Raw genomic sequence first — 57,671 nt, 5'->3', positions numbered from 1 at the left:
AACTTCCAAATCTGAACCTGGCCGTCGGAGATTTCCGACTTTGCCGGTGTGCTCCGGCTGAACTCCTTCGCGTGATAGACCTGTCGCGAAAGCGCGTATTCGCCGCCCCCACCGTCACCCATGCAAGACACTGCCACGAGATATCGCCCAGGCTTTTGAATGACCATCTTCCATTCGTCGGAGGTTTGATCCGGACCCGCCACCGTCCTCCGAACCTCTGCAAGATCTGGATCGCGAACAACGATCTGTTGAGCAAATCCGGTAGCCATCGACTTCAGCGCCATCACATCGCCAGCCGCCGCATCAAACGCCCAGTAATCCGTCTTTCCAACGCGGAGCTTCCCAGCGTTGGTTTTCTGCTCGGCAAAGTCAATCGCCGCAGGCTGAATGTTGACCGAGAACTGCTTGTCCGACGGTCCACGACCGTCAGAGCCGATCCAAAGTTTGGCGTCCCGACTCGCCCGAAGCACAAACACCCGATTGTCGCGCGCCCGTCCCGGCAATACATCAAAGGCCGGACCCGGGCCGGGAGGCTGGCTTCTCAGCACCGGGTAGAAGGGGTTCGTTTCCGCCTTTGCCGTGCTGCATTGCGAGATATCGGAGGCTTCGCCGATGCTCAGTTTGGTGTCCAGATTCAGCTCGGGCAGCGTCACCTCCAATAGCTCTCCCGCCTTCACATCAAGCTCCCAAACCGCCGGTCGGTTGGTCGGAGCCTTCCCCGTTGCCTTGCCACCCTGTCGAACCAGTTTTTCGGGAATGATGTCGCGCGTGCCGATGCGCACACGCCCGTCGCCTCCCCGATAGCCATAGGGGATCGCCACCATATAGTAGTCACCCGGCAGCGGAGCCATCGCGGCAAGGACCGCCGGGTAGATCGGCGTCGAAAAGCTCGGGAGGCGCTCCGGCAGACCGTTGGGCGAAATCACCGCACCAAAGCTGAAGTTGATGTAGTTGCCCTCTCCACGCTTCTCCGCGATGATCTCGCGCATCTCTCCCGCCTTCATCTGCATCCGCATCAAAAAGGGTCGCGTCGACGCAAAGACCCCTTCCGACATCTTGTCCGAGCTCAGATCGATCGTATCGTAAACCTGATACCGGGCAAAGACCTGCCCGCCCGATTTGTTCTGCGGACTGAACACCTGGAAGCGATATTCGCCGTCAGCATCGCACCGCCAAAAAACGAGTGGCCTCTGATCGCCAGGATAGCGGTCGTCGTTGACAAAGTGGGTTTTGCCCAGACTGTCGACGATCTGCGCGGCGGTGTCGCAGCTATCGCTGCTGGCATCTCCCACGATCACCTGACCCGCCTTAAGCGAGACCTTCCACTCTACGTTGTCGCCAGGAGTGAGGATGCTCTTCTGCATCTCGGCGTTCAAGTAAGACGAAAGCCCGCGCTCGATAGTCTGAAGCGAGGCCGAAGTGTAAATCCCCTGCTCTCCTCCCTGCTGGAAGGGGGGAGGGGTAGAAGACGTGCTCAATCCATAGAAAGCGAGCAAAGCAAGATTGGTAAATGTGCCCATGAAAGTTCCTCCGGCGTTTGGACGTAAGGGCGACACACGCGGTTACGAGCAGGTTCGTGCAAGATGCGGCGAGGAATCCAGCCACAATGAGGCATGAGTCAGGAACCGGCGCCGAGCGTCACGTTTGAGCCCATCGGATACGTCCGCAACGAGAAACAGCTCAAGTTTGAGACTCCCCACCAGCCGCAGACCGAGTCCGACGAAACCAACCTCATCGTCCTGCAGCCCGGGCGGCAGTTCGATCTGGCCCTGGAAGATTTGGAGGGGTTCGAGCGCATCTGGCTGATCTTCTGGTTCGACCGCAACAAAGACTGGCGGCCCCGAGTGCTCCCCCCGCGCGGCCCCGCCAAGCGTCGCGGCGTCTTCGCAACCCGCGCCCCGCACCGCCCCAACCCCATCGGTCTCACCAGTGTGCGGCTGTTGGGCATCGAAGGGCTGACCCTGCGCGTCGGCCCGCTTGACCTCATCGACGGCACCCCGATCCTCGACATCAAGCCCTACATCGCCACCATCGACGCCTATCCCGAAAGCAGTCTGGGGTGGGTGGGCGAGGTCGATTCGGCGATTGCCGCCGCTCCAAAGTTTGAGATCGTGGTGACGGAACTCGCCCGCAAACAGCTGAACTGGCTGCGCGAAGAATGGGGGATCGACTTCACCGACCGCGCCTTCTCCATCCTGCGAACGGACCCCACGCCGCACCGCACCCGCCGCATCCTCCAAATCGAGAAGAACTGTTACCGCCTCGCCTGCGGTCCCTGGCGGCTCTACTACCGCATCGACGCCCAAACCGTCACCGTCGAATCCATCGACAAAGGCTTCCCCGACGAATCCCTCCACGGCGAGGGTTGGGAAAAGATTCCGGATCGGGATGCGCAGTTAGCGTTTAGAAGCGATGCGACGCTCTTGAATGAGTCGTAGATACAACACACCTCTTTGCTTCAGATCAGTCGGCTCGCGTAACTCGATTCTGAGTTTCCTATCTCAATCCAAAAAACTGCACCTAAAACATTTTCAAGGCTACTTCCCAAACTAGTTGTGTAAAATTCAGCAAAGGCCAAGACAATGCTGAAGTGGTTTAAGAAACAAGAGGAGCGCGTTGGGGACAAGGATCAGCCCTGGGAAGAACAGGAAGCAGACTTACACCGAAATCCCCACTTCGCGACTGCCGAACTCTTGCCAAGCTGTGACATGCTTCCGGATGCTTACGGTCCGTTTGGCTCGATTACCAACCCGATACCGACTAATGGTGTTGTCGGAGAGATCATTTATCTGAATCGGTTGCGCACAGATACGGGGCAGCTTTTCTTTTATCACCGACCGGGCAGCTGCTCATCCGATGTCAGTACTTATCCCGTTGATGGCTTTGAACTTTGCTCCATCGATGGCAAAATAGGCCGCACTCTCTGGTTCTCTCCGTATCATCCACGACGATCTACCCTGGTTCCTGAGGATTTGCGATGGAAGCCTTTTCCTAAGAAAGAGGTAGAGCAGCTGCTGACCCGTCTTCCAGGGTTCGGGACAAACCACAGGGTTCACGATTTTCCCTACGGGCTGCCTCCTGTCGTTGAAGCTGCTCTAAACGAGCAAGTGCCTGGAATGGGTACGTCTGTCCGTGGTCAAGTCGAAAAATTTCTCTCTCGGATCGATTTGAAAGGAATACGCAGAAAGGCGCCCGGACCACTAAACATCGCAATAACGAATAATGAGAACAAGAAGCACCTCGTGATGATAGATGGCGAAGAGCAAGTGATCGACTCAGTGAAAATAGACGCCGAATGGGATATGCAGACACTCATCGTGGCCTCGGTACTTCAATTAAGGCAAGGTCAGCAAAATCTACTCAGCTTTGCGATTTACGATATGCAACAGCTAACGCCAGAAGAGAAAACTTACGTGATGGAGCACCTCAAAATCGAGGGGAATGATGAAGATGCCTTTGTTGCATATTTCACTTTAGCATGGATGACTCACGAACTTCAGAACCGTCCACAAGAGGACGGCACCTACGGTGACACAGCTCATAGTGTGGTCAACGCGCACTGGGCAGATTTGCCCGAAGTCATAGGAATGATGACGCGAGATTTCCGACGCCTACTCAACGAGTTAGCCGATAGACGTCGTGCTGAGTTTCAAAGAGTCACAAGCGAGCAGCAAGCTGCACGATAATAAGCAGTCGACCGTCGCACGAAGTGTCGAGGACTTCACCGACAGTGCCTTCTCCATCCTACGAACGGACCCCACGCCGCACCGCACCCGCCGCATCCTCCAGATCGAGAAGAACTATTATTGGTTAGCCGTGGGCTCTGCTGGACCTATGACTGCGACGACGCTAAGAGACATTCCGGCAGTCCCAGCCTCCGTTACACCACGCCCTCTCCAAGCGTAGAAAGAGCTACCCTACCATTCCCCCACCGCCTTCCTCAAGCCGCCACCTGCAAGCTTCAAGACCGCTTTTTTTCCGCAACCTCACTCGCCGCTCGCAAACATGCCTTGGCATCCTGCAAGCGCGCTCCATGCTCAACCTTCCATACTCTTCCTTCGCACACGCTTTCCCTACCTACCGACATGTCAGAAACTCAACCGATATCGCCAATGCCTCGCTACCGTCAAATATTGAAGGGCGAGGTCCCCGCCCACTACCTCAAGCCTGACAATCTGCACCTGCTTTGGCTCATCCCCCACATCGGCATCATCGCCGTATCGTTCTGGCTGATGACGGCATTTTTCAGTTGGTGGCTGGCCCCAATCCTCGGTCTGGTCGTCGGACACAGTTTTGGGTGCTTGGCCTTTATCGCGCATGAGATTTGCCACGGCGGCGCCATCAAAAACCGCAAACTGCGACACTTTCTCACCGCCATCGCTTTCTCGCCATTTGGCATCGGGCCGCACCTTTGGAGTCGCTGGCACAACGCCGAGCATCACGGCAACACCCAGCATCCCCACCTCGACCCCGACCGCCTTTTCATGATCGACGAGTATCGAGATAACCCAGTGTTGAAATGGCTGTATAAGCGGTCGCCGCTCGCGCGCAACCTGGTGATCTTCGGATTCTTTAGCATGATGATGACCCAGCACAACGTCACCGTCATGATCCGTTTCCTGCGAGATTCTGCCTGCAGCCGAAAAGAAAAGGCCGTCATCGTTTTTCAGTTTCTCGCCCCGAAGGCGTTCTGGATCGGCTTAACGCTGCTCCTCGGCTGGCCCGTCCTTCTCATGGGATATGTGCTGCCCCTGCTCGTCGGCAACGCCATTGTGATCTCGTACATCTCCACTAACCACTTCCTGAACCCACTCGCCGATGAAAGCGATGTCCTGGCAAGCTCCCTTTCGGTAACGCTCCCCAAATGGCTGAACTGGCTGGACGCAATGCACGGCCGCTTCGGCGCGCATGTGGCTCACCATCTCTTTCCGCAAGCGCCCTCGCGCCACGCACGCAAGCTGGAAAGACAGATCGCAAAGCTCTGGCCGGATAGGTTCCACGAGATGCCGCTGCGCCGCGCGCTCAAGCTGCTCTGGAACACACCGTGGGTATACGATCAAGATGGGATCAAACTCATCGACCCGCGCAAGCAGGTTCAATCACCCACCCTCGGCAACGGGCTCTAAGCGGTCGCATCTACCCCGATCAAGTCAAGGTCGGGGAATACGATTGATGGGTGCATACTTAGATTGATGACCCGCCGCGACTTCCTCATCGCCACAACCGCCGTCGCCGCGACGCGGTGGATACCACTGCGCATGGAAGCCTCCCGCCCGATCAAGCCCGTCAAACTCGCCGTCATCACCGACCTTCACCACGGCCTCGCCCCCGATGCGATGGAACGGCTCAGTACCTTCGTTCAAGCAACGAAGCAAAGACAAGAGCAGAAGGGGCTGGATGCCGTGTTCCAACTTGGCGACTTTTGCTACTCCGAGCCCAATTCCAAAGAATGTGTCGACCTCTTCAACACCCTCGATCTCCCCAAGGTTCACGTTCTTGGCAACCACGACATGGACAAGTGCGACAAGGACGCCGCTATGAAGTATTGGGGGATGAAGAGCCGCTACGGGTCGCACCTCATCGGCGGCTACCGGTTTGTGGTGCTGGACCTTAACCACTTCAAGAAGGACAGCAAGCTGAACGCCTACGCCAACGGCAACTACTTCACCGACAACGCCACCCATAACTGGGCCGACCCCGAACAGCTCGACTGGCTCGCCAAAGAACTCCGCTCCAGCAAAGAGCCCGTCATCCTGCTCTCCCATCAGCCGCTCGGATTCCCTAACGCCGACGGCAAGCTCCCTCCCGAACAGGTCGAAGTTCTCGACATCGTCACCAAAACCGCCAAAGACAACCCCAAAGGCGCAGTTGCGGCCTGCATCTTCGGACACCTGCATGTTGACCGGTTAGAACATCACGAAGGCATTCCCTGCTATTGCCAAAACTCGGCGAGCTACTTCTGGTATGGCGGCATGAACGCCTACACCAAACCCCTCTACAGCTTTATGGAGGTCACCCCAGAAGGAATGCTCAAGATAGAAGGGACAAGCGGCACGTTTGCAAAGGAGCCGCCCGACGAATCGGATGCGATCATCGGAAGGTCGGGTTCTATCGCAGACCGCAGCATCCCGCTGATCAGGACCTAAATCGAGCGAATGCCGAAACCCACACACGCTTCCGCCCGCATAATACGTTTATGATTGCAGCCTTGCTTGCTTGCGCATTCCTCGCGCCTCCTCAAGCGATCGCTATTCGCCACGTCGCGGTTATCCAGCCGGGAAAGCCGGAGGCGATCCTCGATCAAACGGTCATTGTTGAGGGCGACAAGATCATCAGCATCGGCCCGTCAGAGAGCGCGAAGGTCCCGGCGAATGCCGAGGTCGTAGAAGGCAAAGGCAAGTATCTGATGCCCGGACTGTGGGACATGCACGTCCACCTCGCCGACGAGAAAACCCTGCCCCTCTTCACCGCAAACGGTGTCACCGGCATTCGCGTGATGTTCGGAAACACGGCCCAGCTTGCCTGGAGGCAACGCTCTGAGAAGGGCGAAACAACTGCACCCCGAATGGTCTTAGGCGGCCCCATCGTTGACGGACCCAAGCCGGTCTGGCCGGGCTCGATCGCTGTGGGCATTGCTGAGCAGGCTCGCACAGCCGTACAAAACATCAAGAAAGCTGGCTACGACTTCGTGAAGGTTTACAGCCTGCTCTCCCGAGAATCGTTCTTTGCCATCGCCGACGAATGCAAAGAACAGAAGATTCCCTTCGCGGGGCACGTGCCGCACTCCGTCGGGATTATTGAGGCGATGAACGCTGGCCAAAAGAGCAGCGAGCACGAAATGGGTGTTGCTTTAGAGTGCTCATCGAAGGCCGAGGACCTGCGCAAGCAGATCGCCAATGCTTGCCCAGAAGGGTTGTCAGAGGCATCTAAAGTTGCCGTCAAGCTCTCTCCAGAAGTCGTTTCCTCATTCGATCCCAAAAAGCAAGAACAGCTTCTGAAAGACTTGGCCTCCGGCCCCATGTGGCACTGCCCCACACTCATCGTGCTCCGCAACGTTGCCTATCTTGACGATCCGAATTTTGGCAAGGACCCCCGTCTGAAATATGTCTCCCCGTTCATAGCCGCGTCGTGGGACCCGACGAAGGATTTCCGCTTCAAATCCAGAACCGCCGAAGACTGGGAAAGATCGAGGAAATCGTATCAAGCCACCCTGGCGTTCGTCTCGGAAATGATCAAGTCCAAGGTACCGATCATCGCAGGAACCGACTGCCTCAACCCTTATGTCTTTGCCGGATTCAGCCTGCATGACGAGCTCGAATTGCTGGTCCAAGCAGGCATGAAGCCAGCGGACGCCATTGCCACCGCAACCCTTAATGCCGCAAAGTACTTCGGTCTTGAAAATGAGGCTGGAACAGTTGCTTCCGGAAAGCGTGGCGACCTCGTCCTCCTCGACGCCAACCCGCTATCAGATATCCGCAACACGACAAAGATCGCCGCTGTAATCCAGCGAGGAAAGCTCTTTGATCGCGCGGCCCTGGATAGTCTGCTTAAGGGCTGCGAGTATGCAAGATAGCCCCGCAGCATTCCTAAGATGTCGGGCGATCAGGGTTTCCAAACCATCCGTTTATAAAGCCCAATCTCCTCGACTTCGACAAAGCCAAGCCTGTCATAGAGGCGTCGCGCTGGGTTGAAATGCTCCACATGGAGCAACACTCCCTTGCCCGCGCTCTCAGCGGTGGCTTGAAGCTCCCGCATCACGAGGGTACCGATTCCACGGCCACGACACTCATCAAGTAACGTGATATCGATGAGATGCAGATGCTCATCCATCTCCCGCACGATCATGCCGCCCGTAAGTTCCCCATCGGCAAGGATCAACCGATATTCGGCAGTAGGGTACATCGCCGCGTAGTGCGTTTGACGTGCGTGATACTGCGATTCTAAAAGCTGCGCCAGGGGATCACCAACGATTCCCGACATCTGAAACTCGGGGGCGCGGGTGATGTCGAAAAGACGCCGGAAGAAGGAATCTTCTTCCGGCGTTGCAAGCCGATAACCGATCTGGGGGGTTTCGCTCACGTTCGAGAGACAGTCAGAACGACGTACTGAAGGGAGGCTACAGGACCCGCTGGCCCGGTAAGCGGCGCTTCCATGTTACTGGCGTCGTAAGCATACGAACCCCAGTTCATCGACCCGTTCGCGATCACATAGACTCCTTCTCGAAGCTTCAGCCCACTCCCGCTTCCAGCGATGAATGAAAAGTCGGTTACAGACTCCAGCTTGCCTGCCAAAAATCGCGCAGTCAACACGAGCCCGTGATTACCATCAACTGTCATGTTGAATCTCACCTGCTCGCAGCCCGACGGCCCAGCAACCCAAGCTGTAAAGGGAACTTTCTGAACGCTCTTGCCCATCGGTACCAGCGCATTCGCGTCAATCCCTTTAAGCGTCCCGTTCGGTCCATAGCCACGGAGGTGAAGGTTCACGACATCAAGCGTCGCATCGCCAGTGGCCAATTCACCAGCAGGGGTGAACATCTGCCCATCCCAATAGCCGATGGAAAAAGAGCTTTGCGCACTCAGCGGTCCGCCCCCTTTTTGAAGGCCTGAAGCGAGAGAGGAGGCCGGGGCAAGCCCCAACAAAGTGGTTCCAACAGCGGCAGTAGCGCCTTGCAGGAAGGCCCTTCTCGGTATCTGTGTTTTCTTAGCGTCTTGCATTGGTCTCTCCGACTGTCGTTAGTTCTGGCTGGGGAAGATTCCTTGGAGGGCGATCACGTAAAGCAGGGACAAAAAGGGCTGACGATTCTCGTGAGGCTGGCTGCCACCCGCGGCGCCAATCGTGTCCCCTTCCATCGCAACATTTGCCGGGCTGCCATACAGATTTTGCATTCTTGGGTTGACGTTCGGCTTTGCAAAGACACCGTTTCGTGGGTCGCTCGTCGTCGCCGTATTGCTCGACACCGCCATCGTGTGGTTATGCGTAGGTATCTGGTTGGTAGAGAGGGTGATGCCCTCGCTACCCGACGCTTGCCCAAGCAGATAATTACTCAGGCCAGGACCTTGCCCGTGAGAGACTGCGACCCTGCCCCGAAAATCAGGAAGGGCGAAGGTGGTCTGCCCGTTGCCGCCATAGATCGTTCCGATCAGCGCGAATAAAGCGTCGTTCTGTGCTATCGGCAAGAGTTGCCCTGAACACGTAGCCCAGCCTTGTGGCGCAAAGTTGAATGCCACCAGTCGAATCTCTCCAAGAAATGGTTCTGCCATGAGTTGCTGTCTCCAAAGTAATCGTTAGTTCAACGGCGGGAAAATCCCTGTCAAAGCGATGACAAAGCTGATCGTGAGATAGGGCTGCAGATTATTGTGCGCCTGGTTGCCGCCAGTGTTCGTAATCATCCCAGGGGCAAATGCGCCCGTCGGCCCTGGTGCAAAAAGTTGCCGAGGTGAAACCGCAGGCAAAAGCAATCCTGGCGAGTACTGATCAGCAGGCTGTACGGATACGTTCGCCGGGTGGTTGTGCGCCGGAATCTCGTTTGCCGTAAGCGTCACCGTCTCCACTCCGGCCTTCTCCCCCAAAGTCTTCGAGGATAGACCAGGACCCGTTCCCGAACTCATCGGAACACGTCCACGAAGGTCAGGAAGGGCGAAGTTGGTCTGACCGTTGCCGCCGTAAGTCGTGCCAATCAGCGAGAAGAGCGCCTGGTTCTGATTGATTGGGAGGAGTTGCCCGCTGCAAAACGCCCAGTTCCGAGGAGCAAAGGTGTACGGTACCGGTCGGATTTCACCAATAAAAGGATCTGCCATAAAATTCTCCTTCGATTTGCATCAGTTACGCGGCGGAAATATCCCCACCATCGCAATGACGTAGTTAAGAACCAGATAGGGTTGATGATTCGTATGCGGTTGTCCTCCGCCTACGCTGCTAACGGCATCACTCGGCATCGTGCCCCCTGCGCCCGAGCGATAGGCATAGCCAAGCGCAAGTGGTGACTTAGCCGGAAGGGCTCCTGCCGGGTCGCCCTGTGTGCCAAATGCCGACGAAGCTTGTGCTGAGTGTCCGTGAGCTGGCATTGCTGCTGTCGTCAAGGTGACGTTCTCGGCGCCTCCGGTCTCTCCTTGGCTATAGTTGCTCAGGCCTGGCCCTTGCCCCGATGAGATCGCCCCCCTGCCACGCAGGTCGGGAAGGGCAAAATTCGTCTGCCCGTTGCCACCATACATCGTCCCAAGCAACGCAAAAAGCGCGGTGTTCTGAGCAATAGAGATCAGTGTCCCATTGCAGAAGGCCCACCCTCGCGGGGCGAAGTTATAGGGCACAAGCTTGATTTCACCAATGAACGGTTCTGCCATAAGTTTCCCTCAATCATCCTAAATCGTCATTCTTCAGTTGAAGACCGCCTGATACCGCCGACAACTCTCATCCTCACTGATCGGCACCAAAAAGATGCCCAGATCACCGGTCACAGAGTTGCTGAGCCAATAGATGTGCTGCTCCAAATAGACGTCAGGCGGCCCCTCGAAGCAAAGGACAAACCCAGTCCGTCCGTTCGGGGAGGTGTACTGGGTTGCCGTCGATTCCGTAAGCTTCAAAGACGCGACTGGCTGTTCACCCTCCTCAAGCGCCAGAGCAAACTCCTGCCCAATCAGAGATGAGAAGTCCTCTGCCGTGGCTGTCTCCAGCCTGAGGCGGTCAGCGTTCATGCCTTGTCCTTCACCTTGCGCACACGCCTGCGCAGGAGGCCGAGACCCAACAAGCTCAGAGCCGCAATACTCGATGGCTCAGGCACGGCATCAAGCTGAACATTGTCTATGAGCAGGCCAGAGTTCACCCCGTTGTCCGGCCCGGTTGTGACATGAACAACTCCGATCCCGAGTAGATACTGCCCACTCGTCTGTGCCGTCCACATAAAGTTCTGGAAGCCGGTTTCGGAGATGAACGGGTTGGTCGCCGCCGTGATCGTGAATCCAGTCTCAAACCCGCCGGGCGCGCCCGGATTGTTCACATAGCCGAAGAAGGTGTCAGCAAGAACGAAGATTTGCGCCGATCCAGGATCCCCGACGGGAAGAATCGTCATAAATGCGAAGTCGTTGTTGACAGTGCTCGGCGCGATGGAGTTGTTGGTTCCATCGTTGAAGGTCTGGTTCGTCAGGAAATTCCAATCGAAGAAAAGGCTCTGCCCGCCGATCATTCCGATGGTCTGCGTCATTCCTGACCCAAGCAGGGGTGTCCCGTTCCCGACCCCCAAAAGCGTTCCCGCATTGACTCCCAGAAACGGTTCAAGCGCCCCTGGCCCTACGCCAATTCCAGGGACTACATTGGAGTTGACCGTGCCGTCGGTTGCCGTTGCAAGCAGAGCTTGCCACAGGCCATCCGTCGGACCAGAGCCAAGCGAGTTTCCTTGAATCTGTGCATTCCCTATCGTGCCCCAACTCGAAAAACTCCCGCCCCCAACCTCAAAGCTTCCGTTAGAGACCTGGGAAGCGGCTAGCCTCGGGGTTGCAAGAGAGGCGATGCCCACAAGCGCCAAAGCAAATGCACGTACGCGTACCTTAAACAACATATACTCCCTCAAACCAGTCAAAACAAGTACAACGGCGCTCGGTAAGATTGCCGTGCAAAACCAGTCTAACAGGAAGGCAGAGTTATTGAGCCCGCATAATTACCGGCTTTGCTGAGGGATAATCGTGCCTCAATAACACGCGCTCCATTCGACCTCGGTTGGATACTCCAGGTTCCTCAGTCCGAGTTAAGCGACTCGTCAACATTCCTGAGGAAGCAAGAGAAACTGCAACGCTAAGGCCCCTGCTCAACGCCAAGAAGACCAACAGGACCGTAGAGCCCGCAGCGCTACTCCAACAAGGCGCAGGTTTAGCACATCTGGAAGGCTGGCATCGCAAAGACGGTGCGCAAGATGGGAAGCATCGCCCGGGCAGTCGCATCGGTGTTGGCGATACCCCTAGCTAACCCGTTCTTCTGCGCAATCTCGATCAAGACAGCCGCATCCTCAGGGCTCAGCGGCACATCCAAAGTTTCTGCCAGCAGCCGTATCAGGCCTTCATCCCCCGAGACACCCCTCGCTTGAGCCGTTAGCTGAAGACGCTGGGCCACAGACTTTGCCCGGCCACCAAAAATGTTGGCCATGTTAATCCGGTCAAGAACGGTAGAGGTGCTGAGCCAAGCCGTGCCCCAGTTCCAACCGGCGACATCTGGCGGATACAGCGGAGCCATGCCCAGCTTATTGCAAAGATAAACCAATGTGTTCGCAAGGTTGAGCATAGTGGGAGACGCGGGTGTCGTAGCCGTTGCATCGGTAGGGCGATCTGCCAGCACTGCCTTAGGATCGATGACCTGCCGAACCACAGGAATGACATAGTCGATCGGACTCTTGATAATCGTTCGCTCGGCCTTCTCGCTCCAAAACTCATCCATCTTGGTCATTTCGAGCATCACTGCGGGGATGCGACCCTCGCTCTTCACCCATGCCTTCGCAAGACGCTCAACGACCTTCTTCTCAGGCTGCGGATAAGCGTAATACTCCCAGAGCTTTGTGCAGAGATAAGTGGCAGTTGTCGGGTGCTTCGCGAGGAAATCGCAAGTCGAAGACAGATCGAATCGCTTTCTCTGGCCCAGCAATTCGTGAGGCCCCTCGTCAGAAAGTGCGGGGCTAAAACATGCGGCAACCAAGGGGGTTCCCTTCATGACCCAATCGTTAAACGCCTCACGCTGAGCGTCGCGCCCGCGCTCTGCCGTAATGTTTCTCAACCCCCAACCGGTCAAAGCCTTTGCTGCTTCCTGAATATCTTTCTCGGTGTAATTTCCAATTCCAAGCGTAAACAGCTCTAGCAGTTCGCGCGCGAAGTTCTCATTTGGCGCACCTTTTATACTTAGCCGCAGGTCCAGCCAAATCAACATTCCTGGATCGGTCGAGACCTCTTCGAGCAGCGTCGCAAACGGCTGCGTCATGTTTTTCTCAAGCATCCTTACGTGATCGAGCATCACGGGACCGCTCTCGATTTTCGACGCGCTGATCGCGAAATGATCGTGCAAAAAGATGAGCAGCTTATCGCGCGATGGTCGGTCCGTCAGCGCCATCCTCGTCAACCACCAAGCGGTCACCCGATTTGGCTGGGTTTGGACTTGGCCGTCCTTCTGATAAAAGAACTCAGAGGCATGAACCGGATAGGCAGGATCAGGCTTGCTAAAGTCGAGGAGATCGCGGATCGTCGCGTCAAGACCCATTTTCTCGTAGCGGTCAAGATCAGCGATTGTCGCACCAAGTCCAAATCGACGACAGAGGTGTGCCACCTTCTCGCGAACTGTTTTCATTGTTGAACGTATTGTAACGCTGAAATCTATGGGAGTGCGAGAATATATTCGCGCTTTCAAACGCGGCGGATGTTCGCCACTCCAAATCTTCCAATCAACCCTACAAAACTCACCCCCTCAAAGATGAGACGAACACCCCGCCAACTCCCTGTCACGAGAGCCAACAGTCGGCGAAAAACATGAGCACAAAGGACCGCATCCGCGAACCTAACGCAAGTTCACTCCTGGCAAAGAGTTGCTTAAATCTGCTATAATTAAGGACACCACAAAACATTTATGGAATGGACTACTAAGCTCACTGGATTTGACGAGTCCTTCGATTCCAACGGCGTCCCCAGACCGCATTACGCTCCGATCACCAGCGCTCTCGGGAAATTAACAACTAAGCAGATACGCCAAAGGGGGCAGCTACAAGATGTTTCGCTTCGGAATCAAGGCATCACTTTTAACGTATACGGCGAAGAAGACGGGGAAGAGAAAATCTTCCCCTTTGACTTCGTGCCGCGCGTCATTACGTCCAAAGAATGGGAAACGGTTGAAGCTGGACTCATCCAACGAGTCACAGCCCTTAACCTTTTTCTAAAGGACATCTACTCGAAGCAGCAGATTCTGCACGATAAGGTCGTACCGTGGGATCTTATATTCTCGCGTTCCGAATATCGTCGTGAGCTTTTGGGTATTACACCTCCCCACGATGTCTTTACTCACATCGTAGGAACCGACCTCATCCGTGGCGAGCAAGGTGAGTTCCTTGTGCTTGAGGATAACTGTCGCTGTCCCAGCGGAGTCTCCTACGTCGTCGAGAACCGAAATATTCTTCAACGCACATTTCCCGAGCTTTTCTCGAAATACTCGGTAGCGCCCGTCCGAAACTATCCGGACATGCTGTTGGACTGCCTTCAGTTCGTTTCGCCGCGAAACTCGATGCGTGGCTTAGTCGTCGTGCTCACCCCCGGACGCGCCAACTCGGCATTCTACGAACACAGCTTCCTCGCCAGGGAAATGGGCGCGCTGCTCGTGGAAGGCTCCGACCTCGTCGTCGAAGAAAACCACGTTTACGTTCGTACGACCGAAGGCCGCCGACAGGTTGATGTCGTCTATCGCCGACTCGATGATCCTTATCTCGACCCGCTCGTGTTTCGACGCGATTCGATCCTCGGCGTCGCAGGATTGATCAATGCTTACCGCGAAGGCAACGTCGCAATTGTTAATGCACCGGGAGCCGGAGTCGCCGACGATAAGGCCGTTTATCCGTTCATTCCCGACGTCATCCGTTACTACCTGGATGAAGAGCCCATCATCGAGCAGATTCCAACGTACAAAGGCTTCCTCGCTGAGGACTGCAAATACATGCTTGAGAACCTTGACAAGCTCGTCGTCAAGATGACCGACGGAGCGGGCGGCTACGGAATGCTCATGGGGCCGATGGCAACCCAAGCTGAGCGCGAGGAATTCGCAAAGAAGATCAAGGACGATCCAGACCACTACATTGCCCAGCCGCTTATTCAGCTCTCCGCTCACCCAACCTACCTCGATGGGGAGTATAAAGCTCGACGGGTCGACCTCAGGCCGTTTGTGGTCTATGGGGATCGAATCCGCGTCTTGCCCGGAGGACTCACCAGAGTCGCTCTGCGCGAGGGCTCTTACGTCGTCAACTCCAGTCAAGGTGGGGGAAGCAAAGACACTTGGGTGATAGGAGAACAAGCCTAATATGCTGCTGTCACGCGTTGCACACAATCTCTATTGGATGGGCCGCTTTCTAGAGCGGGCCGAAAACAGCGGGCGCCAGCTCAAAGTGGCCAGTGAGTTCTACATTGAACTTTCCGGACTAGACAATGATCGGGCGAATGAAGAGTGGAATTTCCTTACCCACTGCTTCCCTGTTCCCGAAGGGCACAACATCAAGACAACTCCGAAGTCCGACGTTTGCCTGCGCTACTTGAACTATTTTTTGCTCGACACTGAGAACCCGGTGTCGGTGATTTCAAGCGTCGCCAAGGCCCGAGAAAACGCCCGTGCCGTCTCCGAAACCATGACGCGCGAGGTGATCTACAACCTGAACCACGCTTACCGAGGGCTGCAGCGTCCTGGGGGGAGGAAGTACCGGGATGAAGGCCACGCCCTGGAAGCGGTCGCGGCTTGCCAACGGGATTTGCTCACAACGCTAGGCGCGATTGAACATACGCTCACCCGCGACCAAGGCTGGTGTTATCACAAATTCGGCGAAGCGATGGAGCGCACCCAACGAACGCTCATCGTCCTTGGCGCAAGACTCCCAAGCTTGGAAGTCCCCTCCGAAGACACCGCCTCACCGCTTCACTTTGCCGGGTGGCGTAGTCTGCTGTCGAACCTCGCATCGCTGGAAAACTACCGCCAGATGTACGGTCCGCGATTTGAGCGACGCAATGTCTTGGAGTTCTTCGTCTTTCATCCTGGCGCACCGAGAACCGTCAACTGCGGCGTGCGGCGAATGCTTGGCTACCTCAAACAATTGCCGCCACACGGACCAGGAGTAAAGTCCGCAACGCGCGAAATCGGAAAGCTCGCGGCGACGCTCGAATACGATCAAGAAGAGATTCTCGACCGTAAGGACATCACTCAATTTATTAACGATTCCCTCGATACGCTTACACGAGTGCACGAGGCCATGACAAGCCCCGACCAGGAGTTATAAGCCGAGATGACCCTCGAAATAGAACACCGTATCCAGTTTAAGTATTCCGATTTCATCAGCGAATCGTGGATGGAGTTTTGGATTGAACCCAAAAGCACACGTCAGCAGATCGTGCGTAGCTTTTTTCTGGCTGTTGGACCGCCCACGAAGGTCCATACCTTCACCGACTGGCTGGGCAACACCGTCCACCATTTCGGCATCCCCAAGTACCACAAGGAGATTGAGGTTCTTGCCCGCTCTATTGTAGAAACCCAGCCCGCTGCTTGCAACCTCGAAGATCTGCCGACCGAGCCGCTCCATACCGAAGGCTTTACAACCGAAAAAGACTTCTTGCTGTTTGGCGGGCCCATCAAAGATTCGCCGAGCTTGCTCAAATTCTCATCGAAGCTCAAAAGCAAGAGTGGCGAGCCTGTGGGCAAGATCGCCGAGGAGATTGCCCACCTGATCGAAAATGAGATCACCTACAACCCCGTGGTCACCCAGTACAACTCTACCGTTGAAGATGCCCTAAAGCATAAGGCGGGTGTCTGCCAAGACATCGCCCAAATCATGATCGGCTTACTCCGCCTGAAGGGCGTTCCGGCGCGGTATGTAAACGGCTATCTGCACGTCTTCCGTGAGGGAGAGGTCGCCTCCGAAAGCCACGCCTGGGTTGAGTTTTTAACGCCCACCGGCGAATGGATGCCCTACGATCCGACGAACCAATGCGTCCCTGACGAGCGATACGTCGTGGTCGCCCACGGACGGAACTACGACGACGTGCCCCCAAACAAGGGCGTTTATCGAGGCAGTGCAACGGAAGTTCTAACGGCGTCTGTGCGCACGTCGATCACGGAGAGGATGGCAGTGAATGAGCTACGAAACTCCTTTGGCAGCTTGGACCTTCCTGTGTTTGCCAAGATCCCATCTCGCGCCCCACAGATGATCGACGATCAGGCCCGAACCCAAACTCAACAGCAACAGCAGTAACTCATTTGGGTCCCCATTTCCATTCCTCAACCCTCCCAAAGGGTTGAGGATAAAGGCAGCAACCGCCGCACCAACCCTACTTCGCAGGCACAAGCCGCACAATAATGTCCGGCTGATTCAGCGCCAGATACACATAGCCATCCGGCCCGCACATCACGTCCCGCACGCGCCCCATCCCCCAAACCAGTTCTTCCCGCTCAGCCAACTGCCCGTCCTTTCCAATCCGAATACGGTCAAGGTCTTGCCCTGCAAGGCCACCGGCAAAGAGATCACCCTTCCACTGCGGAAAAGCCTGCCCCTTATGAACATCGAGCCCGCTCGCCGCATTCGACGGCAGCCATCGGAAAATCGGCATCTTAAAGTTTTGCCCCGGCTTTGGCCAAGGCGTCACAAACGGCGAGTCGTTGTAGTTGATAGCAAAGCTAATCACCGGCCAGCCGTAGTTCTCGCCCTTGACGATCTGGTTCAGCTCGTCGCCGCCGCGCGGAGCGTGCTCCGTATCCCAAAGCCGTCCCTCAAGGTCCAACGCCAAGCCTTGCGGGTTGCGATGTCCGGTCGTCCACACCTTCTCTGCGCCTTTGGTGCTCGCAAAGGGATTGTCCTTCGGCACCGACCCATCCTCATTCACCCGCATCACCTTGCCGTAAGGCGTGGTGATGTCTTGGACGCGCATGTTCGTGCCACGCTCGCCAACACCAATGAAGACATGCCCCTTGCCGTCGAAAACGATCTTGCAGCCGAAGTGAACGCCCGAACCACTGTAATACTGCTGCTCGGTCTCCCAAATCGTCTGCTGGCTGACCCACTTTGCCTGAGCGCCATCAAAGCTGAGCTTTCCGCGAACGACCTTCGTCATGCCGCCTCGTGCGCCCGCTCCAGCTGGCTCCGTGTAACTTAAGTAGATCCAGCCGTTCTTGGCGTAATCGGGGTGCACCGCCACATCCATCAGCCCGCCCTGCCCAATTTCAACGCTATCGGGAATGCCCGAAACCTCCGACTGCACCTTCCCGTCCTTCACCACCACCAACTTTCCAGGCCGGTTCGTGACAATCATGCGGCCGTCTGGCAGCCAGTCCAAAGCCCACGGCGTGCGCAACCCTTGCTCTCGGTCAACCACTGTCTCGATCTTGTAGTCGTGGTACTTGGATTTGTACACGCCGTTGGTGGCCTTTGGCCCGCCATTTTCAGCGCGCAGAGCCTTGTATTGGAGCTCGCGAATATGCACGACCATCGCCCAAATCTCTTGGTCGGACATCGTTTCGCCATACGACTCCATGCCCATGTCGATGACGCCGTTCTTGATCGCGTCAAAGAACGGCTTGTCGTGCTTCTGATCAAACTTCTCTTGGGTAAGCAGGGTCTTGGTTCCCGCGCCGCCGCCCTCACCGTTCATGCCGTGGCATTTGCCGCAAGTGTCGTTATAGAGCCGGGTGACGTTGACTCCCCTTTGCTGCTGGCCCTTGCCCGCGCTGCTAATAGAAGAGTTGTCATGAAGGCCCTCCGAATCTTGGTTGCCCTCTGTACTGCCCACACATGCCCACGACGCACCCAGCCCAGCTAGGGCGAGAATCAGATAAATCGACTTTGCCACAATCCCAATTTACCTATCTTGTCCGGCGATAGTGCCCGCTACAATGAATTCAACAACTGACGGCAAGGCAACCCACCGTGAGAGCTTTCATTCGCCAACACCGCTTCCAGCTAAGTATTGGTCTCCTCGTTGGGATCGTGGTTTGCTGGGTGTTCTGGCCTCCTCCACCAATGAGAAAGCAGACCGAGGCCAGGTACGAGCAGGCATTCCGCTTTCTCGAAGAACAGAATTGTCTCTTTTCCGGATTGAGGATCAAAGCTGTCGAAGACGCCAATTCCCTTCGCCTTGCTGGCACAGACCGAGCCACCGAACGCTTAGCGTTCAAACTGCAAATGACCTTTAAAAACGGCAAGGTGAAAGAAATCAACTTCCAAAGACACACGGAGTCCATAGGGAGCTACCCTGTTGCCAAGGTCCTTGCTCAAACCCTTCAGAAGGCGCCCCACCTCTGGGACACTCCCACTCGTGAAGTGAATATATGGCTAAGGGTTCCGGGTTCAAAGCCCCCAGGAGAGTTCAGCATGGGCCTCTCCTTATCCGATCAGGAAATTGATACAGGTGCTGGCTTCTTAGCGGATAAGGAGGGCACGATCTACTATATGAGCGGGCCGAGATAAGGCTTCGATTCGACCCCGCAAACTTGCTATTATCTCGATATGCCCATCCAAGGAAAAGCCTCGATCCTCGAAGAGCCAGGCGCGCCCGCCGTCGTTCGCGACATCACCATCGACCCGCCCGAGCGCAATGAGGTCCTCATCCGGCTGGTCGCCAGTGGCGTCTGCCACACCGACCTCACGGTGAAGATGCTCCACGGCAACGGGATGAAGTTCCCGATCGTGCTGGGCCACGAAGGCGCGGGCTATGTCGAAGAAGTGGGCGAAGGGGTCACCCACCTCAAACCCGGCGACCCCGTCGTGATCGCCTACCGCGCCCCCTGCGAGCAGTGCCCCGCCTGCCTGCGCGGCGACCCCCGCCGGTGCTACATGGCCCTGCGCCCAGGCCCCCGCATCAAGCGCGCTTCCGACGGCGCCGTGTGCTCCCAAGTTTTGCGCTGCGGCACGTTTGCCACCCATACCGTCGTCCACGCCAAAGCCGCTATCAAGATGCCCGACAAGATGCCGCTGGACAAAGCTTGCCTCATCGCCTGCGGCGTCATCACCGGAGTCGGCGCGGCGCTGAACACGACCCCCGTCCATCGCGGCTCACGAGTCGCGGTCATCGGCTGTGGCGGCGTGGGCCTCAGTGTCATTCAGGGTGCGAAGATCGCCGGAGCCCGACAGATCATCGCCGTGGACATCAACCCGGTCAAGCTCGGCTGGGCGAAGGATTTCGGCGCGACCCACACCGTCAATGCCAAAGAGGTAGACGCGGTCGCCGAAGTCCGCAAGCTCACCGACGATGGTTGGGACGGCGGCGTGGAGTACGCCTTCGAGGCCACCGGCATCCCCGCCAGCACCGAGCAGGCGATCAAGATGCTCAGCTATGGCGGCACGGCGACGACCATCGGCTTCCCTGCGCAGACCGACTCGGTGAACCTCAACCTCGGCGACATGGCGACCGGTGTGTACTGGAACAAGGCGGGTCTGCGCGTGTGCCACTGCGGCGACACCTTGCCGTCTTACGACTTCCCAATGCTCGCCGACATGTACTTAAAAGGTGAGTTGGAACTGGACCGCATGGTCACGCGAAAGATTAAGCTTGAAGAGGTCGAAGACGCATTTCACGAGATGGAGACCGGCGATGTGATCCGGTCGGTCATCATGTTTTAGGTCATGCTAACCCGACGCGATCTCCTAATATCCAGCGGAGCCCTGCTCCTCGCCCCCTGGTCCAAGGCCGCCTCCTGGTTGCCCGTCGCGCCCCAAAGGATCGGCCTCCTCACCGACATCCATTACGCCGACGCCCCCGCCCGGGGCACCCGCTTCTACCGAGAGTCTCTCCCGAAAATCGAAGAGGCGCGACAGCACTTCCAGACCGAAAAGATCGACGCTCTCATCGAGCTGGGTGACCTCATCGACTCCGCCGACCAGGCGACAGCCGAAGACGAAATGCGATTTCTGAAGGCGGCTCTTGGGGAGATTAGCCAGATGTCGCCCGTGCAGAGATTCACGCTCGGCAACCACTGCCTCGCCAAGGTCAAGCGAGCAGACTTCCTGCAAGCCGTCGGACAGAAGACCGGGCACACGACGCTGGAACTCGACCACTGGAAAGCGATCATCCTCGACGCTTGCCACAAAGCCGACGGCACCCCCTACGATGCCGGAAACTTCGTGTGGACCGACACCAGCATTCCCGATTGGCAGATCGACTGGCTGAGGCAAGAGCTCTCAAACACCAAGAAGCATGTGCTCGTCTGCGTCCATCAGCGGATCGACTGGACAGGTGCCTCGCGACCTTCTACGGGCGTTGCCTCCGCTGCGAAGGTCCGCCAAGCCATCGACGATGCCAAGAACGTCCGCATTGTGCTCCAAGGTCACACCCACGAAAACGCCTACGTCAAGCTCGCCGAAACGCATTATGTGACGCTCCGTGCGGTGGTGGAGGGAACTGGACAGGCTAACAATGGATACGGCGTTCTGAGCCTTTATGAAGATGGTTCGGCCCTCTTGCACGGGCAGCGAGACCAACTCTCGCGAAAGCTGTAGCGCAGTCAGCGCCGCGCGCGTTCAAGTTCAGCGATAATGAGCTATGCAAGCGTGGTCGGCTTTCATAGCGATGTGGGGCGCTTCGTTGGCTGCGGCTTGGGCATTCGCATTCATTCTCAAAGAGGATAAGTTTCGCAAGTTTCTCTCCGGCGCGATCCCTTGTGCAGCAGTCCTGTTCACGCTCCTTCAAGCCCCAAACTGGAGTCCTTATCAGCGTTTGACGGCTTCGGCCCTTGCCTTGCTGTTTGTATTCAAGGCATCCTCGCTACTTCGCCAACCCTTGAAGGACCTGCAAAAGATGTACTGGCCCGGCCTACTGTTTTATGCGACGGTATGGCCAGGGATCGACCCCACCCCATTTGCCGAAAAGCCAAGCCCCCTCGCCACCGACGCCAAACGCTTTGCCGGGGGAATGGTCAGATTCCTCTGCGGAACCCTCGTGCTCCTAGTCGTTGCTGGATTCAGCAATCGGCTGAACCAAGACCTTGCCGAATGGATCGCCATCTTCGCTATCCTCACCGCCATCCATCTCGGCTTCTCCGACATGCTCTCCGACCTTGCCAAGACCTCCGGATGGAAGGTCAAGCCGCTCTTCGACGCGCCCTACCGGTCCAAAACCCTGAGCGAATTTTGGACCCGCCGATGGAACCGCCCGTTCGTCGAGCTCGACCGCATCTTCTTCCTGCCATGGCTCACCAAAACGTTCGGGATGCGAGGTGCCGTCTTTGCGATCTTCCTTATCTCCGGCTTGCTGCACGAGTTCGCCATCAGCTTCCCTGCCGGAGCGGGCTACGGCCTGCCTCTGCTCTACTTTGCCGTGCAGGGCATCCTCATGTTCGCCGAGCGCAGGTTCAAGATCAAGCATCCGCTCTGGGTGATTCTCGCCATCCTCGGCCCTCTGCCCATCCTCTTTCACGGCCCGTTTCGGCACGTGGTGATCTGGCCCCTGATGGAGTGGCTGCGCGGCGCAATGCTCAGTATTGGGGTCGAACAGGCGCTGTCCATTCTCATCTATTTGCTCGCCATCGCCCAGATCCTCATCCTTGCCGCTAGCTTCCAGGTACCCACCCGGCTGAAATGGCGAGAAGAGCTTCCCCGCCTGAGCAGCCTCAACCACAAACTGATGTGGACTTATGGCTCGTTCATCGTCTTCACCATCGTTTCTTGGGGCGTGCTGACGCTCGTCCTCCATCCCGACATTCTGCACGGCACACCCGCCGGACTCTCGATCTCGACCGTGATCTTCCTGTTCTGGGGGTTCCGGCTCGGCGTCGATTCCTTCTACTTCAAGAGCAGCGACTGGCCCAGCAGCCCCTTCTTGCAGATCGGGCATGTGATGCTGAATTGCCTGTTCACGCTTGTGTTCGTCGGCTATGGCGCTATCCTTGGCTGGCACCTGATGCGGTGAGAGTGTGCCCAAGTCCTAAAAACGATTTGCATTTTTATGCACATTAATGCATAATCATGCGCATGAGCCGTGACGACTCCCTTCGCAAAACACGACTTGCCGCTATCACGTCGCTGATCCAGCGCGAAGTGATCGAGCGTCAGGAGGATCTCGTCGCGGCGCTGGAGAGCCAAGGCTTCTCCGTCACCCAGAGCAGCATCTCCCGAGACCTACACGACCTCGGCGTCGCCAAGGTCGGCGGACGGTATGTGCTCATGGGCGAGAGTCTTCAGAGCATCCCTCAAAAGATCGAAGGCATCCTTTCGTTCCAACCCGCCGGACCCAACCTGCTTGTCCTGCGAACGCTCATCGGCGCGGCGAACCTGGTCGCCGTTCAAATCGACCAGCTTGGCTGGCCCGAGCTCGTGGGCACCATCGCCGGAGACGACACGATCTTCATCGCCACCGCCTCCGCCGCCGACCAGGACAAGGTCTGGCAAAAGCTCCTCGCGCTCAGCGGTCGGGAGACGGCGAATGTGTAGGAAGGCCGTGCTCGCCTTTTCGGGGGGACTCGACACCTGCTGGGGCGTCCCCTACCTCATCGAAAAGGGCTATGAAGTCGTCACCGTGACGGTGGATGTCGGCGGGTTCTCTCCGGCCCAACTGGAGGAGTTGGAAGCCCGAAGCAAGGCGTTGGGCGCGTCTCAGCATGTGCATATTCATGCGAAGCAAGCCCTCTTCGACCAAGCCCTGAAACACCTCATCGCCGGCAACGTGCTGCGCGGGAATCTGTATCCGCTCTGCGTGGGTGTGGAGCGAACCCTCCAGGCCCAGGAGTCGGCGCGCATGGCGAAGGAGCTGGGAGCCCAGGCCGTCGCCCACGGATGCACCGCCGCCGGAAACGACCAAATTCGCTTTGAGGTCGCCCTGCGCGCCCTCGCCCCCGACCTCGAAATCCTCGCCCCCGTCCGCGACGACGCCCCCAAGCGCGAGGATCAGGTGGCCTACCTGCAAGCCCGAAACCTCCCGATCCCCAGCCACGGCAGCGCCTACTCCGTCAACAGCGGCATCTGGGGAATCACCATCGGCGGCGCAGAAACCACCGGGACCGAACTCTCAATTCCCGAAGACCAGTGGGTGCGCACCAAGGACGCATTCGACCGATCGCTCACGCCAAAGAGGCTCATTCTCGAATTCACGCAAGGCATCCCCACCGCGCTGGATGGCGAGTCGATGCGCCCCATCGATCTCATCGAAAGACTCGACGAGATTGCTGGGAGCTATGGCATCGGTCGCGGCATCCATCTCGGCGAAACGATCCTCGGTATCAAAGGCCGCGTCGCCTTCGAGGCCCCCGCCCCGACCGTCATCATCGCCGCCCATCGCGAACTGGAGAAGCTGGTACTGACCAAGCGACAGATCGCCCTCAAAGATCAGCTTGCCGCCGCCTATGGCGACATGGTGCATGAGGGGCTACTGCTGGAGCCTGCCTGCCGAGATATCGAGGCGTTCTTCACTTCGTCCCAGCAAAGGGTCACCGGCAAGGTGCATCTGCTGCTCAGGCAGGGCTCGGTCTTCGTCGAAGGCGTCGCCTCGCCCCACTCCCTCCATGCCGCATCGCGAGCTGTCTATGGCGAGGCGGTTGGGGAGTGGACCCCCGAAGACGCTAAAGGCTTTGGCAGAATCTGCGGCCTGCCCACGATCTTGGCTGCCAGAGTTGGAGGTGGCACAGACGAAAGTGGCATGGGCGTCTCTGCTTCTGAAAAGAAAGAACCCCCAAGCATTGCACCCAAGAATTTTGAGGAGCCGGAAAGTGGCATGGGCGTCTCGCCCATGCGTACCACGGGCGTCCCGCCCGTGGAAAAGAACAGCCATGACCGAGACGGTCATGGGACGCATGGGCGAGACGCCCATGCCACTCCCGCGGACGGTCAAGCCACAAGGGGAGGTCACTCCTGAAAACCGTCTTCCTCGACAAGATCGCTTCGGTCACGGCAAACTGCCGACTGCGCCGCGATGTCAAAGTCGACAACAGCTTCCCGTGCGAAGAGGGGGATGTGATCGCCGTCCGAGTGCTCAACTCCAAAAGCGCCTACAACGCCCTGGAGCTCACGACCGGACGCATGTCCGCCATCAAGCCGGGCGACGTGATCGCCGGAGCGCTGGGGCACCGCAACGCCGTTCAAGGCTACGCGGGCGTCATCCCAGAAAAGCTCAAGACCGGCGACAAGATCAATCTCCTGAACATGGGTGGAGTGCTCGGGCAATGCACCTCCTACTCTCCGCTCGTTGGTCCGCCGTTCGAATGCGAAGTGCTGGGCCAAGTGCTCGACTTCCCCTACCTCGCCAGCCGCAAGGGCGTCCCCGCCAACATCGCCCAGAACCTCCCGCAGCTTGACGACTCGCTGACCGTCAACGGCACACCCGTCATCGGCGTGGTCGGCAGCAGCATGAACTCCGGCAAGACCGAAGCCTGCATCTCCCTGATCGAGCAGCTGGTCAGGAGCGGCCTCAGCGTTGCCGCCGCAAAATCCACCGGCGTGAGCCTGCGCCGCGACGTGCTGGCGATGGAGGACGCGGGCGCGCGCCAGACCATTATCTTCACCGACCTCGGCATCGTCACCACCTCCCCCGCCAACGCGGCAACCCTGGCACGAACGATGCTCAATCGGCTAGCCGCCGAAAAGCCGGATGTGATCGTGATGGAGCTCGGCGACGGCCTGATCGGCGAATACGGCGTCTCCGCGATCTTGCAAGACCCCCAGCTCAACCGCAGCTTCTCCGCGATCGTCCTTGCCGCCGGCGACCCAGTAGGCGCGTGGGGCGGGGTCGAGCTGCTCAGCCGAGACTTCGGGCTCAAGCCCACCGTCATCACCGGACCCGCCACCGACAACGCTGCCGGAACCAGCGTGATCCTCAGCCGCACGGGAGTCAAAGGCATCAACGCCCGAACCGAAGCGGCAAAGCTCGCCGAATGCGTGCGCGACGCCTTGGGGGTAGCCCATGCCGTCTGAAAAGATTCCCGCTATTGTGCTCGGCGGCACCGGATACGTTGCGGGCGAGCTGATTCGCCTGCTGCTCGCTCACCCCCACTTCGAGCTGACCAGCGTCGTGTCGCAGAGCGCAGCGGGGCAGCAAGTGGGCGACATCTTCCCCCACCTTGCCGGGGTGTCAAAAAGCTTGGCCTTCGATACAAACGACAACAGTCTCGCCGATGCGGCAAAGCAAGATCAGGTCGCCCTCTTCTCCGCGCTTCCCCACGGCGAAGCCGCCCCAATCCTGAAACAGTGGATCGAAAGCGGCCCTGCCGGAATGAAGGTCGTGGATCTTTCAGCAGACTTCCGCTACGCCGACGCGAAGCAGTTTGAAGAGATCTACGGAATATCGCATCCCACCCCCGAACTCCTCTCTGAATTCACCTGCGCCATCCCCGAGCTGCACAAAGCCCCCGTGCCGAAGCACGCTGTCCAGCCTGGGTGCTTTACCACCGCCGCGACCCTGGCCTGCGCCCCGCTTGCCGCCCTTGGGCTGGCATCGAGCTTTGTCGTAAACGGCGTCACCGGAAGCACAGGCAGCGGTCGCACGCCCAAATCCGGCACCCACCACCCCGATCGCCACAGCGGCATGTGGGCTTACGAGCTTCTGAAGCATCGGCACACGCCCGAGATGAAGATGTTCCTCGGTCGGCTCAGGCCGGAAGGCGAGCCGAAGCTCGTTTTCCTTCCCCACTCCGGACCGTTCGCCCGCGGCATCCATGCCACCGTCTATGCGGAAACCCAATCGGCTGCGACGACCGAAGAATTGATCGAGAGCTATACGGCTTTCTATGCCGACTGTCCGTTCATCTCGGTCTCGGCAAGCATGCCGTCGGTCAAGCACGTCGCCGGGTCGAACCGGGCGCACATCGGCATCGCCGCCCAAGGAACGCAGGTCGCCGTCGTCTGCGTCATCGACAACCTCATCAAGGGCGCAGCCGGGGGCGGTATCCAGTGGATGAACCGAATCTTCGGCTTCGACGAGACTGCCGGTCTGATGCAGGCCGCCGTGGGGTGGACATAGCGATGAACCGATACCTCTCCCTCAAAAGCCTGAGCTTCGACGAGATCGAAGACCTCGTCCGGCTGGCCCAGCATCTCGTAAGGGAGCCGATCAACGACAGCCTCAAGAACAAGGTTGTCGGCCTCCTCTTCATGAACCCCTCCCTGCGCACGCTCGCCTCCTTCCAGGCTGGCGCGTCGCAGCTCGGCGGCAGCAGCGTCGTCATCCAGCCAGGAGCGGGCTCTTGGAATCTCGAAACCAGAGACGGAGTCGTGATGGATGGCAGCGCCCAAGAGCACATCCGCGAGGCCATCCCCGTGCTGGCCCAATACTGCGACCTCCTAGGCATCCGATGCTTTGCCGAAGGCAAGGACCTCGACACCGACCTTGACGACGCTCTCATGCCCAAGATGGCCAAGCTTTGTCCCAAGCCGTTCATCAACATGGAGTCGGCTGCCGACCACCCCTGCCAAGCCCTCGCCGATTGGAAGCTCCTGAACGATCTGAAAGTCCCCAAAGAAGGCGGCAAGTTCGTACTCTCCTGGGCATGGCACCCCCGACCGCTGCCCTACGCCGTCCCCCTCTGCGTCGCCTCGATGGCCCTCCTTCGCGGCATGGAGCTGACCGTCGTGTACCCCGAGGGCTTCGGTCTGCCCGACCGTTCGATCTCCGAGCTGAGGCAGATCGGAGGCGACCGCCTCAAGGTCACCCACCACCGCGAAGAAGCCACCGAAGGAGCCCATATCGTCTATGCGAAGTCGTGGGCCGCGCCAGAGTTTTACGGCAGGCCAAGCGAGGAGGCCGAAGCCCGCGCAAGCTTGCGCGATTGGTGTCTGAAAGAGTCCTGGTTTGCCAACGCCCAGCGCGATGCCAAGGCGATGCACTGCCTTCCCGTTCGCCGCAACGTAGAGATTTCGGATGAGATTTTGGACGGCCCGCGCAGCGTGGTGGTGCAAGAAGCCGCCAACCGCCTCCACGTGCAAAAGGCCGTGATGATGAAGCTTATGGAGAACCCCAATGCATAGTTCCGTCGAGGCCCTCAGAAGAGCCCTCCCCTACCTGCGCCTCTACCAAGGCCAGCGGTTTGTCGTCAAGGTCGGCGGAGAAGCCATCCAAACTCAAGCCGACGCCAAGGCCCTGCTGGAGCAGGTCTCCGTCCTCCACCGACTCGGCATCCAGGTCGTCCTCGTGCACGGCGGCGGGCCGCAGGCCACCGCCCTTGCCGACCGCCTCGGCGCGCAGTCCGTCTTCCACGAAGGCCGCCGCATCACCGACGCCGGAATGCTGGAGGCCATGACGCTCGCCCTCTTCGGCGCGGCCCGAGCAACCCTCTTATCCGCAGGCCGCGAACTGGACATGCCCGTCATCGGCCTTAGCGGGGTGGATTCCGGCCTGGTCCACGCCGCCAAACGCCCTCCGCGAAAGACGAAAGACGGCGAAACCGTCGACTTCGGCTTCGTCGGCGACATCGTCAAGATCGACCCCAAGGTGCTCGACGACCTCCTCGACAGCGGCTATCTCCCGATGGTCAGCCCCCTCAGCGCCGACGCCGACGGACAGCTGCTCAACATCAACGCCGACTCCGTCGCCGCCGCCATCGCCAACGCCATCGGAGCCGCCAAGCTGATCCTCGTCACCGGGGCTCCTGGCATCTGCACCGACCCAGGCGACCCCACGACTCTCATCTCTCATCTTGAGCTCGCCCAGCTGCAGGAGCTGGAGAAAGACGGCACGCTCAAGGACGGGATGATGCCCAAAGCCGCCTGCATCGCCGACGCCCTCAACGGCACCGTCACCCGCGTCCATGTCATCTCCTACAAGACGCCTGACAGTCTCCTGACCGAAGTCTTCACCAACGAAGGCTGCGGCACGATGATCGTCCTCGACGAAGCCGAACTCATGCCGGAGGAGGTTTAGTCTGGACGTCCTCGAAATCCACTGCAGGCTGGTTTCCATCCCGTCCGTCTCCCACCAGGAGGCGCAGATCATGGACTGGGTAGAGGACCTCTTGCGCGAAAGCGGAGCCGAAGTCACACGTCTCGGCGATAACGTCATCGCCAAAGCAGGATCAGGCCCAAAGATCCTCTTAAACACTCATCTTGATACCGTCCCTCCGAACGACGGGTGGACCCGCGATCCGTGGAATGTAGAGACGATCGATGGCAAGGTGTACGGGCTCGGCAGCAACGACGCAAAAGCCAGCGCCGCCGCGATGATCGCTACGCTCTTAGGTGTCCAAAAAGCAGGCGGACCGTGCGAGGTCGTCCTGATGCTCGTCTGCGAAGAGGAGACCGGCGGGAAGGGCACCGAAATAGCCTGGCCTTGGCTGCAGCAGCAAGGCTGGGAACCAGATGGTGTTGTCGTTGGCGAACCGACCGAGTTGCAGATTGGAATAGCTCAAAGAGGCTTAATGATCCTCGAATTGGTCCACCAAGGCACAGCTTGCCACGCGGCAAACGCCAACTCGTTAGGAGCAGTCAATCCTGTCTGGGGACTCGCCGAAGACATCGTGAAGCTAAGGCAGATCGACCTCGGCGAGCCGCACCCCCAATTAGGCGTCTCAAGTCTTCAACCCACTGTCCTCAAAGGAGCAGCAACCCACAATCAGGTCCCCGCCGAAGCCTCTGCCAAGCTTGATTTTCGAACCGTCCCTGGCCTGACTCATTCTGAATTGTTAGAAAGGTTGGAAGAATGCGTTGCCGGCGAAATTCGTATACATTCATCGCGGCTCGAACCCTACCAGTGCCCCGTCGATGCAATAATCGTTCAATCTGCTTTACGTATCGGCACTGGAACGAAAACATTTGCCAGCCTAACGATGTCCGACCAAGTCTTCTTTCAGGGAGTACCGGCAATCAAGTGTGGCCCCGGAATTTCCGCCCGGTCACACACCGCAGACGAGTTTGTGCTTGCCAGTGAGATTGAACAGGGCTTCGAATTTTACAGAGCATTGTTAAAGGAGGTTGCTCATGCCACGGCTCTGGGATAAAGGCGAATCGATCGACGAACTGATTTTAAGCTTCACGGTGGGTGAGGACCACATTCTTGATGCCCGACTCGTTCCGTACGATATCCGGGCTTCTCAAGCTCACGCGGCAATGCTCGCCGAGTGTGGACACCTTACTTATGATCAGTCCGACTCCCTTTGCGATGCCCTCATGCAGCTTGGCGAACAACACGCCCGAGGTGAGTGGACCATCCGACTCGACGAAGAGGATGTGCACACAGCAATCGAAAATCGCTTGGTCGCCTGGCTCGGAGACCTCGGCGAGCGCATCCATCTTGGCCGGTCCCGAAACGATCAAGTTCTAGCCGCACTGCGCCTCTACTTGCGCGACGTCGTCGCCATCTCTTCCGAGTGCACGACCGCCGTTGTCACAGTTTTGCAGCAGCTTGCAAGCTCTCAAGGGGATATCCCGTTACCCGGTTACACGCACCTGCAGCCAGCCATGCCCTCGACGGTTGCACTCTGGGCAAACGGCTTTGCCGCCGAGCTTACCGACGATGTCAAAATGATCGAATCGGCCTTAACCCTCATCGACAAGAATCCACTCGGTTCGGCAGCGGGGTATGGCACACCCGGTATCCCAATCAACCGAGAACGAACAACCCGCGACCTCCAGTTCAAAGAAACCCACGAGCCCGTCACCGCTGTCCAACTCTCACGCGGAAAGGCCGAAGCGAGCTTGGCTTTTGCCCTGTGTCTTGTCCAACAAGATCTCGGACGGCTTGCCGCCGATCTCTGCCTGTATGCAACACAAGAGTTTGCGTTCGTTAGGCTCCCTAAGGAATTCACGACCGGCTCATCCATCATGCCGCAAAAGCGAAACCCCGACATCTTTGAACTAGTACGGGGACACTCCTCTCAAGCGCCAGCAGACCTACAAGCAATCCTGGCAATCACAAGCAAGATGACCTCGGGGTACCACCGCGATCTTCAACTTATCAAAGGACCACTTTTTAGAATGATTGACTCCACACTGGAAATGCTTCGAGTGATGGAACATGCCATCCCAGGAGTTCAATTTAATGCTCAGAGAACATCCGAGGCCATGGATCCGTCGCTCTACTCCGCAGAACGGGCTTTCGAACTTGTACAAGAGCAAGGAATCAGCTTCAGAGAAGCATATCGAAGAATTGCGTCCGAACTAGAAAAGGGCCTGTCAGATTCTAAAAAGGACCTCCACAAAGAAACGTCCTAAAGAGTCTTACCCTTGTAGAATCCTCCGCGAATCGTTCAGCCTCTAACATGTCATACACGCCAACAGGCGTAGGAAAAGCAAGATGATTCTCAAACGCTTCTACGACGATAAGCTTGCACAGGCCAGCTATTTGATAGGTTGCGCAAAAACCGGCGAGGCTTGCGTGATCGATCCCAACCGTGATCTCGAACAGTACATTCAAGCCGCCAGTGCCGAGGGATTGAGCATCAGCGCCGTCACCGAGACTCATATCCACGCCGACTTCTGCTCGGGCAGCCGCGAGCTCGCCGATCGCACCGGCGCAACGCTCTTCCTCTCCGACGAGGGTAACGAAGAGTGGAAGTACAGCTTCGCCGATCAGCCGAACGTCAAGCTTGTCAAAAACGGCGACCACATACGCGTCGGCAACGTCCGGCTCGACGTGCTCCATACGCCCGGACATACGCCCGAGCACATCAGCTTTGTCCTCACCGACGAGCCCGCCAGCAGCATGCCTCTCGGAGTCTTTACGGGAGACTTTATTTTTGTTGGTGATGTTGGACGCCCTGACCTATTAGATAAAGTCGCCGGCTTCAAGGACACCATGGAAGCCGGTGCAAGGGTGCTCTTTGATGCGCTCTGCAAGTTCAAGAGCAGCCTGCCGGAAACCGTGCTCATCTGGCCCGCTCACGGCGCTGGATCGGCATGTGGAAAGAGCCTTGGCGGTGTGCCTGTAAGCACCTTAGGCTATGAAAAGGATGCGAACTGGGGACTGAAGACAGATCGCGAGCAGGATTTTGTCGACACGGTTCTTTCAGGACAGCCAGAGCCCCCCTACTACTTCAAAGAGATGAAGAGGATGAACAAGGTCGGTCCAGCAATCCGGCAAGGGCTCACGAAACCTCAAAAGATGCACCCTTCCGACATTGTCGATTTGCTGAAGGCAAAGGCTGTGATCGTAGACACTCGCAGCTATGGCGAAGCCCTGCAAGCTCTGATCCCCGGAGTGCTGAGCATCCCAAGCAACAGGAGCTTTACAACTTGGGCAGGGTGGCTCCTTCCTTTCGACAAGCCAATTTATCTCATCGCCACGAGCCAACAGGCGGTTGAGCAAGCGGTGAAAGACTTGGCGATGATCGGACTGGACAATGTAGCCGGCTGGTTCGACACTGAAGCCTTTGAGGCGGCTGCTCAAGCTGGATTTGAAGCAAAGCCAATGCCACAGATCAGTGCAATCGAAGCTGCAGAGCGATTCAAAACAGGTGAGGCCGAGCTTCTCGACGTTCGGGGAGCTAACGAATACGCCGAAGCACACATCCCCGGAGTTAAGAATATCCCTCTTGGCTATATGGATAAGCAACTTGATGAACTGCCACGGCATAAACCGCTCATCCTCCACTGCGGCGGCGGCGGACGCTCCTGCATCGGTCTGAGCTATCTCCAGACGAAGGGGTTCACCAATGTGATAAACCTAACCGACGGGTTTGAAGCCTATGTTAAAGCGGGCCTTCCCGTTGACCGCGGGCTCAAGAAAGAGGCAACTGCAGTTTAGCAATCAACCTCCCGTATAGACCAATGGAGAACATCATATATGTTCCGTATAAGGAACGTTATATAATTTCTTGCCGCACCATTATCACACTATCCGGGTCGGTCGTCAGACCGGATCGACAAAACCCTCGCGGGCAGTGGCGATCCAGGTGCTGGAGCATATGCGTGCTGCTCTGCGCTCCAAAAGGTCGCGCATTCACCTTCATGCAGGATCACCTCTTGCTCGCCCACCTTCAGCACAATCGAGCCCGCCAAAACATAAACCATCTCCTCGCCCGCATGGCTTCGCAGTTCGCTCTGGCTATGCAATTCAAGAATCGCAGGCAACAATCGCCCCGACTCCAATCTGTTTGTGAGCATGAGCAAGGGCACCTGAGCTCCCGCTGCAACAAATGCCGCTCGCTCCTCGGATGAAATCGGACGGTCCAATCCCCCCAACGGCCCCGCGCCAAAGTCGGTCATATCGAACCAACGGTCGTCCTGTTTGCGATGAACGACAACGATCTGCTCCGACTGCTGCTCTTTGCGCAGTAGGCCCGCCACATGAAGTCCCAAAGCAGCGCAAACCTTCACAAGCGTCGCGGGATTTGTCCCCCCGCCGTGCTCTAAACGTGTGATGGAGTTCTTGCTTACCGCCGCTGCCTTGGCAAGATCGCGTACAGAGATGGACTGCCGAACCCGGGCACGACGCAAGCGATCCCCCAAAACTTGCGCGGGAAAACTCTTTAACATTCTCCTTAACTCAGGCTCAAGAGCCTGCTTCTCTAAGTTGAGAACGACATTTTCTGAGGGATGTTCCGGACGGGACACCCGATGAACTTACCTTATATTAATTCTCAGCTCGCTACGGGGATCGACATCTACCGGGTTTTCAGCCTGCTTAAGAACAGAAATATTATTCAGTGCCATGCACGGAACGAAATTGGTAACATGCTCACGCAGCCGTACCAATCTCACAACTTCCCGTTTAGGCTCCGCAACAATCGATGGGTATCCTCGCCGTGACAAGTAGCATCCAATAGGATGGGCTTTTAGCGTCGACGATAAGCGTTGTTGCAAAGCATGACCTGGGAACAGCCTACGACTGCGTGTGTGGCGAAGGAATGAAACGTAGCGAAATAAACTTGCTCTACAGACAGGCTTCAACCTGCTTTGCAGAACAGGGGTGGGCTCTCCCTCCAAAACCAATGTGGGACATCACAGACTTCGGCCTTAACGACTGGCAGCGTTTTGGCCTTGTCCTGATCACCCTGGCCAACGAGCCTGAATATTGCGAGAAGCTCATGTACGCCAGAAGAGGCATGGTTACACCAGCGCACACCCACGCCAAAAAGAAAGAGGACATCATCGCCCGATGGGGAGAGTTGGCAGTAACAGTCTGGCCCGATCAACCGAATCGCCTTGGCACAGAGTTTCAAATCAGCGTCAATGGCGAAGCAAGAACCGTTATGCCCGGCGAAACCATTGTTCTTCGTCCCGGCGAAAGGATCACAATCCCAGCGGGTATCTACCACGAGTTTGAGCCGATGACCCCTCAGTGCATCATCGGCGAGGTCTCTACCGCAAACGACGACCTCAACGACAACTTCTTCGTGCGCGATGATATCGGGCGATTCCCTTCAATCCTCGAGGATGAAGAACCAGCCGTGCGTCTCGTTAGCGACCCCTAGGCTATTTCTGGCGGTTCGCCGCGTTTCGGCTGGCGTGGAAGTTCCAACCGCTCAAAACCAGCTTCTCGTCGGGATGTCCGCAACCATCCTCAATGCGATCATCCCCGGCATAAAGCTGGACGAGGACGGTCTTACGCACCCGGTCCGACCGGTTCGGCATCGATCCGTGGATCGTGAAGTAGTGGAAGAACACCACATCCCCCGGCTCCGCTTCCAGCGGAGTCGCCTTCTCGATCGGATACTCCTCCAGCAGCTTCTCTGAATGCCCGTTGGAGCCGCCGATCCGCCCCAGCTTGTGCGAACCCGGGTACACGCGCAGGCATCCCATCTCGTCGGTCGCATGGGAGACGTGGATGATCCCCGCCATCATCGTGTCCTTGACGGTCGGGAAATACTCCCAATCCTGGTGCATCGGGAACGGTGCGCCGTTTTCGCTCGGCTTCTGAAAGAGCTTGCTGTGGTTGAGAACGATGTTCTCCCCCAGAATGTCCCGTGCCGCCGCCAAGAACCGCTCGTGATAGAGCGCCTTCGCCCACCGTGCCGAATAGAGCTGGACGTTGTGCGTGTGGATCACCTGCATCTTCGCCGCGCCCATCCGCTCCATCTCCGGCCCGCCCCAAGTCGCGTTGATCTCTTCCCCGCTCGCGTAGAGCTGTGCCACGATCCGGTCGAAGTCCTCTTCAAGCTCCCCGATCTCGGTCGGGCTGAAGACGCCCTTAGCGATGTAATAGCCGTCTTCGGCAAACCTGCGACCGACTTCGGTCTCCTGTGCAGCGAGCGTAAACATCGCCTATATGATGGTGCAAAAGCGACAAAAGACCAAGCCTCCGCCAAGCATTTTGTGGATGAGTTTAGAGCACGAGCAGGGCTAGGCAACAAACGCAGATTTCAAACAACTCATGAAGTCCATCCTACGATTCACGATTCACGATTCACGATTCACGCATCACCTCAGCTTCCCAACAAACGTATACTCGCCCGAGCCCACCCGGTAGATGCGGTCCGCGCTTGCCTCTACTTTCGGAGTGGCTTCTACCCCCGTCGCCGGAACGTGAATCTCCGCCGTCGTATTCGGCGGAATCACCACCCGCATCGTCAGCTTTCCGTCCTTCACGCTCCATTCCGACACGATCCTGCCCCGGACGGAATCGTAAGACGACTTCAGCCAGGTTAGCTTGGGGTCGATCTGCGGCGCGATCTTGATCCTCTTGAACCCAGGCGCGAGGTTGTCGATGCCCGCGGGCTGGGCAAACATCCACCCCACAACGGCTCCAAACGCATAGTGGGCAAAGGAGTTCATGCCGGGGTCTTGGAAGCCCTTTTCCGGCGTCCAGCCGTCCCACCGCTCCCAGATGCTGGTCGCGCCGTTTTTGATGGTGAAGCCCCAACTGGGGAAAGTGTCGTTGTGGAGAAGCCGGAACGCCACGTCGTTGCGCCCGATCTTGCTGAGGACGTGCATGATGTCGCGCGTGCCGACGAACCCGGTGGAAAGGTGCCATCCGCGCTTCTCAATATCGGCGACCAGGCGGTCAGCGACCTTGCCCACCATCTCCGGCTCCAAAAGGTCGAACACCAGAGCCAGGATGTACGAGCATTGCGTATCGCCCAAAACCGAGCCGTCCGGCTTGACGTAGGCTTTCTGAAAAGCCGCCCGAACCTGGCGATAAAGGGCCATATGCTTTTGGGCTTCGTCGGGCTTGCCGAGCGCAGATGCCGCTTGAGCGAGGAGCCTTGCCGAGCCTGCGAAGTAGGCGGTGTAGATCACTTCGTTCGGGGTGTTCGCGTTGATGCTCACCCAGTCGCCGAAGCAGTGGAACTGCTTGGGAGGCAGCATCTCCGGCGTAGACCGCTTCACGCAGAACTCGATGAACTTCTTCATCTGCGGATAGTGGCGGGCCAAAAGCTCCTTGTCGCCATAAACGTCGTAGATCGTCCACGGGCAGATGACACCCGCATCGGCCCACGCCGGACCGCCGTCCCCGCCCGCAACCTTGAGCGGGGCGACCATCGGATACTGCCCGTCTTCGCGCTGAGCGTCGTCCAGTGAGACGAGCCACTTCGCGAAGAACGGCTGAACGTCGTTCAGCATCGTCGCCGTGCGGATGTAGGCCTGCGCATCTCCGGTCCAGCCCAACCGCTCGTCGCGCTGGGGGCAGTCGGTGGGGATGTCGATGAAGTTCATCTTCTGCGTCCACCAAGCATTTTTCACCAGCCGGTTGAGCATCGGGTCGCTGGTCTCCAGAGTTCCTGCGTCGGGCGTATCGCTGCTGATGGCGATCCCGACCACTTCATCGGGCGCGGGCTTGTGCCCAAGCCCCGTCACTTCGATGTACTGGAAGCCGTGGAAAGTGAACTTGGGCGACCACGTCTCGACGCCCTCCCCTTTGCAGATGTAGGTGTCGATCGTGCGCGCGCCGCGAAGGTTGGTGGTGTAGATGTTTCCGTCTGGGCTCAGCCGTTCGGCAAAGCGCAGCACGATCTTCTGTCCCTTCTCCCCCTTGACCTTCAGCCTCGCAAATCCCGCCAGATTCTGCCCGAGGTCCAGCACATAAACCCCCGGCTTGGGCTCGGTGACCGTCTTCGCCTTCAGCACTTCATAGGGGCGCACCGGCTGCCCAGGGAACGGTTCGACGACGGGATTCATCTCCGCGCCCGTCTGCACCGAGAACCAGCCTCGATCCGAATATCCTGCGCTGTCCCAGCCCGCCTTCTCCAGCCGGGCGTCGTAGGCCTCACCCATAAGGAAGTCGCCTTCCAGCGTTGGGCCGGTGCTGGCCTTCCAATCCGGTCCGCTGGCGATGGTCTGAGTCGTGCCGTCGGTGTATTCGACGTTCAGCTGCACCAAAGCCCGCGTCTTCGTGCCGTAGTGGTTTCGCCGTCCGCCGTAGCCCACGTAGCCGGAATACCAGCCGTCGCCCAAGACGACGCCGACCGCATTGTTGCCCTGCTTCAGCGCTTTGGTGACATCGTAGCCGCGAGCGTAGACGCGCTTCGTGTAGTCGGTCCATCCCGGCATGAACAGCTCGTCGGTGACGGCTTTGCCGTTCAGCCGAAGATCGAGCAGACCAAGAGCCGAGCCGTAAAGGATAGCCCGCTTGACCGGCTTGTTCAAGGAGAATTCATGGCGCAGAAGTCGCGGCGGAGGAAGGTGGAGGTTCTGCGGCCCGACGCGGCCCCAAGGCTCCGCTCCGTAAGCGCCGAGCACCTTCGCCGGAGTGAACGGCCCGCTCTCCGAAGTCGCCACCTGCCATGCGCTGCCCGTCGACATCTCGACTGCGTTGTTGCCCGTGTATGCGACGGTCAGCTTGGCGAGCAAGCCCGCCGCCCCGCCCGAATTCGTCGCCCGAACGAGGATCGTGTTGTCTGCCGTCAGCAGCTTGTCGGTCACGTCCACTTCGACCGGTCGTCGCCATGCGTCCGTCTTGCCGTCACTCTCGGCAACCTTGTGTCCGTTGATCGTCGCCGAGAACTGATCGTCAGCCGTGATGCGCAGAGTCGCTTTGGTGAAGCCAGCGTTCAGCACCAGAACCCGCTTGAAGTAGACGACATCCCCCGATTCCGCCCAAATCCACGACGCATCGCTGAACGGATCGCGCGACCGGTTGGCATTCACCGGGGCGTCGTAGCCGATCCATTGCGCCTTCCAATCGCTAGGCTTCAGCAGACCGACCGACCATTCGGCAGCCGCGCTCCAGTCGGAGGCGACGCCCTTCTGGTCGAAGACCTGCACCCTCCACCAAACCTTCTGTCCCGATGCGAGCGGCTTGCCGGCATAGGCGATTCCGAACGTGTCTCCCGACTGGACCTTGCCCGTATCCCACAAATCACTCTTCCCGGACTGGCTTCCAACCGTGATCCGGTAACCCGTTTGACGCAGGTTGTGTGCAGCTTTGTCGGTGGCGTTCAGCTTCCAACTCAAGCGCGGAGTTGCCGTGGCAACTCCAACCGGGTTGGCAAGAGCTTCACACCTCAGTTGTGCGGGCTGAAGACTCCCAGCAGCGGGCATCAAAACCGCGACGAGCAGACAGGAAAGCATAAATCAAAGTCTACTGGGTGAAAAGCCGCATGTAAACATTGACTTTTGCGCGGCAAATCCTGTCTATACTCGCGCCATGTCGCTCTTTCGCCCCGGCTTTGACAACTCCCCCTACACCTACAAAGGCGAACACCTGCGCGAAATCGCCTTCCCCCTAGGCGGCATCGGCACCGGATGCGTCAGCCTGGACGGTCGTGGTAACCTGCGTGACTGGGAGATTTTCGGCAGACCGAACAAGGGCAAAATGCTCGCCTACACCTTCCCTGCGCTGTGGCTCCAGCCCGAAGGCGAAGAGGCAAGAGCGCTGGCGTTGCAGGGCCCGCGAGTCCGTGACTTCGTCGGCGAGAGCATGGGCTACTGGTCATACGGGCACGGACATTTCTTCTCCCAGATGGACGGCTTGCCATGCTTCGACAGCATCGAATTCGCGGGCACTTTCCCCTTCGCCCGCATTCGATTTCACAAAGAGAACTTCCCGCTCAAGATCGAGCTGAGCGCGTTCAACCCTTTTATCCCGCAGGACACTCAAGCCTCCAGCTACCCCTGTGCCAGCCTCAACTACCGCATCGAAAACACCGGCGACAAGCCGGTCGAGCTGTGCCTTGCCTGGACCATGCTGAACCCCGTCCACGCGATGATGGACGCCACCGAGACAACGCCCGACAAGACCAAAAACACCTACCGTCAAGGATCGAACTGCCGAGGCATCTTCTTCGAAAACGAGCGTTTCAGCCACGGCGAATTAGGATTCGGCACCGCTTCGCTCACCACAAGCTGGTCCAACGTGGACTACACCGAGCGCTGGGAAGTCACCGGCTGGTGGGATTGCATCGCCACCTTCTGGAACCGCTTCCGCGAGACGGGCACCCTCGGCCCCAACCCCGAATCCGACAGCGGCAAGCCCATGTCCGGATCGCTAGGATGCCGAGTCAAGCTCGTCCCCGGCGAGGTCGCCGAAATTCCGTTCCTCATCGCCTGGCACTTCCCCATCATCGACAAGTATTGGGGCAAGAAAGAGCCTGGTGAAGAACTGCTCTGGACGCAGTATTACGCCACCCAACACACCGACGCTTGGGCCGTCGCCGACGACTTCTTCGGGCGGTTTGACGAACTCGCCGACCGCACCAGCAAGTTCGAAGACGCCCTTCTCGACTCAACATTGCCTAAGTCGATTATCGAATGTGTCTCCGCGACCGCCTCCATCCTCCACACGCCGACCGTCATCCGTCTGGAAGACGGCGGCTTCTGGGCTTGGGAGGGATGCTCGCCCCAAAGCGGCTGTTGCGAAGGCACCTGCTCGCACGTTTGGAACTACGCCCTCACCCACGCCTGCCTCTTCCCCGACATCCAGCGGAGCTTCCTGGATACGGCGTTCAAGTTCGGTTTCAACTGTGGCGGAGAAGGCAAGAAGGGGGCCCTCAACTTCCGCATGATCCTCCCCCTCGCCAAAGAAAGCTACCTGTGGCACGCGGCAAGCGATGGTCAGCTCGGGCAGATCATCCAGATCTACCGCGACTGGCGATGGAGCGGCGACGACGCTTGGCTCAAAGAGATTTGGCCCAAGGCTCACTTTGCCCTGGAGTATTCCTGGGTGCAGTGGGATCGCGACCAGGACGGCCTCGTCGATGGCGACATGCACAACACCTACGACATCAACTTCCAAGGCCCAAACCCGCTCACCCAATTCTTCTATCTCGGGGCCCTCAGCGCCGCCGAGGAGATTTGCCGCCACCTTGGAGATGCCGAACACGCCGACAAGTACCAAGCCTTGATTGAAAAAGGCGCGAAGGCAACGAAGGAGCGGCTATGGAACGGCGACTTTTTCATCCAAGAAAATCCCTACACCGAAGCCGACGCCCCCAAATATCAGCATGGGCACGGGTGCCTCACCGACCAAGTCTTCGGACAGCTTTGCGCCGAAGTCGCCGGATTGGGGGACCTGATCGACCGCGACCTCGTCACCCAAACCCTGCGCTCGATCTACAGGCACAACTTTCGTGATCCGCTCGGCGACCACGAAAACCTACAGCGGGTGTACGCCTTCCGCGATGAAACCGGTCTGCTTCTGTGCTCCTGGCCCAGCGGCGGACGCCCTCACTATCCCTTCCCCTACTCGGATGAAGCCTGGACCGGAATCGAATACCAAGTCGCCACCCACCTGGCCTACCACGGCCTGCGTGACGAAGCCGAATCCATCGCTCGCGCCATCCGCAAACGCCACGACGGAAAGCGGAGAAACCCCTGGAACGAGTACGAATGCGGCTCGCATTACGCCCGCGCCCTCGCCTCCTACGGACTGTTCCTGGCCTGGACCGGGCTGCGCTACGACGGCATCGACGGTACGCTCGAAGCTCAGAAGGAGCCGTTCAAATCGTTCTTCTCGGTGCCTGGGGCGTGGGGCACGGTCGAACGGATGCCGGACGCAGAGCTGCGGGTTGATGTGATCGAAGGTCGGCTCAGTGTGAAGCCGGAAGCTCGTCTGCGGGATTAGTCTGCGGCTTCGGTCGTTTGAAGGGGCTGCATCTTGTAGAAAGCGAGCCCGCCGATAACACCCACCAAGACTCCTTCGATGAGTGTCGCACCAAGGGCGAAGCCGAAGTCGTAGCCGACCGTGAAGCGAGCAGGGTCGGGCAACAGACAGAGAACCAGTATCCATCCCGCCACCCCAAAAGCAACTGTCTGACACAAAATCCACACACCAGCCTTTTTTGCGAACCTCTTCAGCAAAAACCACTGAGGAACCGAGAACAGCAATCCCATGAAGAAGCTAGCAAGGATAATATAGGCTGGGTGAGTCTGCGTATGGGGCCCCGGAGGCTGATTTGCTGCTGGGGAATAAATGAAGTACGAGGGCAAAGCGCTAAGCGTCAAAAGCAAATATGGGCTCGATGTAGCAAAGACCCATTTCATCCTTTGACAGGTCGGATAGATCTCCTTGACGATGGTCGCCTGAAGCCAGGCGTATGTGCACCAGCCAGAGAAATCAGCCAGGACAGTTGCGAAAGCGACTAGCCCTTTGTTTGGCTGTGAACCAAAGACAAGATTCCAGCCAGCCATCACAAGCGGCAGCTTGAATGCAAGGACAGCCAGCAGACCGACCGTCGTCAGCAAGATCCACTGCTTCCACAAAGCCCGGTTGAACCATGCCGTGTCTGCCGGAATCATCTCGAGCCTATCTTACACGGCAGGACGCCTACTTCTTCGTAAAGACGCGGCCCAGCCAAATCAGAATGCAAGCCCCGATCGTCGCACCGACGATCGTTCCGATCAGCCCACCGCCGCCCGACGTACCGAGGAAAGTGCGCATCGTAAACCCAACCAGAACGGAACCAGCGATACCCAGCAGGCTCGTCATAAGACAGCCCTTGGGCTCCATCTTGTCTCCGGGCATGATCGCTTTGGCGAGAGCGCCGGCGATAAGACCAATAACCAAAAGCCAAATCCAATGAAGCATCGTATTCCTGCTTACGCCGGACCGAGCCCAGGGTTGCAAGGGTCCCGTGCTTCAATCCCCTCGCTTACGAACGAGAGTCAGTTGGCAATTCACAAGATCACCCTCTTCAGGTCCTCAGATCCCTTTCGCTCGGATCATAACTCCAGGCGAGGAGTTTCAGTCCAAAACCCGAATAAATTGGCTCGGTCTCAATGCGCAAAGGTGATAGGCTAACCGAACAAGATGATCACCGTTATCGCCGCCCTCGCCATGCAACTCGACGCTCCCGAAAACGACCTCATGATCTGGTTTAGGCATCCTGCCACACGATGGGAGGAGGCCCTTCCTATTGGCAACGGCCGATTGGGAGGGATGGTCTTTGGCGGAGTGGCGGAGGAACGGATTCAGCTCAACGAGGAGTCGATCTGGGCGGGCGGCCCCGTTCCCAAGAATCCGGCAACCAGCGCCGAAGCGATCAAGAAAGCCCGAGAAGCCTACTTCGCAGGCGATCAAGCCAAGGCTCAACAGATCATTGCCCAAGATTTAATGGCAGACCCCATTGAGCCAAGAAGCTATCAGACCTTGGGCGACCTCAAGATGAAGTTTCACTATCCTGGGGTTCAGCTGCCCAAACCCATCCGAATCGAAAAGTGGAAACGTGGACCCGTTTCCAAAGAGTTAAACCAAGCCGAACTCTCCCCATCCTACGACGATTCCAGTTGGAAAACGGCCAACGATTTGGAAGTCCCCGCCCAAAGCTGGGTGGTCTTTCGAACAGAGTTTGATCTCGGTTCCGATCCCGCAGAGCTGAACCGCACCCTGAACCTCAGCCCCATCGACGACAGCAGCATCGTCACCCTCAACGGTGTCGAGATCGGACGCACGAATGCGTGGGATCGACCGTTCCAATTCGATGCTTCCAAGGCCCTAAAACCCGGGAAAAACTTGCTGGCAATCGCCGTCCAAAATGGCGGTGGCGCGGGACACTTGGCAAAAGAAGTCGCGCTGGATTCGGAGGTGCGCCCAAGCACGTATCGGCGAAGTCTCGATTTAGACACCGCCGAAGCAACCACCGGTTACCGCCTTAATGAAGTTGCCTATTCGCGGTCAACCTTCGTATCGCATCCCGACAAGGCAATCATTACCCAAATCGTAACCGACCGCATCAATGCAATCAACTTCGACCTTGATCTCGCCCGCTCGGAAGGCACGACCACCAAGCCGACCGAGGATGGGAAGGGGCTAATCATGGTGGGACAAGCCTCTCACGGAGGCGTCAAACCCGGCACCAAATTCGCTGCCATCGTCCGCGTTTCCACAAAAGGGGGAACGATCAGCGTAAACGGAAACAGCCTTTCCATCCGGAACGCAGACTCTGTTTTGATATCTCTCGTTTGCGAGACGGATTACGACCTGAAAAACCCAACAGTCCGCAAGACCACCGACCTCATCAAAGCCTGCGAAGATGACTTAAAACGCATCGCGGACAAGACTTATCAGGAGCTTTATTCAAATCACCTCGCCGATTACCAAAAGCTCTTCAAGCGCGTTCAACTCGACCTTGGCGAAGCCCCCAACCTCCCCACCGACGAGCGTCTCGCCAAAGTGAAAGCCGACGGAACGGACACCAACCTGGAAGCTCTCTACTTCCAGTACGGACGCTACTTGCTCATCGCATCCTCACGCAAGGGAGATATGCCCGCCAACCTTCAAGGGCTGTGGAGCCAGCACATCGCCGGACCTTGGAACGTCGACTACCACACCAACATCAACATCCAGATGAACTATTGGCCCGCCGAAGTCACCAACCTCAGCGAATGCCATGATCCTTTCTTTTGGTTGATGGAGGCGTTGGTGCCAAGCAGTCGTGGGCTAGCCAAGACACTCGGTTTCAACGGAATCGCCCTTGGGCACACCACCGACGTCAACCTCTTCGCCGCCCTCACCGGGCACCCGGTTTGGGGGATGTGGGTGATGGGTGCAGGCTGGTGTTCGGCGCACTTCATGGAGCACTACCGCTACACACAAGACCCCGCCTTTCTCAAAAACCGCGCCTACCCGAATCTCAAGCTATGCAGCGAGTTCTTCTTGGACTGGCTCGTCACCGATCCACGCACTGGCAAGCTGGTTTCCGGCCCCTCAACTTCCCCCGAAAACACCTACCGCTACCAAGGCCAAAACCTCAATCTTGTGATGGGCGGGGCGATGGATCAGGAGATTATCTGGGAGACGTTCACGAACACCCTTGAGGCTGCAAAACTGTTGGGGATTGACGATGCCTTCACCAAGCGCGTCAAAGAAAGCCTTGGCAAGCTGGCGCTTCCCCAGATCGGAAAAGACGGACGCATTCTCGAATGGGACAAGGAGTACGAAGAGGCCGAGCCGGGGCATCGGCACATGTCGCACCTGTACGGAATGCACCCCAGCAACCAGTTCACTTTTGAGAAGACGCCAGAGTATATGGCAGCCGCACGCAAATCTCTCGAAGGAAGATTGAGCAAAGGCGGGGGTCACACCGGATGGTCGCGAGCCTGGATCATCAACTTCTGGGCACGCTTCCACGAAGGCGATCTAGCCCACGAAAACCTCCGCCAACTGCTCATCAAATCCACCCTCCCCAACCTCTTCGACGACCATCCCCCCTTTCAGATCGACGGCAACTTTGGCGGCACAGCCGGGATTGCCGAGATGCTCCTCCAAAGCCACGAAGGGTTCATTCGCCTACTCCCCGCTTTGCCGAAAGCATGGGCAAGCGGCAGTGTGAAAGGCCTGAAGGCAAGAGGCGACTACACGGTAGATATCGAGTGGAAGGATGGCAAGCTCGTCAGGGCAAAGATCAAAGCAGGAAGGACTGGGATGTGCCGTGTCAAAGTTGACGGCACCGAAACCTATTGGTCCCCCAAGTCTGCGAAGAGTAAGACGACAGGCATGGATATCCTGAGCACAGGACTCGCAAACGGCGACACTCTGGTAATCGAGGGTTGACAAAAAAACGGCCGGGAGTACCCGGCCAATACCTTTATTGAACTGTTAGTCGTTATCGCCCGCCCCAGATTTCGTTTCCCAAGTGCCGCGACGCCTTACAGTGTCACGCCTGGGCATTAAGAGAAAGTTACGCCTGGGCCCTTTTAGCGAAAGGGAGTGGACTCCGGAGCGCAAAAGGGGCAAAATGACCCAAGAGGTTCCCCATGCGCACAAGCTCAACCACCTTCGTCATCGTCAGTCTTGCCGCCCTCTCCTTCGTTGCCGGGTGCCAACAGAAACGAGTGGTTGGCGAGCTTTCGCCCACCGCATCCCTCGTCCCAACTGACCAGATCGTGCGCCCAGCCGGGACGAACCTCGTTGTCAACGGTCGCCCCATCGACGGAGTGCTCTCACGCGATGGCAAACGATTCTTCGCTAAAGATAGCCGTGGGCTAATCGTCGTCGATATCGTCGAGAAAAAGGTCATCCAGGAGCTGAGCATCTCCGGCGGAACTTCTCTCCACGGCATCGCGGAAGCTCCCGATGGCTCGGTTTGGCTGACCGACGCGGGCAACGACCTTGAGCAAGCCGTTCTGGAGAACGGCAAGTACGTGTGGAAGCGCAAGGTCACCTTCCCTGCTGCACCAGTCGGCGGGGCGTCCTATCCGTGCGGTTTCACATTTTCGGGCGACGGATCGAAAGCTTTCGTCTGCCTCTCACGCTCCAACCAGCTCGCCATCGTCAATCTGGGCGACGGCAAGATTGAGAGCCAATTCGACGTCGATATCGCCCCCTTTGATGTCGCTGTGTCCAGCGACGGGAAAACCGCATGGGTTTCATGCTGGGGTGGCCAAAGGCCAAAACCCGGCGTCATGACACAAAAGTCTGCCGGGACAGAAGTCGAGATCGACTTCCGAGGGGTCACAAAGGAAGCAACGGTTGTCCAAGTAGACCTCACCTCCAAGACGATCAAGAAGCACACCCCCGTTGGGCTGCAACCCAACCAAGTCTTGCTCGACGAGCGGGGCAAGCGTGTCTTCGTCGCATGTGCGAATGAAGATACGGTGGCGATTCTGGATTCGACGACGGGCAACGTCAAGCAAAAGCTCAATATCAAGCCCGACCCCAAACTCCTCTTCGGCAGCATGCCAAACGCGCTCGCCTTATCGCCGGACGGTCGCACCCTCTACGTCGCCAACGGCGGCAACAATGCCATCGCCGTCGTCGATTTGGCATCGGGCAAACCCAAGGGCTTCATCCCAACGGCGTGGTATCCCAGCGGGGTTGTGCTCGCCGGGGACAGCATCGTCGTCACCAACGCCAAGGGCACCGGCTCCCGAAGCCCGCGCCGAATGAACGAATTCAACACCCACGGACACACCGGTTCAATCAACATCGCCAAGCTCCCCGACGCTGCCCAGCTTGCAGCGTGGACCAAGCAGTCGCTTGATGACGCGGGCGTGCCCCAAGCCCTGCTCGCCGCCGAGCGATCTCAGCGCAAAGGAACCCCCAAACCGGTTCCAAACAAGCCCGGAGAAGCATCGACGATCGAGCACGTGGTCTACATCATCAAAGAGAACCGCACCTACGACCAGGTCTTTGGCGACATGCCTCAGGGAGATGGCGAGCCCAGCTTATGCAGTTTCCCCCGTGAGGTGAGCCCAAACCACCACGCCCTTGCCGAGCAGTTCGTCCTCCTCGACAACTACTACTGCAACGGCATCCTCAGCGCCGACGGGCACTCTTGGGCGATGGAGGGCTACGCCAGCAGCTACCTTGAGAAGTCGTTTGGCGGATGGACGCGAAGCTATCCGTTCGGCGGAGACGACCCGCTCAACGTCGCCGCGACCGGGTTCCTCTGGGATCACGTCCTGGCAAACGGTATGAGCGTGCTGAACTTCGGCGAGTTTGACTACGCCACCTCCGATCCCAAAGGCACTTGGAAGGAGATCTACGACGACTTTGTGGCTGGAAAGAACAGCTACAAATATCCCAAAAACATCAGCGTCGAGCGCATCCGCGCCTACAGCGATCCCGATTTTCCGGGGTGGAATATGGGGATTCCCGACGTAGTCCGTGCCGACATCTTCCTCAAAAAGTTCAAGGCGATGAAGACCATGCCGAACCTGACCGTCATCTATCTGCCCGAAGATCACGGCAGCGGCGGCTCGGCAGGAATGCCAACACCACGTGCTCACATGGCCGACAACGATCTTGCGATGGGGCAGATCGTGGAGGCGCTCACAAACTCTCCGTACTGGAGCAAGATGGCGATCTTCATCAACGAGGACGACCCTCAAAACGGGTGGGACCATATCGATGGGCACCGCTCGCTGTGTCTGGTCGTGAGCCCCTACACCAAGCGCAAGGCCGTCAACAGCACGTTCTACAACCAGACCTCCGTACTCCACACGATGTGCTTGATGCTGGGCATCACCCCCATGACGCAGTTCGTCGCTCTGTCCGACCCGATGCGCGATGTCTTCACCGACAAGCCAGACCTCACACCGTTCAAATGCCTCCCCAACAACATCCCACTGGACGAGCTGAACCCACGCCGTGAAGAGATGACGCCCGAGATGCAAAAACTGGCCGACATCAGCGCGAAGATCGACTTCTCTCTCCCCGACCGCGCCGATGAGAACACGCTGAATCGTCTTGTCTGGCGGCTCACGATGGGAACCAAACCGTATCCGACAGATTGGGTCGGCCCGCACGGTCGAGGGCTAAAGTCAAAGGGGCTTAAGCTGGACAAGAATGCAGTGGATGAGGATGATGATTAATATATAGATGCCTCAATCTTTAGCTAAAGTGCGCTTCGCCCAAGCATGTTGAACCACGACGACGATACCGCTGAATAGGGAAAGCACGACTGCGGCACTGGCCTTGCCAATGCCACAGTCTCCGCCCCATGCGTTCACGGTCCACGCCGGATGCAAAGCCAGAAGAATCCCTATGAACACAGTAATCAGTCCGGTGATCGGTGACTTCTTAGCAATAAAGAAAGACACACCAAGGGCAATGGTCATGAAGGCGGCATTGAAATAGGCGAAACGAATCGCGGCTCGGATCGAATCCTGGACGTCCGCTCCGCTACAGGCTATGGCGCTTGTAGGCAGGGCAAAAAGTGCCGATATTCCAATTTTCGCCTGCTTCATGGATGTTATTCTCATCCCTCCGTCGCTTGCGAAGGAGGGTCTTAACTCCCTAACCACCTGCCAACCATCTGCCAACAACGTGCCGACCACTTGCCGACCATCTGCCAACAACGTGCCGACCACCTGCCGACCACCTGCCGACCACTTGCCGACAACTTGCCGACAACCTGCCAACAACCTGCCGACGCCCCCCAAAAAAGCCCCTAGCAAATCTCAACCGGCACACTGTCGTTCCTCAGCGACTCCGTTGCCGCAAAGCCCGCCGCGACCGCCATCCTCGCCGCAATCGGAGAGGTATCCGTCGGCGCGTCGTGCGTCAGGTAATTCACAAACTCATCCAGGATCGCCTGGTCCGACCCTCCATGCGGCCCAACCGCCGGAGGCTGCCGATACTCCAGATCGCCATGCTCGGCATAGCCCAGCCTTGATGTCTCCCACAGCCGGACGACCGAAGACCCCGGAGCATCCCCAAAATTCTCAATCCGCCCGCGCGAACCGATGATCGTATAGTTCCTCCACGCATCGGGCGCAAAGTGACACTGCTGATAGCTGGCAAGCACCCCGTTGTCCAACTCCATCAGCATCATGCTCACATCCTCCACGTCCACCACGGGATTGAGCTTCGACAGCGAGGACGGGGGCCAGGTCGGACGAATCGTGACGTTGGCCTTCTCGCCAGGCTCCTGCCGGTCGGTGATATCGCCATAAACCATTAGCGACCCCATCGCCGTCACGCGCTTGGCGTAGCCGCCGCAGAGCCAGTGCAAAACGTCAATATCGTGCGCGCCCTTTTGCAGCAAGAGCCCAGTGGACTGGGTGCGGTCTGCATGCCAATCCCGATAGTAAGCCTCGCCGCCATAGCTGATAAAGTGTCGGCACCAAGCCGTCTTCACCTCGCCGATGTACCCTGCCTGAATCCACTCACGCATCTTGCGAACCATCCCAAAGTGGCGCATGTTGTGGCCCACGTACAGCTTGGTGTTGTGCTGCTTGGCGGCCTCAAGAATCCGGTCGCACCCCTCAACCGTAATCGCCATCGGCTTCTCCAGATAAACCGGAACGCCCGCCTGTAAGCAGGCGATGGCCTGCTCCTCGTGCAGCCAGTCGGGCGACAGGATAAAGAGGGCATCCAGCCCCTTATCCAGCAGATCGCGATAATCAGCGGTAAGAAAAACAGAGTCGTTTGTTTTGGACTTAAAGTCGGCTTGGGCCTCTTCACTCGGATCCGCCAACGCTGCCAGTACAAAGCCATCTTCGGGGCGATGCATCAAGATGGGTAGGTGCTTCCGCAGACCCCACCCCACCACGCCAAAACGCATACTCAACTTCGGAAACCCCGACCCATGATCGCATCCATCGCGTTAGAGGTGTTGGCGATACGCACCATCGGATAGTGCGCATAGTAAGGGATCATCTCTGCGACGAGCGGCCCGTCATAGCCGATCTCCCCTATCGCCGCCATCACTTCTGGCCAGTTAACATCCCCTTCCAGAAGATCGACAAAGCCGTCGAGATTGCCGACCGCTTTGCGAAAATCCTTAAAGTGAATTCCGACCACGCGCTCGCCCAATATCCGCAGCCACTGTTCGCCATAGCCGAACGGAAGCACATTGCCGACATCCACATAAGCGCCCACCCAGGGACTGTCGAACTGGTCGATAAAGCTCGCCATCTCCATCGGGCTGACCAAGAACTTGTTCCAGACGTTCTCGATCCCCATACGCACGCCGCACGCCTCCGCGGTCGGGAGGGCGGCGCGGATGCCCACCGTAGCCCGATCCCAAACTCCGTCATAGCTGTTCACGCCGCGCTCGGGCATGAAGAAAACGTCCACCGCGCCGGGGATGGTGAGGAGCGTCCGGCAGCCCAGCCACTGTGTGATCTGGAGCATCTTCTTCAGATCGTCGGCAGCCTGAGCGCTGAGCGCGGCATCGGTGTCGGCGAGGTTGCGGCCCCAATAGAGCCCGCTCGCCGTGCTCGCGACCTTCACGCCAAGGCGTTCGGCCTCAGCAAGAACCTCCTTGCATCGCGCCTCGGTCGCATCCGTGCCGAAAGCGGACCCGGCCTCGCCGATCGCCACTTCAACAGCGTCGAAGCGGTGTTCTTTTGCAGTTTGAAGGAAATTGAAAACGTCGAGTGTGCCTTCGAGGCCACCTGGCACAGACCAGTAATTGAGAGATTTTAACAGCATAAGGTTGAGTCGCAGCGCAGCTGGCCAAGGTCGGCGCAGCAATTTTTGGGCGAGTTTACCAACGGCTACTAAATGAAGGCTAAAAGGACCCGCTGGAAGAGATCGCAAACAGAGGTCAGAGGTCAGAGGTCTGAAATCTGAAATCTGAAAAAAGAAGTCATTGCAGCACACTTGAGCCCACCAACTCGTCCCTCTTCGATGTCCAAGACTCCCTATTCATCATTCATCGCTCATCGCTCCCAACTCACCCCTTAATCGCGCCTGCCAGCATCGTCTCGTGAATCTTCTCTCGGAAAATCCAATAAACCACGATGATCGGCAGCATCACAATCACCATCGCCGCAAAGAGCATCCCCCAATCGCTCTCATAGGTTCCCTTCGTCGTCAGATCGGCAAGCGCTAAAGGCAGCGTTAGGTTCTCGGGTGTATGAATTAAGGCAACCGCCAAGTTATATTCATTCCATAACCCAATCGCATTGAAAATGCCAACCACAATCATCCCCGGACGAGCGAGCGGAAACATCACCTTCCAAAAGATTCCGGAATGCCCACAGCCATCAAGCATCGCCGCCTCGCCAAGCTCGTCGGGCAGCGCTTCAAAGAATCCGCTCATCACAAACACCGTGAAGGACAAGGAAAATGCGACGTACACGAGCACAAGCCCTGTCTTAGTGTCGACGAGCCCTTCACTCCCACCAGGCAGAGATTTCAAAAGCAGGAAAACAGGAATGATGACCAACAGATTCGGAAACATCATCCCGCCGAGAAAGACGCTGAAAAGCGACTTCGACCCTCGAAAAGGGTATTTGGCAAAGACGTAGGCCGCCATCGACCCAATCGGCAGCAAGAGAACAAGGGTCGCCACGCACACAACCAGTGAATTGAGAAAATGCCGACCGATTCCCGCATCCCCCCAAGCTCCGCTGTAGTTCGACCATTGCGGACTCTCGGGCAAACTCCAAGGCGAGCCAAAAATCTCCGTACTCGATTTGACCGACGAGATCAACACCCACAGCAGCGGGAGGATAACCGCCGCCAAAAACAACCCCATGCCCAACCGCGTAAGGAGGAAACTTGCCAAATCGGGCAGGGTTAGACGCCGCCCAGAGCGCTGCCTCATCGCCTGGCCTCGGGGTTCTTTCGGAACACAAACATAAGAATAAGCGCCACGCCGAGAGCCAAAGCCAAGTTCGTCACGGCAATAGCCGCGCCTTGGCCATATCTTCCTTGCTCTTGCCCCTTCTCAAAGAAGTAGCTCAGCATCACCTCAGTGCGCCGGTCGGGGTTTCCACCCCGCGTCATCACCTGCACCAAGGCAAAAATGTTGATCACCGTGATGACGATATACGTCACGGCAACCTTACGGACCGACCACATCAAAGGCCACGTCACCCGCCAAAATCGCGTAAGCCCCGCCGCCCCATCCAAAGACGCCGCCTCTGAAATGTCGCTCGGGATGTTCTTAAGCCCCGCCGCAAAGAGCATGATGTAAAACCCAACCGCGTACCAAACAAAAGCCAACGTCACGGCTGGCAGCGCTGCGTCAAGATCGCCCAGATATCCGGCTTCGGGCTGTCGAATCCCAACCATCTCTCCACCCTGCGTCACCAACCCGAACGATGGATGATAGAGAAACGCCCACAAGATCGCCACTACAACCAGAGAGATGACATGGGGAATGAGGTACGTGGCACGCAAAACCTTGGCAAGCTTTCCATCGCCTTGAACGGCGTGAGCCATCAACAACCCCACCACAAGGATCGCCAACCCGCCAAAAACCAGAATCCAAAGGTTGTTCTTGACGGCGGTGATGTACGCCTCGTCCTTTATCAGCCGCTCGTAATTCTCAAGCCCGACATAGTCCTTCTGGTCGGAAAGCCCGCGCCAGTTTGTAAACGAGATCACCACCGACTGGATCAGGGGCCAAACCACAAAGACCGCATACAACAGAACCGCTGGCGCCAGATACGCGAAAATGAATGCCGTACGCCCCTTGCGGTTCACTTCTTGGCAACCTCAGCATCCCGAACCACATACCAAATGCAGCTCATTTGCGGCACGGTCGGCTTGATCGTAATCTTATAATCGCGGCTCAGCTTGACCTTTTTTGAGCTCTTATCCTGCTCGCCGATCATGCACTCATTTTCGATTCCTGTGTAATACAGCGGCAACGTGATCTCTTGAGTCAGCGGCTCATGAGTCGGATTGTAAACCATCACCATCCCCTTGCGCTCCAAAGCTGGATTTGCGTGAAGAATGCAATCGAGATTGCGTCCGTCCGCCCGTCGAACGTGGATCACATCCGACTCCAATATGTCGCGGTACTTCTTGAACCACGACACCCACTTCACGACAACGGCCTTCGTCTCCGGCGTATCGTACAGCCGTGGTCCGCGATAGCAAGCCTGCGCACCGTAGCCGAGGTTGTTCGCCAAATGCATCTCGTAGTCTTGAAGATGATCCTTCAACGGCTCGATAGTGGCAGCCGCTCCGCCGCCCTGATACTGAACCAGCGGCACAAACATCCAGCCCATGCTCGGCGTCTTTTCCCAAGTGCCGTCATAGAGGTTTTGGCGGCAGTGGATGTGCTGCTGCGCCCTTGGCAACGACCAGTTCGTCTCCCGATAGCCCATCCCAGTTTTGCTTCCCCCGACCAAAAAATAGAAGTCGGGGATGTTCAGGTAAATCCCCTCTCCCCGGCACCACTCATAAAGCTCCTTGATGCGCTGGTACTGCGTCCACTGAGAGTCCTCCAAACCCTTGTGTCCGGGATGGGTTGTCGAGGCGCAAACATCGCCCGGGTAGCTTCCATCGTGCTCGAGAATGCTGAACCCAGTTCCCCGGATAAACGCCTTTAGATCGTCAAAATAGCGATGCCCCCACTCGCTTTCAAGACACGGAGAATTCCCAAAAATCGCACCCCCAGGTTTCCCAGTCTTGGGGTTGATAACATCGTTCTTATCGTCAATCCGACGACTCGCCAGAAGCGAATAGCCGCCCAAATCCAGCCCCTTCTTTCTGGCGTAATCGCGAAACTCCTTGAACTTGGCAATATTCCCAGGTGACGCATCCTCCATATTCAGCCCACTCCCAAAGCTAAAGATCACCATCTCAAAACCGACTTCCGCCGCTTGGTCGATGGCAGGAAGAACAACCTTCGGATCCGTGCTCGTCAGGTGCAGCATGAGCGGGTTCTCGGTGCACCACGGAGCGATGGTCCGCATCATTTTGCGCACAGCAAGCCCCTTACGCTCCCGATCCCAAGAGTCGTGAAACAGTTCGTAGATTCGGAAGGTGTCGAACGAACTGTTCGGCTGAATATCCACATCCGGCCCAAGCGGTGGCTTAACCTCCAGCAAACAAGGAGTCTTCAAATCGTAATTGACCTGCGTCTTGTAGTCGGGGTCAGGCACCCAGTTCACACATTTGGCAGAGTTCATCGTCGCCATCCCGCCAAACGAGTAATCGGTCAGAACCGTCACGTTCGGCTTCAGCCATTCGGCCTGATGGTCAACCTGCGACTCCGGCTCAACCATCGCCAACTGCTCGACGATGAAGGAGTTGAGACGAATCGGCTTGTCGGTGACGTTCCTAATCGTCACCCACTTGCTCATCAAGGGCAAGCCGTCATACATCTCGTAGTGGACTTCCACTCTAACCGGCGTATCTGACTCCTTGATTTTCAATTCGGTGTTCAAGAATATGTGAACACCTTTCGGGGGCCATGACTTGCCCTCAGACAGTCGGACTGCCTTCCACTCAAACCTTGGAAGCGTGGACGCAGCCACAAAGCCACCCGAATTTGCCCGGCTTGGATTAGGCGTCATCAACTTCAACCAGTCCAGTAGGAAATAACCCGAGTCAGGTTGTCCAGAATAGCCACCAATCGTGTATTCCGTTCCATTGAGAGTCAGTAAGGCTTCGGGCCGCACGGCACGAACTAACGTCTCCTGGCTCACCAAGTTTTCGATAGAAAAGGTGCCCAAACCCGTTGGATGCGTAAAGAACCTTCGTGCGACGAGGCCGTTTGCAAGGATGAGCGAGTTCTGTTCGCGGTCATGAAAAACGCGCGTCACATTGTCGCCTTGGCCTAAGAGCCAATCATCCTTGGATGCCTTCATCTGTGAGGCAGGCAACGACTGAATAGACTCTCCCATCATCGAACCTCCTAAAGCCATCATTGCTAATCCTGCGACTATTAAGCTCATCACTCATGCCTCCTGTAATCAGCGATCAGCTATCTGCGAACCGCTATCGGAAGTATCCGGCAGCTGATCGCCGATGACTGATACCCCCCAACTCAACACTCAGCACTCAGCACTCAACACTCACGCCTTACGCCTTACGCCTTACGCCTTACGCCTTACACCTCACGCCTCACGCCTCACGCCTCACGACTCACGACTCACGACTCACGACTCACGACTTACCAACACCATTTCACCCCATCCCACCTAAAGTTCTCCTAAACGCCACAAACTCCTTTGAAGGAACCTACAGTCTCACGTCGAAACAATCTCCATGCCCCGCAAGAAGCCACTGCCTCAGCCTAAGCCGTGCAACACCAACGAGCGAGATCAGCTCGCCGACGCGATGAACGAATCCGATCCGGAAACCTCACGCCGGACCGTGCTCAAAGGCGCCGCCGGAGGGTTCCTTGCTCTTGGCGTCGTCCAACCTGGCGAACTCCTTCGGATCACCAAGCAGCAGAACCTTGTGCCGGTGGATAAGAAGCGGTCGAAGGAATGGCAGGCAATGCTCCGCGAAAGAGGCAAGCCGACCGTCGTTTCCGGCGAGGCGCTGGATCATATCGGGATGCCCGTGGGCGGCATCTGCTGCGGGCAGCTTTACTTGAGCGGAGACGGCAGACTCTGGTGCTGGGACATCTTCAATCTGCCGAACAAGGACATCGGCACCATCCGCAACGGCGCAAACTATGCCAAGCCGATGAAGCCGGGCAACGATCATAACTTTGGTGTCTTCTTCCAAGGCGACCGCGAGATGGCAGAACTGAGCCGCAAGTCGTTCTCGGCAACGGAGTTTATAGGCCGCTATCCCATCGGACAAGTTCGCTATTCGGACCCAGCGGAATCCTGCGAAATCACCCTTGAGGCGTTTTCTCCCTTTATTCCTCTCAACACCGACGACTCGGGCATACCTTGCACGATTCTTAGCTACAAGGTAACGAACAAATCTCAGTCGGCAAAAAGTGTGACGCTCGGGATAGTGTCCAACAATCCGGTGGCAAGGCGGGCAAGAACGCTAAGGAAGGTCGAACTGGTATCGGATCGATTTCTCGACGATAGCTTTGTCGGGGTGCAGTTCTTTGGGATAGGGCGGTCTGCAAGCGAGAGTTCCCGCCCCGATATCCTCTTCGACGACTTCGAGTCCGAGACCTACACCAAGTGGAAGGTCGAAGGCACCGCGTTTGGCGCAGGCCCCGTCGAGCATGACAAGATGCCGGATTATATGGGAGCCATCGGAGGCCAAGGTAAACGCTCCGCCAACACCCATCATTGGCGTGCAGGCGGGGACGTAGTGCAGGCAGATCAGCATGTCGGAAAGCTCACCAGCATCCCCTTCACCATTGAGCGAAATTACATTACGTTCCTGATCGGTGGCGGAAATCATCCTGGCAAAACGTGTGTCAATCTTCTCGTTGACGGCAAGCAGGTCCGCACCATCGCAGGACCCAACTCCAACCTGATGCGTGCGGGCAATTTCGACGTGAAGGAGTTCATGGGCAAGCAGGCCGTCCTCGAAGTCGTCGACAATGAGAGAGGCGGCTGGGGCCAGATATCCATCGACCACATCGTCTTCTCCGACCAGCCCCGGCTGGACCCACAGAAGTACGAAGACGAACCCGATGCCGGATCGTTCGCCATCGCCGTCCTGAGTGCGCACCCAAATCTGAAGCGAACCGCTCCAGAAGCTGATGGCTCGGAGAAGCTCCTGACGACGATTGATCTCAGAGCGGGAGAAACGCAGGAGGTCACCTTTGCAGTGGCCTGGCACTTCCCCAACCCCGACCGCAAAGAGCTCGGCTTTCTCCAAGACATCCAAAAGCTAAAGCGACACTACGCCAAGCGATTCAAGGATGCCAAGGACGTGGTCGCCTACGTCGCCACGAACTTCGACCGCCTCGCTGGCGAAACCCGCAAATGGGTGAAGACCTGGTACGAAGACTCCACGCTCCCCCACTGGTTTCTTGAGCGCACCTTCATGCCCACCAGTATCCTCGCAAGCCAAACCTGCTACCGCTTCGACAACGACCGCTTCTACGGCTGGGAGGGCATCTACTGCTGCGCGGGCACCTGCACTCACGTTTGGCAGTATGCCCAGGCCGTGGGGCGCGTCTTCCCGGCGCTGGAGCGCGACCTGCGCGCTCGCGCCGACTACACCATCGGCTTCCACGAAAGCGGGGCCCTTGGGCATCGCGGCGAGGCATGGCAGTCGGTCGCCCACGACGGTCAGTGCGGCACCATCATGCGCGTCTATCGCGAGCACACAATGTCTGCCGACAGCGCCTTTTTAAGGCGGATATGGCCCCGGGTGAAGAAGTCGATCGAATACATGATCGGCCAGGACTTGGACGACGACGGCATCCTCGAAGGCGCTCAGTTCAATACGCTCGACGCGACTTGGTACGGCCCGATGGCATGGATCAGCTCCCTTTATTGTGGAGCCCTCCGAGCGGGCGAAGCGATGGCATCGGAGATGGGCGACACGGCATTCTCTGCCAAGTGCAGACGCATCGCCGATTCCGGCATGGCACGGATGACGAAGGACCTCTACAACGGCGAATACTTCATCCACAAGCTCGACCCCAACCACCCCGAAACCAACGCCACCGGCAACGGCTGCCACGCCGACCAGGCGTTCGGGCAAAGCTATATGTGGCAGCTCGGCCTTCCGCGTGTGCAGACTCAGTCCGAAACCGTCAGCGCGCTCAAGTCGCTCTACAAATACAACTTCTGCCCGGACATCGGCCCCTACCGCGAGAACAACAAGAACGTGAAGGGCGGGCGATGGTTCGCCATGCCTGGCGAAGCGGGTCTGCTGGTTTGCACCTGGCCTCACGGCGGCTCTGAGATCGCGGTTGCCAAGGGTGCCGACGCGTGGGCGGCGATGTACTTCAACGAGTGTTGGACCGGGTTTGAGTACCAAGTCGCCGGGCACATGCTCTACGAAGGCTTGGTGGATGAGGGCCTAACCATCACGAAGACCGTCGACGACCGTTACAGCGCGGCCCGCCGCAACCCCTACAACGAGATCGAATGCTCCGACCACTACGCCCGCGCGATGGCGAGCTACGGCGTCTATAACGGCGCGCTCGGGTTCAAATACCACGGCCCGAAGGGCGAACTCTCCTTCAGCCCGGCATGGGGCAAGGAGAACTTCAAAGCCGCCTTCATCGCCGCCGAAGGCTGGGGCAGCTACGAGCAGAGGTCGACCGGACGAAGACACTCCTTCAAGCTCACGATCAGCTACGGAAAACTAAGGCTGAGCAAGCTGTCGCTGCCCGCTTCGGGCGACGTTGCGTCGGCAAAGCTGACGGTCAACGGCAAGGCGATCAATGCTTCGATGAAAGCTGTGTCGGCTGGGTTTGGCGAGGCGACCTTCCTGACGGGGTTCGCGCTCAATACGGGCGATGTGCTGGCGATCGAAGTGGGATAGTGAGCAGGGGCAGTAGGGAGTAGCGGGCAACAGTTGACCAGAAGCTCGCAACCTGCGGTCATCCCTCTTCACGCTCCCTAATCTCAAAGATCGCTGATAGCCGATAGCTGATAGCCGATCGCTGATAGCTCATAGCTGACCTGCCTCTGATGCCTCAACCCTCCCCAAAGGGTTCCATCCCTCCGT

47 protein-coding genes (1 of these 47 running past the window's edge) are annotated in these 57,671 nt (G+C 57.8%); 26 read left to right on the top strand and 21 right to left on the bottom strand.

The features are described 5' to 3' along the window. Nucleotides 1–1,520, bottom strand: the 5' portion of a protein-coding gene (locus KF784_15825) for a hypothetical protein (GenBank protein ID MBX3120528.1). Its footprint begins 259 nt before the window's first position; only the first 1,520 of its 1,779 coding nucleotides appear in the window; the start codon lies at nt 1,518–1,520; its stop codon lies beyond the left edge, outside the window. A gap of 93 nt (nt 1,521–1,613) precedes the next feature. Here KF784_15825 and tsaA point away from each other — a divergent pair, with 93 nt between their 5' ends. From tsaA to KF784_15800, 5 genes are all read left to right on the top strand, one after another. Then, nucleotides 1,614–2,438 carry a tRNA (N6-threonylcarbamoyladenosine(37)-N6)-methyltransferase TrmO gene (tsaA, locus tag KF784_15820; GenBank protein ID MBX3120527.1) on the top strand — a complete coding sequence of 275 codons (825 nt, stop codon included), beginning with the start codon at nt 1,614–1,616 and terminating at the stop codon, nt 2,436–2,438. A 144-nt stretch (nt 2,439–2,582) separates the two neighbouring features. Then, complete coding sequence (locus KF784_15815) at nt 2,583–3,686, top strand: hypothetical protein (protein MBX3120526.1); 1,104 nt, start codon at nt 2,583–2,585, stop codon at nt 3,684–3,686. Between the two features lie 447 nt (nt 3,687–4,133). Then, nucleotides 4,134–5,126, top strand: coding sequence for a fatty acid desaturase (locus KF784_15810; protein ID MBX3120525.1), 993 nt, complete (start codon nt 4,134–4,136; stop codon nt 5,124–5,126). Between the two features lie 66 nt (nt 5,127–5,192). Beyond that, nucleotides 5,193–6,146, top strand: a complete 954-nt coding sequence (locus tag KF784_15805; GenBank protein ID MBX3120524.1) for a metallophosphoesterase — start codon at nt 5,193–5,195, stop codon at nt 6,144–6,146. Nucleotides 6,147–6,196: 50 nt separating this feature from the next. Next, nucleotides 6,197–7,573, top strand: a complete 1,377-nt coding sequence (locus tag KF784_15800; protein MBX3120523.1) for an amidohydrolase family protein — start codon at nt 6,197–6,199, stop codon at nt 7,571–7,573. Nucleotides 7,574–7,602: 29 nt separating this feature from the next. Here KF784_15800 and KF784_15795 read toward each other — a convergent pair whose 3' ends face one another. The 8 genes from KF784_15795 to KF784_15760 all read right to left on the bottom strand — a co-directional run bounded on the left by KF784_15795 (nt 7,603) and on the right by KF784_15760 (nt 13,320). Then, on the bottom strand, nt 7,603–8,079 hold the full coding sequence (locus KF784_15795; GenBank protein ID MBX3120522.1) for a GNAT family N-acetyltransferase: 477 nt from the start codon (nt 8,077–8,079) through the stop codon (nt 7,603–7,605). Next, the gene (locus tag KF784_15790) at nt 8,076–8,717 is read right to left on the bottom strand and encodes a hypothetical protein (GenBank protein MBX3120521.1); all 642 of its coding nucleotides are present in this window, start codon (nt 8,715–8,717) and stop codon (nt 8,076–8,078) included. The genes KF784_15795 and KF784_15790 overlap by 4 nt, the downstream gene beginning before the upstream one ends. An 18-nt stretch (nt 8,718–8,735) precedes the next feature. Beyond that, nucleotides 8,736–9,263 carry a phage tail protein gene (locus KF784_15785; GenBank protein MBX3120520.1) on the bottom strand — a complete coding sequence of 176 codons (528 nt, stop codon included), beginning with the start codon at nt 9,261–9,263 and terminating at the stop codon, nt 8,736–8,738. 24 nt (nt 9,264–9,287) lie between these two features. After that, complete coding sequence (locus KF784_15780) at nt 9,288–9,800, bottom strand: phage tail protein (GenBank protein ID MBX3120519.1); 513 nt, start codon at nt 9,798–9,800, stop codon at nt 9,288–9,290. A gap of 21 nt (nt 9,801–9,821) precedes the next feature. Continuing rightward, entirely contained in the window at nt 9,822–10,343 is a 522-nt protein-coding gene (locus tag KF784_15775) for a phage tail protein (protein ID MBX3120518.1), read from the bottom strand. A gap of 33 nt (nt 10,344–10,376) precedes the next feature. Continuing rightward, complete coding sequence (locus KF784_15770) at nt 10,377–10,694, bottom strand: hypothetical protein (GenBank protein ID MBX3120517.1); 318 nt, start codon at nt 10,692–10,694, stop codon at nt 10,377–10,379. Continuing rightward, nucleotides 10,691–11,554, bottom strand: coding sequence for a PEP-CTERM sorting domain-containing protein (locus tag KF784_15765; GenBank protein MBX3120516.1), 864 nt, complete (start codon nt 11,552–11,554; stop codon nt 10,691–10,693). Before KF784_15765 ends, KF784_15770 begins: the two co-directional genes overlap by 4 nt. 308 nt (nt 11,555–11,862) lie before the next feature. Further along, complete coding sequence (locus tag KF784_15760) at nt 11,863–13,320, bottom strand: DUF1800 domain-containing protein (protein MBX3120515.1); 1,458 nt, start codon at nt 13,318–13,320, stop codon at nt 11,863–11,865. 276 nt (nt 13,321–13,596) lie between these two features. On the opposite strand from KF784_15760, the gene KF784_15755 reads away from it, so the two are divergent. Genes KF784_15755 through KF784_15745 form a run of 3 tightly spaced genes read left to right on the top strand, consistent with a single transcriptional unit; the run spans nt 13,597 to nt 16,963 of the window. Then, nucleotides 13,597–15,030 (top strand): circularly permuted type 2 ATP-grasp protein, encoded by a 1,434-nt coding sequence (locus KF784_15755; protein ID MBX3120514.1) that lies wholly within the window; start codon nt 13,597–13,599, stop codon nt 15,028–15,030. A gap of 1 nt (nt 15,031) precedes the next feature. After that, nucleotides 15,032–15,994, top strand: coding sequence for an alpha-E domain-containing protein (locus KF784_15750; GenBank protein MBX3120513.1), 963 nt, complete (start codon nt 15,032–15,034; stop codon nt 15,992–15,994). Between the two features lie 6 nt (nt 15,995–16,000). Next, nucleotides 16,001–16,963 carry a transglutaminase family protein gene (locus KF784_15745; protein MBX3120512.1) on the top strand — a complete coding sequence of 321 codons (963 nt, stop codon included), beginning with the start codon at nt 16,001–16,003 and terminating at the stop codon, nt 16,961–16,963. Between the two features lie 76 nt (nt 16,964–17,039). Here the strand turns inward: KF784_15745 and KF784_15740 are convergent, their stop codons facing one another. Next, nucleotides 17,040–18,554 carry a PQQ-dependent sugar dehydrogenase gene (locus tag KF784_15740; protein MBX3120511.1) on the bottom strand — a complete coding sequence of 505 codons (1,515 nt, stop codon included), beginning with the start codon at nt 18,552–18,554 and terminating at the stop codon, nt 17,040–17,042. 170 nt (nt 18,555–18,724) lie between these two features. On the opposite strand from KF784_15740, the gene KF784_15735 reads away from it, so the two are divergent. From KF784_15735 to KF784_15675, 13 genes are all read left to right on the top strand, one after another. Then, on the top strand, nt 18,725–19,171 hold the full coding sequence (locus KF784_15735) for a hypothetical protein (protein MBX3120510.1): 447 nt from the start codon (nt 18,725–18,727) through the stop codon (nt 19,169–19,171). 39 nt (nt 19,172–19,210) lie between these two features. Beyond that, a complete protein-coding gene (locus tag KF784_15730) occupies nt 19,211–20,323 on the top strand; it encodes a Zn-dependent alcohol dehydrogenase (protein MBX3120509.1) in 1,113 nt (370 codons plus the stop codon). Nucleotides 20,324–20,326: 3 nt separating this feature from the next. After that, entirely contained in the window at nt 20,327–21,199 is an 873-nt protein-coding gene (locus tag KF784_15725) for a metallophosphoesterase (GenBank protein ID MBX3120508.1), read from the top strand. A 43-nt stretch (nt 21,200–21,242) separates the two neighbouring features. Next, entirely contained in the window at nt 21,243–22,607 is a 1,365-nt protein-coding gene (locus tag KF784_15720; protein ID MBX3120507.1) for a hypothetical protein, read from the top strand. Nucleotides 22,608–22,669: 62 nt separating this feature from the next. Then, nucleotides 22,670–23,128: a hypothetical protein gene (locus tag KF784_15715; protein MBX3120506.1), complete on the top strand. Its 459-nt coding sequence runs from the start codon at nt 22,670–22,672 to the stop codon at nt 23,126–23,128. Beyond that, nucleotides 23,121–24,545, top strand: coding sequence for an argininosuccinate synthase (gene argG, locus KF784_15710; GenBank protein MBX3120505.1), 1,425 nt, complete (start codon nt 23,121–23,123; stop codon nt 24,543–24,545). The genes KF784_15715 and argG overlap by 8 nt, the downstream gene beginning before the upstream one ends. 98 nt (nt 24,546–24,643) lie before the next feature. Further along, nucleotides 24,644–25,600: a hypothetical protein gene (locus tag KF784_15705; GenBank protein ID MBX3120504.1), complete on the top strand. Its 957-nt coding sequence runs from the start codon at nt 24,644–24,646 to the stop codon at nt 25,598–25,600. Then, on the top strand, nt 25,590–26,645 hold the full coding sequence (gene argC / locus KF784_15700) for an N-acetyl-gamma-glutamyl-phosphate reductase (protein MBX3120503.1): 1,056 nt from the start codon (nt 25,590–25,592) through the stop codon (nt 26,643–26,645). The genes KF784_15705 and argC overlap by 11 nt, the downstream gene beginning before the upstream one ends. 2 nt (nt 26,646–26,647) lie before the next feature. Beyond that, nucleotides 26,648–27,649, top strand: a complete 1,002-nt coding sequence (locus KF784_15695) for an N-acetylornithine carbamoyltransferase (protein MBX3120502.1) — start codon at nt 26,648–26,650, stop codon at nt 27,647–27,649. Further along, entirely contained in the window at nt 27,642–28,541 is a 900-nt protein-coding gene (argB, locus tag KF784_15690; protein ID MBX3120501.1) for an acetylglutamate kinase, read from the top strand. Before KF784_15695 ends, argB begins: the two co-directional genes overlap by 8 nt. Nucleotides 28,542–28,611: 70 nt before the next feature. Next, nucleotides 28,612–29,613 (top strand): M20/M25/M40 family metallo-hydrolase, encoded by a 1,002-nt coding sequence (locus KF784_15685; GenBank protein ID MBX3120500.1) that lies wholly within the window; start codon nt 28,612–28,614, stop codon nt 29,611–29,613. Then, nucleotides 29,594–30,826: an argininosuccinate lyase gene (argH, locus tag KF784_15680; GenBank protein MBX3120499.1), complete on the top strand. Its 1,233-nt coding sequence runs from the start codon at nt 29,594–29,596 to the stop codon at nt 30,824–30,826. Before KF784_15685 ends, argH begins: the two co-directional genes overlap by 20 nt. 82 nt (nt 30,827–30,908) lie before the next feature. Further along, nucleotides 30,909–32,357, top strand: coding sequence for an MBL fold metallo-hydrolase (locus KF784_15675; protein MBX3120498.1), 1,449 nt, complete (start codon nt 30,909–30,911; stop codon nt 32,355–32,357). 89 nt (nt 32,358–32,446) lie between these two features. On the opposite strand, the gene KF784_15670 is transcribed toward KF784_15675, so the two are convergent. Further along, a complete protein-coding gene (locus KF784_15670; protein MBX3120497.1) occupies nt 32,447–33,088 on the bottom strand; it encodes a helix-turn-helix domain-containing protein in 642 nt (213 codons plus the stop codon). Between the two features lie 455 nt (nt 33,089–33,543). Between KF784_15670 and KF784_15665 the strand changes: the two genes are divergently transcribed. Then, a complete protein-coding gene (locus tag KF784_15665) occupies nt 33,544–34,026 on the top strand; it encodes a D-lyxose/D-mannose family sugar isomerase (protein MBX3120496.1) in 483 nt (160 codons plus the stop codon). Between the two features lies 1 nt (nt 34,027). Here the strand turns inward: KF784_15665 and KF784_15660 are convergent, their stop codons facing one another. Together KF784_15660 and KF784_15655 are read right to left on the bottom strand one after the other, a co-directional pair. Continuing rightward, entirely contained in the window at nt 34,028–34,813 is a 786-nt protein-coding gene (locus KF784_15660) for a phytanoyl-CoA dioxygenase family protein (GenBank protein ID MBX3120495.1), read from the bottom strand. A gap of 159 nt (nt 34,814–34,972) precedes the next feature. Then, nucleotides 34,973–38,062 carry a glycoside hydrolase family 78 protein gene (locus tag KF784_15655; GenBank protein ID MBX3120494.1) on the bottom strand — a complete coding sequence of 1,030 codons (3,090 nt, stop codon included), beginning with the start codon at nt 38,060–38,062 and terminating at the stop codon, nt 34,973–34,975. A gap of 76 nt (nt 38,063–38,138) precedes the next feature. Here KF784_15655 and KF784_15650 point away from each other — a divergent pair, with 76 nt between their 5' ends. Next, complete coding sequence (locus KF784_15650) at nt 38,139–40,553, top strand: hypothetical protein (GenBank protein ID MBX3120493.1); 2,415 nt, start codon at nt 38,139–38,141, stop codon at nt 40,551–40,553. On the opposite strand, the gene KF784_15645 is transcribed toward KF784_15650, so the two are convergent. Then, entirely contained in the window at nt 40,550–41,227 is a 678-nt protein-coding gene (locus KF784_15645; GenBank protein MBX3120492.1) for a hypothetical protein, read from the bottom strand. The genes KF784_15650 and KF784_15645 overlap by 4 nt on opposite strands. 28 nt (nt 41,228–41,255) lie before the next feature. After that, on the bottom strand, nt 41,256–41,516 hold the full coding sequence (locus KF784_15640) for a GlsB/YeaQ/YmgE family stress response membrane protein (protein MBX3120491.1): 261 nt from the start codon (nt 41,514–41,516) through the stop codon (nt 41,256–41,258). A gap of 222 nt (nt 41,517–41,738) precedes the next feature. Between KF784_15640 and KF784_15635 the strand changes: the two genes are divergently transcribed. Then, the gene (locus KF784_15635) at nt 41,739–44,480 is read left to right on the top strand and encodes a glycoside hydrolase family 95 protein (protein ID MBX3120490.1); all 2,742 of its coding nucleotides are present in this window, start codon (nt 41,739–41,741) and stop codon (nt 44,478–44,480) included. A gap of 203 nt (nt 44,481–44,683) precedes the next feature. After that, entirely contained in the window at nt 44,684–47,242 is a 2,559-nt protein-coding gene (locus tag KF784_15630) for a hypothetical protein (GenBank protein ID MBX3120489.1), read from the top strand. A 12-nt stretch (nt 47,243–47,254) separates the two neighbouring features. Here KF784_15630 and KF784_15625 read toward each other — a convergent pair whose 3' ends face one another. The 6 genes from KF784_15625 to KF784_15600 form a co-directional block, all read right to left on the bottom strand. Then, on the bottom strand, nt 47,255–47,617 hold the full coding sequence (locus KF784_15625; GenBank protein ID MBX3120488.1) for a hypothetical protein: 363 nt from the start codon (nt 47,615–47,617) through the stop codon (nt 47,255–47,257). Between the two features lie 203 nt (nt 47,618–47,820). Beyond that, the gene (locus KF784_15620; protein ID MBX3120487.1) at nt 47,821–48,942 is read right to left on the bottom strand and encodes a Gfo/Idh/MocA family oxidoreductase; all 1,122 of its coding nucleotides are present in this window, start codon (nt 48,940–48,942) and stop codon (nt 47,821–47,823) included. After that, on the bottom strand, nt 48,939–49,808 hold the full coding sequence (locus KF784_15615) for a sugar phosphate isomerase/epimerase (protein ID MBX3120486.1): 870 nt from the start codon (nt 49,806–49,808) through the stop codon (nt 48,939–48,941). The genes KF784_15620 and KF784_15615 overlap by 4 nt, the downstream gene beginning before the upstream one ends. 244 nt (nt 49,809–50,052) lie before the next feature. Further along, the gene (locus tag KF784_15610) at nt 50,053–50,928 is read right to left on the bottom strand and encodes a carbohydrate ABC transporter permease (protein ID MBX3120485.1); all 876 of its coding nucleotides are present in this window, start codon (nt 50,926–50,928) and stop codon (nt 50,053–50,055) included. Then, nucleotides 50,925–51,812, bottom strand: coding sequence for a sugar ABC transporter permease (locus KF784_15605; protein MBX3120484.1), 888 nt, complete (start codon nt 51,810–51,812; stop codon nt 50,925–50,927). Before KF784_15605 ends, KF784_15610 begins: the two co-directional genes overlap by 4 nt. Further along, nucleotides 51,809–54,016 (bottom strand): hypothetical protein, encoded by a 2,208-nt coding sequence (locus tag KF784_15600; protein MBX3120483.1) that lies wholly within the window; start codon nt 54,014–54,016, stop codon nt 51,809–51,811. The genes KF784_15605 and KF784_15600 overlap by 4 nt, the downstream gene beginning before the upstream one ends. Before the next feature lie 313 nt (nt 54,017–54,329). On the opposite strand from KF784_15600, the gene KF784_15595 reads away from it, so the two are divergent. Beyond that, nucleotides 54,330–57,485: a hypothetical protein gene (locus tag KF784_15595; GenBank protein MBX3120482.1), complete on the top strand. Its 3,156-nt coding sequence runs from the start codon at nt 54,330–54,332 to the stop codon at nt 57,483–57,485. Nucleotides 57,486–57,671: the final 186 nt, after the last annotated feature.

It is taken from the genome of Fimbriimonadaceae bacterium, assembly GCA_019638775.1.
In the GTDB taxonomy this organism is placed as follows: Bacteria; Armatimonadota; Fimbriimonadia; order Fimbriimonadales; family Fimbriimonadaceae; genus JAHBTD01.
This window is presented reverse-complemented; position numbering and strand designations above follow the sequence as displayed.

Excerpts from the sequence above, each read along its gene's own strand:
- tsaA (MBX3120527.1), top strand. The coding sequence starts at position 1,614 with ATGAGTCAGGAACCGGCGCCGAGCGTCACGTTTGAGCCCATCGGATAC.
- KF784_15815 (MBX3120526.1), top strand. The coding sequence starts at position 2,583 with ATGCTGAAGTGGTTTAAGAAACAAGAGGAGCGCGTTGGGGACAAGGAT.
- KF784_15805 (MBX3120524.1), top strand. The coding sequence starts at position 5,193 with ATGACCCGCCGCGACTTCCTCATCGCCACAACCGCCGTCGCCGCGACG.
- KF784_15800 (MBX3120523.1), top strand. The coding sequence starts at position 6,197 with ATGATTGCAGCCTTGCTTGCTTGCGCATTCCTCGCGCCTCCTCAAGCG.
- KF784_15790 (MBX3120521.1), bottom strand. The coding sequence starts at position 8,717 with ATGCAAGACGCTAAGAAAACACAGATACCGAGAAGGGCCTTCCTGCAA.
- KF784_15785 (MBX3120520.1), bottom strand. The coding sequence starts at position 9,263 with ATGGCAGAACCATTTCTTGGAGAGATTCGACTGGTGGCATTCAACTTT.
- KF784_15780 (MBX3120519.1), bottom strand. The coding sequence starts at position 9,800 with ATGGCAGATCCTTTTATTGGTGAAATCCGACCGGTACCGTACACCTTT.
- KF784_15775 (MBX3120518.1), bottom strand. The coding sequence starts at position 10,343 with ATGGCAGAACCGTTCATTGGTGAAATCAAGCTTGTGCCCTATAACTTC.
- KF784_15770 (MBX3120517.1), bottom strand. The coding sequence starts at position 10,694 with ATGAACGCTGACCGCCTCAGGCTGGAGACAGCCACGGCAGAGGACTTC.
- KF784_15765 (MBX3120516.1), bottom strand. The coding sequence starts at position 11,554 with ATGTTGTTTAAGGTACGCGTACGTGCATTTGCTTTGGCGCTTGTGGGC.
- KF784_15760 (MBX3120515.1), bottom strand. The coding sequence starts at position 13,320 with ATGAAAACAGTTCGCGAGAAGGTGGCACACCTCTGTCGTCGATTTGGA.
- KF784_15755 (MBX3120514.1), top strand. The coding sequence starts at position 13,597 with ATGGAATGGACTACTAAGCTCACTGGATTTGACGAGTCCTTCGATTCC.
- KF784_15750 (MBX3120513.1), top strand. The coding sequence starts at position 15,032 with ATGCTGCTGTCACGCGTTGCACACAATCTCTATTGGATGGGCCGCTTT.
- KF784_15745 (MBX3120512.1), top strand. The coding sequence starts at position 16,001 with ATGACCCTCGAAATAGAACACCGTATCCAGTTTAAGTATTCCGATTTC.
- KF784_15735 (MBX3120510.1), top strand. The coding sequence starts at position 18,725 with ATGAGAAAGCAGACCGAGGCCAGGTACGAGCAGGCATTCCGCTTTCTC.
- KF784_15730 (MBX3120509.1), top strand. The coding sequence starts at position 19,211 with ATGCCCATCCAAGGAAAAGCCTCGATCCTCGAAGAGCCAGGCGCGCCC.
- KF784_15725 (MBX3120508.1), top strand. The coding sequence starts at position 20,327 with ATGCTAACCCGACGCGATCTCCTAATATCCAGCGGAGCCCTGCTCCTC.
- KF784_15720 (MBX3120507.1), top strand. The coding sequence starts at position 21,243 with ATGCAAGCGTGGTCGGCTTTCATAGCGATGTGGGGCGCTTCGTTGGCT.
- KF784_15715 (MBX3120506.1), top strand. The coding sequence starts at position 22,670 with ATGAGCCGTGACGACTCCCTTCGCAAAACACGACTTGCCGCTATCACG.
- argG (MBX3120505.1), top strand. The coding sequence starts at position 23,121 with ATGTGTAGGAAGGCCGTGCTCGCCTTTTCGGGGGGACTCGACACCTGC.
- argC (MBX3120503.1), top strand. The coding sequence starts at position 25,590 with ATGCCGTCTGAAAAGATTCCCGCTATTGTGCTCGGCGGCACCGGATAC.
- KF784_15695 (MBX3120502.1), top strand. The coding sequence starts at position 26,648 with ATGAACCGATACCTCTCCCTCAAAAGCCTGAGCTTCGACGAGATCGAA.
- argB (MBX3120501.1), top strand. The coding sequence starts at position 27,642 with ATGCATAGTTCCGTCGAGGCCCTCAGAAGAGCCCTCCCCTACCTGCGC.
- KF784_15685 (MBX3120500.1), top strand. The coding sequence starts at position 28,612 with ATGGACTGGGTAGAGGACCTCTTGCGCGAAAGCGGAGCCGAAGTCACA.
- argH (MBX3120499.1), top strand. The coding sequence starts at position 29,594 with ATGCCACGGCTCTGGGATAAAGGCGAATCGATCGACGAACTGATTTTA.
- KF784_15675 (MBX3120498.1), top strand. The coding sequence starts at position 30,909 with ATGATTCTCAAACGCTTCTACGACGATAAGCTTGCACAGGCCAGCTAT.
- KF784_15670 (MBX3120497.1), bottom strand. The coding sequence starts at position 33,088 with ATGTTAAAGAGTTTTCCCGCGCAAGTTTTGGGGGATCGCTTGCGTCGT.
- KF784_15665 (MBX3120496.1), top strand. The coding sequence starts at position 33,544 with ATGTGGGACATCACAGACTTCGGCCTTAACGACTGGCAGCGTTTTGGC.
- KF784_15660 (MBX3120495.1), bottom strand. The coding sequence starts at position 34,813 with ATGTTTACGCTCGCTGCACAGGAGACCGAAGTCGGTCGCAGGTTTGCC.
- KF784_15655 (MBX3120494.1), bottom strand. The coding sequence starts at position 38,062 with ATGCTTTCCTGTCTGCTCGTCGCGGTTTTGATGCCCGCTGCTGGGAGT.
- KF784_15650 (MBX3120493.1), top strand. The coding sequence starts at position 38,139 with ATGTCGCTCTTTCGCCCCGGCTTTGACAACTCCCCCTACACCTACAAA.
- KF784_15645 (MBX3120492.1), bottom strand. The coding sequence starts at position 41,227 with ATGATTCCGGCAGACACGGCATGGTTCAACCGGGCTTTGTGGAAGCAG.
- KF784_15640 (MBX3120491.1), bottom strand. The coding sequence starts at position 41,516 with ATGCTTCATTGGATTTGGCTTTTGGTTATTGGTCTTATCGCCGGCGCT.
- KF784_15635 (MBX3120490.1), top strand. The coding sequence starts at position 41,739 with ATGATCACCGTTATCGCCGCCCTCGCCATGCAACTCGACGCTCCCGAA.
- KF784_15630 (MBX3120489.1), top strand. The coding sequence starts at position 44,684 with ATGCGCACAAGCTCAACCACCTTCGTCATCGTCAGTCTTGCCGCCCTC.
- KF784_15625 (MBX3120488.1), bottom strand. The coding sequence starts at position 47,617 with ATGAAGCAGGCGAAAATTGGAATATCGGCACTTTTTGCCCTGCCTACA.
- KF784_15615 (MBX3120486.1), bottom strand. The coding sequence starts at position 49,808 with ATGCTGTTAAAATCTCTCAATTACTGGTCTGTGCCAGGTGGCCTCGAA.
- KF784_15610 (MBX3120485.1), bottom strand. The coding sequence starts at position 50,928 with ATGAGGCAGCGCTCTGGGCGGCGTCTAACCCTGCCCGATTTGGCAAGT.
- KF784_15600 (MBX3120483.1), bottom strand. The coding sequence starts at position 54,016 with ATGAGCTTAATAGTCGCAGGATTAGCAATGATGGCTTTAGGAGGTTCG.
- KF784_15595 (MBX3120482.1), top strand. The coding sequence starts at position 54,330 with ATGCCCCGCAAGAAGCCACTGCCTCAGCCTAAGCCGTGCAACACCAAC.